Origin of the sequence: Xanthomonas cassavae CFBP 4642 (assembly GCF_000454545.1) — a bacterium.
In the GTDB taxonomy this organism is placed as follows: domain Bacteria; phylum Pseudomonadota; class Gammaproteobacteria; order Xanthomonadales; family Xanthomonadaceae; genus Xanthomonas; species Xanthomonas cassavae.
This window is the reverse complement of record NZ_CM002139.1, coordinates 359,540-402,714: the sequence shown is the minus strand read 5'-3', so window position 1 is coordinate 402,714 and position 43,175 is coordinate 359,540. Positions and strand designations below refer to the sequence as shown.

Sequence of the window (43,175 nt, the reverse complement as noted above, 5' to 3'; positions counted from 1 at the left end):
TCCGCGTCGCCGAAGGTCAGTTGCATCGTCATCGTCCTGGTGCCTCTGTGCGATTGTCGCAGGATCAGGGGGAGTTGTTCAGAGTTTCCCTAGCCTTTCCATCAAGTCAGTCTAGCACTGGCCACGCTGGTCTAACTACTATTGGACCGCCTAAAAGCGGTGTTACGCCAAGTAAGGCTAAGGCCGGATGTCTGGGAAGGGGGAATTCCTATTCCATAGCAATGACCTGCCGGATAGCCACCGACAGCCCTGGCGTCGAATCTGGGTGGGTTATCCAACGTTTGAGCAGGCGTATGAGTTACACACGTGACGCCGCAGGCGTAATGACACCCAATCCCCCCAAACTGCTGAATCAGGTCCTCGGCCGGCTGCGGCTTTCGCCATTACAGCCTGCGTACCGAGAACGCGTATGTGGGCTGGATCCGCCGCTTCATCCTGGCCAACGGCAAACGGCATCCGGCCCAGATGGGGCGGGTAGAGGTGGAGGTTTTTCTCACCAACCTGGCAGCGCGGGGCCAGGTGTCGGCCGGCATGCAGAATCAGGCGCTGGCGGCACCGCTGTTCCTACATCGCGAGGTGCTGGGCGTGGAAATGCCTATGCCGAGCCCGGCTGGCAGTATCCATTCCCCGCCGCGCGTCGCTCTGTGGATCCGCGGAGTGGCCGCGTTGGCCGTCATCCCGTCGCGGAAGAAGTGCTGCAGCGTGCGGTGAAGGCAGCACGCCGACAGGCTGGCATCGCCAAGCCTGCGACAGGCCACACGCTGCGGCATTCGTTCGCAACACACCTGCTGGAGGCTGGCCACGATATCCGCACGGTGCAGGAACTGCTAGGCCACAAGGACGTGGCAACCATACAGATCTATACGCATGTGTTGGGACGCGGTGTATCGGCGGTGCTTGGTCCACTGGATGGGCTCAGCCGTCCTGGCGGCTATGTGTGGTATGCAGCGCGAGGGCGCACTGAGCGGATGCTTGCTTCGACACCAGTGCAATTGGCAGTTCTGACAAACCAGCGCGTTCGATGAGGACGGTCAATCGCAGCGCTGGTTTGCAGCGACTCAGCGATCGACTACGAGCAAGTTGCGATGACTGGTCTTTTATCGGTTTTGCCCTCATCCGCCCTTCGGGCACCTTCTCCTACAAGCGGGAGAAGATTAAAGGTGCGCTGGGTTATTTGGGCGCCTTCTTCCGTTGTGAAAAAGGGTTTGAGGTGCTGGGTTATTGGGTGTTCTTTGCGGTGCCCGCACTGGTTGGCGTAGGTAGCGAAAGCCTATTGTTAAGTTCAGTAATTTCAGCGACGTCGCCTTCGGTGATGACGCGCAGTTGTGCGGCTTTTAGATCGGCCGCGTTGGTTAGCGGCAGCCGCACCAGCGTGGTGACCGGCCGCAGATCGCGGGGTGCGGCTATTGCCGCAAACGCCGCTCTTGCCGCCAACGCCTTCCCTCGCCCGTCCTCCAACACCACAAACCCCGCCGGTGCATCGGCGTGGCCAAGGCTGTGCACGGTGACCTCGATGGCATCGGCAGTCACGCGCACATCGCCATGGCCAATGCCCAGGTCCGGCCGCAGTTCGACCGGGGTGGTGGCTGCGATACGTTCGAGCTGCAGGACGGTGGTGCGGCCTGCGGGGAAGTCGATGTCGATGGCCGCGCTTTTCTCGAAGGCCACCTCGCGCGTGGTGCCGGTGCCGTCGATCTTGCCGTCGCCGTCGCGGTCCACGCCCTGGGTGATGCGCCATTGGCCTGGGGCGACGTTCCAGCCGGTCATGCTGGCACGCTGGGTTTTACTGGAGGTGTTGTAGGCGATGACGGTGAAGCGGTCTTGCTTTGGTGCGGGGATGGCGATGGCGACCTGGGTTGCCGCTTCTGGATCGGCGAAGCGCCAGCTGACGGTGTGGCCGGGGTAGGTCTGGTTACGTTTGAGGGCCACGCCGCCAAGGCGTGCGCGTTGCAGGTTGACCGTGGGGGATTCCGCGCGGTCGCTCCACCAGTGGCCTTCGGTGTTCATGTAGAAGTTCTGCAGTTTCTCTCTTGCCTCGCTGCGGTAAATGGCGGCGAGATACTCGAGATTGCCGGTTTGCTCCCAGGCCACATGGTGCGGGAAGTCCGGGGCGCTGCCGTCGTCCTTGTTGGCGGCATTGATGAGCTTGCCGCTCCAGTCGGTGCGCTTGCCCATGACATCGAGGAAGTTTTCGTTGAGCAGGGAGAGGCCGTTGGGGCCGCTGTTAGCGACGCGGTAGTTAATGGCCTTGAGATAGCGCTGCTCGCCGGTGAAGCGGTAGGCGGCCCAGAAGGTGTGCAAGGTGTCGGCGCCGCCGCTGCCTTCGAACAGTTCGCCGCCGCGGGTTTTGCCGGTTTGCCAGTTGATCTCGTTGGGCAGCGCCCAGTTGCCCTTGGCATTGGTGTAGGCGTGGGCGAGATAGCCATCCGCTAACCCGGTGACGATGCGGCGGCTGTTGGGGTCGGCGTTATAGCCGCCCAGCAGGATGGCCGGGTGCACGATGGGGAAGGAGTACGGCTTTTGCCATTGCCAGTTGGGCTCGCGGTAGACGGTGCGGCCGCCGAACCAGTTGCTGGCAAACAGCAGGTGCCCTTGCGGGTTGACCTGGATGATGGTGTCGAAGGCCTTGACCGTTTGCATCAGGCGCTCGACGGTGCGTGGGTCGCCCCAGTTGAGGTACAGCAAGGCGCTGTTGAGGTTGATGCCCTCCTCGTAGGAATGCAGCTCGTCGGTTTCGATGGTGGACAGGCCGTTGGTGAACATGCCGTTGCGGTAGTTGGCATCGGACAGCGCCAGCATGGAGGCGTTGAGCATGTCCGGGTCCACGCCCATCAGCGCGACGCCGGGCCATTGCTGCACCAGGTCCGAGTCGTCGGAGATGCCGCCGCCAAAATCGCCATAGGCCACCTGGCGCTGCTCGATCCACCAGCGGATATAGCGGCGGGTGGCGCTGAGGTCTTGCAGCTGCCAGAACGCCCAGGCCGGCACGCCCTTGGGTACGCTGGGCATTTCGACAGGCAACGCGCCCTGGTTGGCGTAGCTGATGTCGTTCCAGTACTGGCGGCCAAGGGCGTGGTCCGGGTCCACGCGCAGCAGGTCGGTGATGTCTGCGTCCAGGCGCTTGTAGAGCAGCTGGCGCTTGGAGGTGGTGTGTTCTTCGACCAGGAAGCCCCAGTTGTCCTTGACCTGGTTGAAGCGGTCGGCGACGTGCTCTTTGATGGCCTCATTGCGCGGTTTGAACACCAGCTGCAGCTGGGTGCCGTCGAGTGCGTTGGCGTCAAATCCGGGCGCAGCGGCGGCGATGCTGAGCATCAGGCTGTCGTTGCTGAGGATGCGGTCGCGCAGGTCCAGCCACAGCGTGCGGGCCTGGCCGGGGGTAACCGCGACCGAGACATCGATCATGTCGCGCGCGGGCCAGATGGGGTCCTTGATGCGGATGTTGAGCGGGATGCTGCCGTTGTGGGTGGCCGGCAGGTTGAGCGCCGGCAGGGTGATGGCGATGCCGTCCAGGCCGTCGTGCATGTTCTCCCAGCCGTAGGACCAGCTGCGCATCAGCGCCTGGTCCGGCGGCGGGTCGCCCAGGCTGGAGGGCACCAGGATGTGCACGATGGGTTGCTGCGCGCTTGCTGCGGCCTTGTCGCTGGGGCGCTTGCGCGCGGGTGCCTTGGTAGGCAGCGCGATGACGGTCTGGCGCTCGCCTGGCGGGTAGCGGCCGGCGATGACATCGCGCAGCGGGGCGAGGTTGTCGTAGTCGGGCTGGATGTCGCTGTGCACGGTGTAGCTGAGTTGCGCGCTGCCTTTGGGCACCTCGCCTGGTTGCACGTTGTAGGCCCAGATTTCCTGGATGGGGGTTTCCTGCGCGGTGTTGGCAAAGCGCAGGGTGCCGTCGCGGCGTTGGTCGAACTGGTCCACGCTGCGTACCACGCCTTGCTGGCGTGCGAACAAGGGCTGCGGCTGTGCGTTGGGCGCGGCGTAGGTGGCCTGGCCGTAGGCGGCGCCACGTAGCTCGATGCGGTTGAATGGTTCGTCCGGCAGGGCGAGGTCCAGCGCCTTGCCGCCTTCGACATAGGTGTTCCAGTCGGGCAGCTGGAAGTAGTCGTCGCGCCCGGGCAGACGCGAGCGGTTGTAGACGCCGGGCCAGGTGGTTTCGGCGATGCCGTCGGTGGCCTTCCACATCCATTGCTTGAGGTCGCGGGCATCGGCGAACTCCACCTTGCGGATGCGGGTGACCGGCGCGGTGAGTGCGGGCGGCGCGTGGCCGTTGTTCCAGCCGTAGCGGTGCAGGAAGGCAGCGGATTGGGCGTCGGCAGGAACAGCCGGTGCGGTGGTGGGCTCCTGCAGGCGCGCTAGTGCGGCGGCGCCGCTGGCGTCGAGCATGCGGTCGTAGATGCGGATCTCATCGAAGTCGCTGCCGCGCAGGAAGTTGTAGCGGCTTTGCACCTGATGCGGCGACATCACGCGGCCGGCGAGGCCGAACTGGTCCAGCGCGGCGTCGAAGTCGAGCGCGCCACCGTTGGCGCAGGGCGCACCGCAGTCCACGCGTGCGGCTTCCTTGCCATCGACATACAGGCGCACGCCGCGGGTTTCATCCCAGGCGAAGGCGATGTGGGTCCAGTCACCGGGCTTGGGCAGTGCGTCGAGCTTGAACGAGACGCGGGTGCGCGCAAGATTGGCGTCGGTGACGAAGGCATCGAAGCCGTGGCCGTTCCAGTCGATGCGCAGCCAGGCCATGTCCCAGCTGGTGTGGTCGGCGTAGCCGACGCGGAAGATCACGAACGGCGCCTCGCCGACCGGGTAACGCGCGCGCCAGAAGAAGCTGAGCGTACCGCGCTGGGTGTAGAGGTTGCCGGGCGCATTCCACGACAGCACGCCGTCGTCGGCCCATTCGATGGCGTTGCCGCGTTTGCCGGTGGGCACCAGCGCGATCTTGTCGCGGAAGTTGGGCACGCCGTCGCCGCGGGCGACATCGGCATCCAGACTGCGATCTGCCGAAACGCGGAACAACAACTCCGGTGCATCTGCAGCCGCCGCACTTACGGGCAACGCAATCAACAACAGCACACCCATCCAACACTTCAACACGCTCACTGCCTTACTCCTCAAAAAGCATCGCCGCACGGGGTGACCGCGCGGCGGGTGTTTAGAGCGGTTACCAACACGTAGCGAGCAGCCGTCCGGCGAGTGTGGACGGCGCGCAGGAACCGCAGTGTACGAGTGGTACATGCCGATTCCGAGCACCGGCCGCGCCCGTCTGGCGGCTGCGCAGTAGTTTTGTTAGCTGCTCTCACTGTTACAGACCGTTGGCGACACGCCACTTGGGAATATCGTCCTTCAACAGCTTGTCCGGCCAGGTGCCGTGCCAGGCATAGCCCACACGGCGTTCGTTGGGCACCTGCATGTACTCGGTCAAGGCCACACCGTCGCGGTTGGCATAGAGCGGGCGTTGATTCTGCAGGTCGTAGAAGCGCGCCCATAGTGAGGCACCCGGTTGCGCGACGAGGATCACGTCCTTGCCGGTTTCCTGAGTGGGGTCGTCGATCTTCTTGGTGGCCAGGTCGCGCATGCGGTGGGTGTCGAACCAACGTGCAGCGGCCTCGACCGATGTCTTGATCTGCGCGGACGGGCTGGGCTGGCGCATCAAAAAGCGCACGATGCTAACCGACTCGCCGGAGGCCAGCGACGCCAGCTCATACGCGCGCGCCTTGGCCGGCTTGAGCGTGACCTCGTCGTATTGCGCGCCCCAGATGGTGAGCGTGCCGCCGATCCTGACCTGGGTGGCGAGCACGCATTCCAGGCCCTTGGTGACGGCCTGGCGGGCACGTGCACCGTGGCTGGCACGCAGTAGCGCGCCGGTGTCGTTCTTGCCCTCGCTGATGTCCTGCAGCACGTTGAGCACGCGCACCATTGCATCGTCGTTATAGGTGATCTGGTGATGGTAGGACGACAGGTCCGGGTAGAACTGCGGCCAGCCGCCGTTGGCGTATTGCGCGGTGAGCAGGTAGGCGGGCGGCGGCGATGTACTTGGCGTTCTTCTCGTTCTTGAAGGCAGTGGCCAGGTAGGTGATTTCGTACGTGGTGGCCTTGTTGTCGATGGTGGCGTCGTCCTTGCGCCCGGGTTGTTGCAGCTCGGCGATTTCGGCGGCGGTGAAGGTGCGGGTGTAGTCGACCGCCACGCCCTTGTACTGCTTGGACCAGCCGCCGGAGGCGGTCTGCAACAGCAGCATGTTGTCGGCGATCTTGTCGGCCATGGCCGAGAGCGGGGCCAGCAGCAGCGCGCCGGTGAAGGCGAAGGTGGAGAACTTGATCATCAGAACGGCCTCCAGCTGCCAAGGATGGTGTTGCGGTCCAGCGCAGCGGCCTGCGCGGCGGTGAGTTGACGCGACCACTTCACGCGGCGCGACGGGTTGGCACCGGCGCCGCTGCTCTGGTATTCGCTGTAACGGGCGGTGGCCTCGTTGGCGGTGTTGCCCCAGTTGTTCCAGCCTTCGGGCACGATGTGCGCGCCGAGCTGGCTGCCGATGAAGCTGACGCTGGCGTACGGGCGCCATGGGCGGCCCAGGAAGACCCGCGACACGCCGCTGGCGGCGGTAACGCGCGCATTGCGGAACACGAAGCCGCGTGCGGCTTCCTGCGGGGTGGAGGCGGCGGTGAGATAGCCATCGCCCAGCGAATGCAGCTGCACGTTCTCGAACAACGCAGTGCCGGCACCGAACACGAAGTCCACGGTGCCTTCCACATAGCAATCCAAGAAGTACGACAGCTTGGCACCACGCAGGTACAGCGTGTCCTGGTAGCCGAGGAAGCGCACGTTGCGGAACGCGGCGCGGTCGCCATCCACGCGCACCGCCACCGCCTGGCCCACCGGGCCGGCGTGGTTGCCCAGGCTCAGCTGTTCGGCGGTGAAGTCGTTGCCGGCGATGATGACGCTGGACGAACCGGAGGTGCCGTATTCGGCGCCGGTGGCCGGATTGATGCGCGAGGCGTAGTTATCGTAGGTGATGACGGTCTGAGTGGCGCCGGCGCCGGTGAGCTTCAACGCGGGGGCATTGGCCGGAACCACGATCAGCTCCTGGAACACCCCGGCGCCCACCTTGATCTGCGCGCGTTTGCCACCTTGTACGGCGGCATCGATGGCGGCCTGCACGGTGCGGTAGCCGGCGCTGCCCTGCTTGGCCACGGTGTAGACCGGGTCGGCGGCAATGGCGGCGTTGCTGCACAGGCCTGCCACGGCCACCAACGCGGTGGCGGCCAACTGACGTAAGACGGTTCTGCGATGCACTTGCATGTCGCTCTCCTGGTCAGAACTTGTAGCGCGCGCCGATGTAGTACTGGCGCCCGGTGACGGTGTACTTGTCGGGCAGTTCCAGCGTGGAATCGACGTAGCGGCGGTCGGGGGTGTCGAGCAGGTTGATCGCCTCGAAGGTCAGCGACAGCTGGTCGTTGAGCTTGTAGGACATGTTGAAATCGACGTTTTCAACGCTGTATTTGCCGGTGACATCGGCCGTGACCAGGCGACGCCCGTCCAGGTCGTAGACGTCTTCCTGAGCGAGGATGTTGTTGATGTAGCCATCGCGGTAACTGGTGGACACGCGCGCACTGAAGCGACCGTCGTCGTAATAGACGGTGGCGTTGTAGGAGTGCGGCGAGAGATTGAGCAGGTCGCGTTCGGTGGTGGTGGTGGTGATGCTGGTATTGCTGTTGCCGGCGGTACTGAACAGGTAATTGATCTTGGAGTCGACCTGGGTGTAGTTGAGCTGCACGCCGAAATTGCGCCAGAAGCCCGGCAGAAAATCGAAGGCCTGCTGGTAGGTCAGCTCGAAGCCCTTGAGCGGGCCACCGGGCGTGTTGAAGTAGCTCTGCACGTTGAAGATGGTGTCCGGGGTGAAGCCTGCGGGGAGCAGATCCAGCGAGTAGCCCATCGCTTCCCAGGTGCTGAGCACGCGGGTGCGCTGCACGTAGCTGTCGATGTCCTTGTAGAACACCGCCGCCGACAGCAGCGAGCCTTCGCGGAAGTACCATTCGGCGCTGAGGTCGTAGTTGGTGGAGCGGAACGGGTCGAGCTTGGGGTTGCCCAGGTTGATCGAGAAAAACCGCCCGTCATCGAAGAATTGCGTAGGGCCGCCACTGACGCTGGGCGACAGATACGCCAGCGTGGGGCGCGCCATGGTCTTGGCCGCACCGAAGCGCAGCACCACCTCGTCGCTGACATCCCATGAGAGATTCAACGACGGCAGGATGTCGCGGTAGTTGTGGTTGACCGTGGTGGGCACCAGCAGGCGCTCGCCGGCCGCCGCGGTGGCGCTGGCCACGCCGAAGAACGATTCGCAGTTGGGCGAAATCGCGCCAGCCGAGGTGGCCGTGCATGGCGCGTAGCCGCTGGCGGCGATCTGCGTCTGCACATAGCGCACGCCCAGGTTGCCACGCAGCGCGCGCCCCCACAGGTCGGTGTTGAAGTCCAGCTGCAGGTAGGTGCCCAGGCTCTTTTCGTTGACGGCGAAATTGTTGTTGGACGAACCGAAGTGACCGACATCGGCCAGGCGGTAGTCGCCGCCGGGCACGCCGGTGTCGCAGTTGCAATTGATGTTGAGCAGGTCGGCGACCTTCTGGAAATCCGGAATCACCCAGGTGGTGGGGAAGCTGCCGTTCAAGCTGCGGCCGAAACCATCCAGATTGGTGCTCAGGTCGCCCACGCCCACGCCGGCCGGCAAGGCCTGCGCCAATCGCCCGTAGGAGATATTGCGCGACTCCGACGTGTCCATGTCGTAGTTCTTGTAGGCCAGCCCGGTGCGAAAGGTGAAGGTGGGGCTGATATTGAATTCCAGATCCACCTTGGCGGTGTCGAAGGTGTTACCCACCGACTGCGGGTTGAGCCGCACCTCGCTGATGTTGGTGCCGCGCGCGGTGCCGTTGCTGTTGACCGGCACTGCGCCGTAGCCCAGCCACTGCCAGTTGTTGGGGTTACCCGCATCGAACGGGAAACTCATGCTGGGGTAGTCGCCGCCATTGCGCCGATCAAGCACGAAACCATCGAGATTGGTGTTGTCGAAACTCACCATCGAAAACTCGGGACGTTCGTAGTCCGAGGTCGAATGCCCGACCAACGCGTTGACGCGCACCTGGTCGTTGAAGCGGTGCTGCAGGTCCAGGCTGAACTGCTTGAACTCGGTGGACTCTTCGATGTTGCTGGATTCGGTGCGGAAATCGACGTTGTCGAACACGCCGTAGGTGAGGCGGTTCTGGTCGTCCACCTGCGCTTCGCGCACCGCGATCTGGGTCTTGCCGCCGAAGTTGGCGGTGCGGTGCAGGTTGGCGCCGACGGAGTCTTCGCGCTGGTCCTTGTCCAGCTTGGAATACAGCAGGTCGACGTTCAGCAGGGTGTCGTCGCTGACCTTGAATTGCAGCGCGCCGGTGACGCCCAGGCGTTTGATCTCGTGATCGGTGCGGATATAGCGCGGGTAGCGCGGAATCCAGGCATTGGTGGCGGTTTCGTAGGCCTGGATGTTCTCCGGCGTATTGGCCGGGCGCGCGATGCCGGTGCCGCAGTTGGTCGCGCTGATGCCGTAGCTGCCCCAGCCGTTGTTGCGGTCCTGGTTGGCCTGCGAGCCGACCCCGGCAGGGGTTTCGTTGGCCAGCGGGTTGCGCGGGGTTTGCGGGTTGTAGCCCACCGGCGAACAGAACCCATAGGTGCCGTTGTTGGTGGCGGTGCTCTGGTTGGAGTTGCGGTAGTTGCCGTGCTCCCAGCGCACCGGGTTGTAGCCTTCTTCGCGCAGGTGGCGCTCGCTGTAGGACACCGACATCAGCGCGCCGACGCGGCCATCGGCCCAGATATTGCTGATCAGGCCGGAAAAACGCGGGTCCTTTTCGCGCGAGAGGTCGTTGTAGCCGTATTGCGTGGAGGCCGCCGCTTCGAAGCCGTCGAAATCGAACGGGCGCGAGCCGCGCAGGTCGACGGTGGCGCCGAGCGAGCCTTCGTCCATCTGCGCGGACTGGGTCTTGCTGATGGTGACGCGGCTGAACAGTTCCGAGGCAAAGGTATTGAAGTCGAAACCGCGGCTGCGGTTGACGCCATCGCTGCCGCTGCCAGCGGTGGCCAATGCTTCCAGCCCGTTGATGCACACGCGGGTGAAGTCCGACCCCAGGCCGCGCACCGAAATCTGCTTGCCCTCGCCGCCTTCGCGGTCGATGGAAACACCGGCGATACGCTGCATCGATTCGGCCAGGTTCAGATCGGGAAACTTGCCGATGTCTTCGGCATAGATCGCATCCACCTGCTCCACGCTATAGCGCTTGGCATCGAGTGATTGCTGCAGGCTTTCGCGGTAGGTGGCCTTGACCTGCACGCGGTCCAGATCCACCGCATCGGTGGTCGGCGCGGGGGTGGTCTGCGCAGCGGCGGTGGCTGCGTGCAGCGCCAGGACGATGGCCACCGACAGACGCTCGGTGGGCAGGCGAGCGGCCGCCAATGCGGCGGAACGACGCGAACGGACTTGCATGATGCACTCACTCCGGTGGCACTGCTGCAAAGACGCATGCAGCCTCCCCACAGGCCCGCGGCGTCGAATCGATAACGCGACTTGCGCAACGGCGGCACGACTCTTCGGTGGCGCGCGTTGTCCTGCAGCCGCGTGAAACGGCACGCCCACCGCGTTGCAGACGCGCACGCCCGGCGGGCGCGCCGTGCAGGACGCGATCAAGCATTGAAAGAGGCCCGCGACGCGCGATGCGTCGCGGGCAGACAGCGGTTAGAACTTGTAGCGCACGCCCAGCAGGTACTGACGGCCAGTTTCTGCGTACTGCAGCGGCAGCTGGCCGGTGCGCGGCGACGACACCCACTCATCGGACGCTTCGTTGGTGAGGTTGATGCCTTCCAGGCTCAGCTCCAGCTGCTTGCTGATCTTGTAGCGCAGCGAGGCATCGAGAATGGTGGTGCCGGTCATGCCGTGCACGCCATCGACGTTGAAGCCGGTTTCCGCACCCGGTGCCTGGGTGAGGTAATCGTCGCGGTTGGTGGCCGACACGCGCCCGGCGAAGGATTCGCCTTCGTAGAACAGCGTGGCATTCCACGACGAGCGCGACAGACCCAGCAGGTCGTTCTTCATCACCGGCGCGCCGCTGCTGGCCAGGTACTGAATCTGCGAATCGACCCAGGTGTAGTTGAGCTGCACGCCCAGGTTGGCCCACTTGCCCGGCAGGAACGTAAACGGCTGCGTGTAGTTGGCTTCCACGCCCTTCAATTCGCCGCCCGGAGTGTTGAGCGGAATGCTGAAGGCGAAGTCGTCGTTGACGGTGGCGCCGGTGCCTTCCAGCAACTCGGCCGGCAGGCCGCTGCTGGAATACGGGCGCACTTCGCGCGCGGTCTGGATGAAGCTTTCGATGTCCTTGTAAAACAGGCCGACGCCGAGCATGGCGCCTTCGTTGAAGTACCACTCCAGGCCGAGGTCGACGTTGGTGGCTTCGATCGGGTCCAGATCCGGGTTGCCGCCGGCCACGGTGCGTGCACCACCGGCCACCGCCACGGTCACGCCGGGGGTGAGGCTGCCCAGGCCGGGACGCGACATCACCTTGGCGGCGCCAAGACGCAGCAGCAGGTCCGGTGCCAGCTCGGCCACCAGGTTGAACGAGGGCAGCGTGTTGTTGTACTTGCGGCCCACCGTGGTTTCGGTCGGCACGTTGTTGATCAAGGCAAAGCCGGTGGATTCCTGCTCGGTGCGCACATAGCGCACGCCGAAGTTGCCCGACAGCGGAATCGGGCCCAGGTCGGTGGAGAACTCGCCCATCAACCACACGCCGCGATCCTTTTCCTGGACGCTGCGGCTGTTGTTGACGCGCGGTGCCACCGCGAAGGTGCCGCTGTTGCTGTAGATGCCGAACAGATCGGCCACCGCATCCAGATTGGGCACCACCCAGTTGGACGGGCTGCCGTTGATGCCCTTGAGCCCGGCCTGTTCGGTCAGGTCCGACGGCACGATCAGGCTGCCGTTGGCGAAGTTGGGCACGGCCAGTTCGTTGGCGCGGCGCAACTCGACAGTGCTGAAGCTGTAGTTCTTGGCCAGCACGCCACCCTTGAGGCGGAAGCCGGGGCTGATGTTCCAGTTGAAGTCGATCTGGCCGGTGTCGAAGTCGTTGTCCACCGACTGCGGACGCAGGCGGATTTCGGCCAGCTCCCAACCGGCGGGATCGGTCGGGTCGATGCCGTAATTCAGCACCGGCGCGCGGCTGTTGCCGCGGTAGTCGTAGCTGTACCCGTCGACGTCGTACTTGTCCATGATGATGGTGGTCTGCACCGGGTTCTCGTGCGCAGAGCGCGAGGTGCCGACACGGGCATTGACGCTGAAGGCATCGTTGAAGCGATGCTCCAGGTCCAGGCTGACCTGGGTGAACTCGGTGTTCCACTCGTCGTGGCGGTTTTCCGAACGAATGTCGACATTGTCGAATTCGCCATAGACCAGCGCGTTGTTGCGGATCTCGCCGTTGCGCACGATGGTGCCCGGCTTGCCGTCGCGCACCGGCCGGCGCGGGGTGAGCCCGTCGCGGTTGCGGCTGAAGGAGATCGCTTCGATGTAGTGCTCGTCGCGCTTGGCGTCGATCTTGGAATACAGCATGTCCAGCGACAGCGTGGTGCGGTCGGACGGCTTCCACTGCAACGAGCCGGTGACACCCAGACGCTGCTGGTCGTGGATCTGCTGGGTGTAGCGCGGGAAGCGCGGGTGGTAAACATCGGCCGAGCGCGCGGCGGCAAACGGCGAGGTGGCATCGAAGCCGCCGTTGCTGGTGCCATTGGCCCAGCGGCCGGTGTTGGAGCCTTCTTCCAGCACTTCGCGCTCGGTGTAGGCCACCGACAGCAGGGCGCCGAAGGTGTTGTCGGCCCAGGTGTTGGCAATCAGGCCGGCCACGCGCGGGTTGTCCTTCTCGGCCATCGCGTTATAGGCCGCCTGGCCGCTGGCGGCGAAGGTGAAGCCGCTGTAGTCGAACGGGCGCGCGGTACGCAGGTCGACGGTGGCACCCAGCGAGCCTTCTTCCACATCGGCCGAGGCGGTCTTGCGCGCGATCAGCTGCGAGAACAGGTCCGAGGCGAACACGTTGAAGTCGAAGCCGCGGCCGCGGTTGGTGCCGCCGCTCTGGTCGCCGGCGCCCACGGTGGTGAGCGCTTCCATGCCGTTGATGCGCACGCGGGTGAACTCCGGGCCCAGACCACGCACCGAGATGGCGCGGCCTTCGCCGGCCTCACGGGTGATCACCACGCCGGGAATGCGCTGCAGCGACTCGGCCAGGTTGAGGTCGGGGAACTTGCCGATGTCCTCGGCGACAATCGCATCGACCACGCCGGCTTCGCCGCGCTTGATGTCCAGGGCCTTTTCCACCGAGGCGCGATAGCCGGTCACCGTGACGGTGTCCAGGTCGACGGCCGGTTCTGCGGGCGCTTGGGTGGTTTCTTGTGCGGCCAGGTGGCCGCTCAGCGCCAGGCCGATCGACAATGCCAGCAAGGTAACCGGTGTCTTCCGGTTGGTGGTCCGAAATTGCATGTCCTCCCCTCCCAAGGGTCCATGAACAACATGAAAGTCTGGTTGTGAGCGGCAATGACACCGCTGGTCAAAACGACGTTACCAGCTGAATCATCGTTCAACATCTTGCAGCGCAGCAGAAATGCGCCAGGATTTCGCCTAAGTGGGGCGTAAGCCGTCACGCCGCGTCGCATCCTGGCTCTGTCCGACCGTCTCCGGGGAGGGCTAGAATGACACCGATGGTCATCTCAACGCGCCGCGGTTTCCCCGCCCGTGACGCACCACACAGCCGAGGTACTGCCGCATGAGTCGAGCCCGCATCCTGTGTTTTGGAGAGTTGTTGTTGCGCCTGGGGGCGCCCGGCCACGGCCTGCTGCTGCAGCAGCCGCAACTGGACGTGCACTGTGGTGGTGCAGAAGCCAACGTTGGCGTGTCGCTGGCGCACTTTGGCCACGAGGTGGCCATGGTGAGCACGGTGGCCGACAACCCGCTGGGTGCGTCAGTGCTTGGCGAACTACGCCGCCATGATGTCGATACCCGCCATGTGCGGCAGGTGGATGGCCGAATGGGTTTGTACTTTTTGACCACCGGGGCGATCCACCGCCCCAGCGAAGTGGTCTACGACCGCGCCGACTCGGCGTTTGCGCTGGCACCCGCCGATGCCTACGACTGGCCGGCCCTGCTGGAGGGCGTGCACTGGCTGCACCTGTCCGGGGTGAGCCCGGCGCTGGGCGCCGACGTTGCGCAGGCCACCCTGGCGGCAGCGCGCGCCGCGCGGGCGGCCGGGGTCAAGGTGTCGTTCGACGGCAATTACCGGCCCAAGCTGTGGCAGCGCTGGCAGGGCGATGCGCGCGGCATCCTGCATCAGCTGTTTGACTGCGCCGATGTGGTGTTTGCCGATTACCGCGACATCGGCGTGGTGCTGGGCGGCGAGTTTGCGCAGGACACGCTGGAAGCGCGCGTGGAAGCGGCCGCGCAGCAGGCGTTTGCCGCATTCGGGCAGCTGCAGTTGATGGCCTGCACGCAGCGCGTGGCGCACAACGTGGATCACCACAGCCTGGGCGCGATGCTGGTGCCGCGCGCCGGCGCGGTGGCGCGTGCGCCCAGCGAGGAGCTCACCCCGATCATCGACCGTATCGGCGGTGGCGACGCATTTGCGGCCGGCGTGCTGCACGGCCTGATCGAGGGTTGGTCGCTGGAGGACACGGTGCGCTTTGGCCTGGCCGCTGGCTGTTTGAAGCATTCGATTCCGGGCGATTTCAATCCGCTGTCGGTGGCCGATGTGCAGGCCTGTGTGGGCGATGCGCGGTTTGATGTGAGGCGGTGAGGAGCCGGGATTGGGGAATCGGGAATCGGGAATCGTAAAAGCGGTTTTCTGGGGTACTGATGATTTGCGTGGCGGGCGCACATGGGGCGGTCGTTCCAGTGTGCGCTTGCTCATGCGTTTTGTTGCGCGGGTTTTTTGCGTGTATCAGGGTTGGGGGCTTGGGTGCCTGCCGTGTGCCGACTTGCCGGGAATCGGGAATCGGGAATCGGGAATCGGGAATCGTAAAAGTCGGGTTTTTGGCGGTTTGAGGTGTTGCGTGGTGGTTTGAGCACTTGAAGTTGTTTGTTGCGGTGTTGCGCTTGCTTGTGGCTGTTGTTGGGCGGGTGCTGCTCGTCTCAGGTGGGTGCCGTGGCGTTGTGAGTGCGCTGCTGCCCTGGGGCGGGCCGGGTGGTTGCACGGCAGTGCTGCGGTGTTGCGCGGGTGAGCAGCCGCTTCAGACGGGGCTGCGGGCTTGGCGGCGTCCGGTGATCCACTGATCGCCGCGCTGAGTGTGACCACGCACACCGAGGCCGGGACGCTGAAAAACACCGCTATCAGCAGGGTGTCCTGCCAGGGCGGCGCCGTGCCGTCCTGCATCACCGCAGCGCACACCACCGCGGTGGTGATCGCAAGATCAACGGCGGAGCCAACCACTATTGCCCGCTCCTATAAAAAACCGCCGACATCACTGCCGGCCGGTCTTTATCGCGCCATGCGCACGGAAGTCCAAAGAATCAGGGAACCACGCTCTTGCGATTCCCCATTCCCGACTCCCGATTCAGGCCAACTCGATGCAGTCGAACCTCACGTCCGGATCCACATCGGCGTCGTAATCCACATCGTCGCGTTCGAAGCCGAACAGCTTGAGGAACTCGTGCTTGTAGCCGGCGTAGTCGGTGAGCTGGAACAGGTTCTCGGTGGTGACCTGCGGCCAGAGCGCCTTGCAGGCGTCCTGCACGTCGTCGCGCAGTTCCCAGTCGTCCAGGCGCAGGCGATTTTCGTCGTCCAGCTCGGCCGGCTGGCCGTCTTCACGGTACAGGCGCTCGCGGAACAGGCGGTCCAGCTGGTCGATGGTGCCTTCGTGCAGGCCCTTTTCCTTCATGATCTTGTAGACCATGGAGATGTAGAGCGGCATCACCGGGATGGCCGCGCTGGCCTGGGTGACCACCGACTTGAGCACCGCCACATTGGCGCTGCCGCCGCGGGCGGCCAGGCGCGCGTTCAAGCGCTGCGCGGTATGGTCCAGGTCCACCTTGGCCTTGCCGAGCGCGCCGTGCCAGTAGATCGGCCAGGTGATCTCGGTGCCGATGTAGCTGAAGGCCACGCTGCGCGCGCCGTCGGCGAGTACGCCGGCGCCGTCCAGTGCGTCGATCCACAATTCCCAATCCTGCCCGCCCATCACGGTGATGGTGTCTTCGATCTCCTGCGCGCTGGCCGGCTCGATCGAGGCCTGGATGATGGTGTCCTTGTTGGTGTCGATGGCGGTGGCGGTATAGGTGTTGCCGATCGGCTTGAGCGCCGAGCGCTTCACTTCACCGGTGCCCGGCAGCTTGCGCACCGGCGAGGCCAGCGAATACACCACCAGGTCCACCTGGCCGCCCATCTCGGTCTTGATCAGCTCGATCACCTTCTCGCGCGCCGCGTCGGAGAACGCATCGCCGTTGATCGACTTGCTGTACAGGCCCGCAGCCTTGGCGTGTTTGTCGGAGGCGGCCGAGTTGTACCAGCCGGCGGTGCCGGCTTTGGTCGCGGTGCCGGGCTTTTCGAAGAACACGCCCAGCGTGTCGGCGCCGAAGCCGAACGCGGCCGTGATGCGCGAGGCCAGGCCGTAGCCGCTGGATGCGCCGATCACCAGCACCTTCTTCGGGCCGTCGGTACGCCCGCCGCGCGCGCGGGTGGCGGCGATCTGTTCGAGCACGTTGCGCTCGCAACCGAGCGGATGCGTGGTGGTGCAGATGAAGCCGCGCACTTTGGGATGGATGATCAACGTGGACTCCTGGTCAGCAAGATGCTGGCGGCATCTTAGAGCGTGTGGCGCATGCGAAACAGCCTGATGCGCAACACACGCTGCTGTATGGACACGCGTGAGGGCCGCTGAGCACCGTGCCGTGGGCCGCACCATCGCCGGCCCACGCCGCCACGAACAGCGACCGCAATCGAAGTCCGCCCGCGCCGGCTATGCTACGTTTCCGTCCCTGCCGTGCCGTGCCTGGCCGCGCCTGTTGGCGATCGTCAAGGCCCCTTCCAGCTGTGCGACCGGTGTCCGAGTGCATGTCCCTTCGTAGCGAGCGCGTCACGCAACTTGGCTCGGTGCCACGCTTCCGCCTGGGCGCGGTGCTGGTGGAACCGGAGCGGCTGGTGGTGATCGACGACGGCCAGACCACCGCGCTGGAACCGCGCATGATGGAAGTGCTGATCGCACTGGCCGAACGCGCCGGCGAGGTGGTCAGCGCCGAGCAGTTGCTGATCGAGGTCTGGCACGGCAGCTTCTACGGCGACAACCCGGTGCACAAGACCATCGCCCAGCTGCGCCGCAAGCTCGGCGACGACAGCCGGCAGCCGCGCTTCATCGAAACCATCCGCAAGCGTGGGTATCGGCTGCTGCCGAAGGTGGTGTTTCCCGAGGATTACCGCGGCGCGGTGCTGGGCACGCAGACCTGGAGCCACGGCAGCCCGTATGTGGGGCTGCAGGCCTTCGACCCGGCGCATGCGCAGGTGTTCTTCGGCCGCAGCCATGCCATTGCGCAGGTGGCGGCCGCGCTGCGTGCGCAATTGCACAGCCAGCGCGGGCTGGTACTGATCAGTGGCGCCAGCGGCTGCGGCAAGACCTCGTTGCTGCGCGCCGGCGTGGTGCCGCTGCTGACCCAACCGGGCGGGCTGGACGGGCTGGAAGCGCTGGCGGTGGCGTATTGCAACCTGGCGCAGTGCCGTGGCGGCGATGTGCTGGACACCCTGGCGCGGGCACTGGGGGAATGGGCGCCGGGCCAGCGCGCGGTGTTCTCGCCGGCGCAGATGGCGCTGCTTCCGGACTGGTTGCAGCGCCCTGCGCCGCTGCATGCGGCCATTGCCGAAGCGATGCGCCACGCCGCGCCGCCCCGCGAAGGTGCAGCAGCGCAGCGGCATCTGCTGCTGGTGATCGACCATGCCGAGGCGATGGCGGCCACGCCGGGCATCACCGATGCCGATCGCGCCGCGCTGGCGGCGGCATTGCAGGCCTTGTGCGGCAGCGCGCAGGTGGCGGTGCTGATGCTGGCGCGCAGCGACTTCTACCCGCGCCTGATCGATGCGGTGCCGGAGATCGTGGAACTCAAACGCGGCGATGGGCATGTGGACCTGCTGCCGCCGCGCGATGGCGAGATCGGCCAGATCATCCGCGTGCCTGCTGCCATGGCGGGGCTGCGCTTCGAGCAGGAGCGCGACAGCGCCAGCCACCTGGACGATGTGCTGCGCGATGCCACCGCGCGCCAGCCTGATGCCTTGCCGTTGCTGCAGCACCTGCTGCATGCGCTGCATGCGCAACGCAGCGACGACGGCCTGCTGACCTTCGCGGCCTACCGCGCCCTGGGCGGGCTGGAGGGTGCACTCGCGCATCACGCCGAACGCACCTTCGGCGCATTGCCGGCCAGTGCGCAGGCCGCCTTGGGCCAGGTACTGACGCTGCTGAGCGTGATCCACCCCGACAGCGACGCGGTGACCGCGCGGCGTGCGCTGTGGTCGGCGTTGCCCGATGCCAGCGCGGCGCGCACGCTGGTGGATGCCTTCGTGCAGGCGCGCCTGTTCGTCGGCGAGCTGGTGGCCGGCGAACCGGGCTTCGCGGTGGCGCACGAAGCGCTGCTGCGGCAATGGCCGCGCGCAGCCGAGTGGATCCACGAAAACCGCCGCCTGCTGCAGGCGCGCAAGCGGCTGCAACTGGCCGCACAGCGCTGGGCGGCCGAAGGCCGGCGCAGCGATCACCTGCTCAACAGCGGGCGCCCGCTGAGCGAAGCGCGCGAAGCGGCGCGGCGCATGCCGCAGGACCTGGACGCAGCGGAACGGGCGTTCCTGCGTGCCTGCGAGCGTTCCCAGCAGCGCCGTCGCGGCGTGTATGCCGCCGCGACGGCGCTGCTGGCGGTGCTCTGGCCGGCGCCTCGCTGCTGCTGGGGTGGCAGGCGCGCCAGGCGCAGCAGGTGGCAGAGCAACGCCGCGACCAGGCGCAGCAGCTGGTGAGCTACATGCTGGGCGACCTGGCCGAGCAGTTGCGCACGGTGGGCAACCTCAAGCTGCTCGACAGCGTGGGCAGCCGCTCGCTGCGGTATCTGGAGGATCTGCCCAGTGTCGGTATGCAGCCGACCGAACTGGTCAACCACGCTCGTGCCTTGCGCACCACGGGCGAGGTATTGATGAACCAGGGCAAGCTCGATCAGGCACAGGCGGCATTCGTCCGTGCCGCAGTCATCGCCGGGCAGGCGGCGCAGCATGCTCCGGACTTGCTGGAAGCGCGGGCAGAAACGGGGCAGGCCGCCTACTGGCGCGGGTATCTTGCGTATCAACGCAAGCAGCCGGCAGTGGCGCGCGCGCACTGGTCGCGCTACCTGGCCATCGCCGAAGGCTTGCAGCGCACCGTCCCGCACGACCCACGCTGGCAGCGGGAACTGTCCTACGCACTGACCAATCTCGGTTCGCTGGCACAGAACCAGGGCGATGCGGCCAGCGCCATTCCCCTGTTCACCCGCTCGATCGCGCTCAAGCAACAGGTGCTGGCCGCCGCACCGGATGACCCCAGCGTGCGCTATGAGTTGATCAATGGCCTGTCATGGCGCAGCTCGGCGCAGGAGACCCAAGGCCTGCTGGCAGATGCCGAAGCCGGATACCGCGAGCAGATCGCAATGCTGCGTACGCTGGTGGCGGCCACGCCGGATGCCGACACATGGAGACGGCGGCTGGCGGCCTCGTTGTTGCTCGCCTCCAACCTGGCGCTGGCACGTGGTCAAACCGTCCAGGCCCAAGCCGATGCGCAGGCCACTGTGGCGATCCTGCAACCGCTGGTCAGCCTGCAACCGGACAACCTGCAATGGCAGCGCGATCTGGCCCATGCCCATGCGCAGATCGGTTGGCTGGCGGCACTGGATGGACGGCCCGCGCAGGGACAACGGGCATTGCAACAGGCTCGGCAACGCCTGGCACCGTTGCTGCAGCAGGGCCAGACGCTACCGGAATGGCAATGGCTGGATGCGGTGATCGCCCTGCGTCTGGCGTATCTGCAGCCGGCCGCATCGGCCGCGCGTGCGGTGGCATTGCAGGCCGGCATCGCCCGGCTGGAGGCCCTGCATCGCTCCCGGCCGCAGGATCCGCTGGGACCGACCACCCTCGCGCACGCGCTGGTGTGGCAGGGAGAGCAACACGCCGCGGCCGGCCAGACCGGGCTAGCGCGCCAATGCTGGGAACGCGCGTTGGTAGTGCTCGGCACAGATGCCGGCGCTAGCCATAACAAGGCTCTGCTCGATCCCTGGATCCGCGCGCAGATCCATTTGGGGCGGCAGGCGGTCGTCATGCAACAACTCGGGTGGCTGTATCAGGCGGGCTACCGTCATCCGGGGTTCGTTTCCTTCTATGCCCCGCTCCCCAAGGAACAGACCTCGTCATGACGGAACAGGAAACCAAGATCGCGTGCCACCCCGAGACGCACATTCGTTGCGACATGTCGGTGGCGTATGTGGAAATCGGCGGCAATACCGGCCACGGGAAGTACCACTATCACTTCAAGCCAGGGCTGATGCTGGTGCCGGGCGACCAGCGCAATGTCACCATGTGCTACCGGTTCGACGACGCGGTGGGCTTCAACTTCAAGATTCGCAACCTGATCAGTTCCGATTCGCAGAACCAGATCAGCAACATCCAGTACGACCGCGATGGCCGCTGGGTCTCGTTCCGCAATGCCAATGATCGGTCCACCCTGATCTTCTTCATGGTGGTTGTCGAGGACCTTCAACGCCACGACACCTTCAGCTGCGATCCCGAGGTGGGCAACGATCCGCAGATCACCCCGTGAGCCTGCCTTCGCTGGAGCGGAGGCGTTTATTCTCCGCCGGCGTCGGTCAACGCACCACCGCGAGGGCCGCCGACGGCGGTCCTCGCCCAGCCCATTCCCTGCCCAAGCATTGACCACGGTCCAGTACGGCATCGGCGTCAGCGTTCGCATCAGCGGCGGCGTGCAGCTCCCGCGACCGGTCGTCTCTGCTGTGGGTGACGGCAACCACGCTGCTGCTGCCGCAGCCCTGGGCTTGAGCCAGCAGAGCGGCCTGGACCCATGGACCGGGCAATTCAGCCTGAGTCGGAAACGACCAGACGACCATGACGGCAACAATTGACCGCAAGGCAACGTATCGGAAGGGGCGCATGACGGGCTCCGCAGCAGGCCGGAGCGCGACGCGGTTCCGGGCGGCTCCAGAGGCCGCCGGACGACCTTGGTGTCTGATGCGGCGCCTGACCTGACGGCAACCTTACGGTTGCTGGCCCCGCCTGACGGACGCCCGAAATCCTTTACAGAACAGGTGCATAGACTCGGCGCACCGGGCCAGCTCCGGTTGTTGGTTCAAACCCCGAGGTGGCTTCGCCCCCGCCCCCTCACCCCGTCCCCTCACCCCCACCCCCGCTCTGCGCCCCAGCCCGCGCCAGCAGCGCGGGCGCTCCAAGGCACGCGCGCCAGTGGCGCGCAAGCGGCGCCTTCTCGCCCCGCCGGGAGAGGGGCTTTTTCCCTGCGAGCATCGGCGCCTAATGCCTGCATCGGCCCCTGACTTCATGCTGCCCCGGGGTCGCGCTCACCAATCCCCAATCGCGACTCCCGACTCCCGAATCCCGCCTCCCGGCAATCAAATCACCCGCAACGTAATCGCCTTCAACACCGCCCGGGTGCGGTCGCGGGTTCCGAGCTTTTCCAGGATGGTGGAGACGTAGTTCTTCACCGTGCCTTCGGCCAGGAACAGGGTGCGGGCGATCTCCTTGTTGGAATAGCCGCCGGCCAGCAGGCGCAGGATGGCGACCTCGCGTTCGTTGAAGGTCTCGCGTGGGGCCTGCTGGTCGCGGAACTGGTAGCGCGCGCGCACCGGGTCGGTGCTGACCGGCTGCAGCAGGGTGTCGCCGGCGGCGACCCGGGCGATGGCGTCGGTGGCGCGCAGCAGCAGTTCGCCGTCGTCGAAGGTGGTGAGCAGCAGGACCGGGGTGCGGTCGCCGCGGGCACGCAGCCGCTCCAGCGCCTGGATGCCGTCGATGCCGGGCATGCGGATATCGCTGAGCACTACGTCCACCGCGGTGGTAGCCAGCGCGTCCAGCAGGCCCTGGCCGTCGTCGGCCTCGCAGACCACCTCCACGCCTTGCTGCTGCAGCAAGGCGCGCAGGCCGGCGCGGACCAGGACCTGGTCGTCGGCCAGGGCGATTCGAAGTGGACTCATCGCGGCAGTGTAGCAATCAGATGCATGCCGCCCTGCGCGGTGCGCTCCAGCTGCAGCTGGCCGTGCAGGGCCGCCAGCCGCTCGCGCATGCCGGTGATGCCATTGCCCTCGCGGATGCGCTCGGTGCGCTGGCCGTCGTCGTGGATATCCACGCGCAGCTGCGCGTCCTGGCACTGCAGGTGCACGGCCACTTCGTTGGCATCGGCATGCCGTACGGCGTTGGTGAGTGCCTCCTGCACCAGGCGCAGCAGCAGCTCGGCCACGCGGGCATCGGTCACACGCACGTCGGCATCGATCTGCAGCCGCAAGGTCGGGTGCGGGAATGGTGCGGCCAGCGCACGCAGGGCGGTCTGCAGATCCAGGCCCTGGTCATCGCGCAAGGACTGCACCACGTTGCGGATGTCCGACAACAGGTCGGCGGACAGCTGCTCCACCACCCGGATGTCGTCGCGCCCTGCCAGTGCGGGGTCGGCGACGAGCAGGCGCAGATTGATGCGCATGGCGGTGAGCTTGTGCCCGGCCACGTCGTGCAGCTCGCGCGCCAGCCGCAGGCGCTCGGCATCGCGCGCGCTGTCGGCCAGCAATGCGCGCGTGGCCAGCAGGTCGGCGTTGACGTAGGCCAATGCGTCGCGCGCGCGCTCGGCACTGCGCGCGTAATAGGCGGTGAGCGCGGCAAACGCCTGGAAGCTGGCGTACACGACGACCGACAGCAGCGCGTCGTCGAAGCCGGCACGCACGAACAAGGCGTACATGATCGCGTTCATGGCCAGCGCCAGCGCCACCACCCGTAGCGGCGGCCACACCATCGCCAGTTGCGCCACCAGCATGACCAGCAGCACCGGGGTGGTGCCGGCACGTGGCTGCAGCGCCGTCAGGCCAAGCGCCAGCGTTGCCTGCAGCAGCAACGACACATTGCGCGCCACGTCCTGGCGCGGCAGCAGGTCGCGCAGCAGGAACAGGACGGTAAACCCGGCCAGGGCCACCCAACGCCAGCCACCGTGCGCCGACGGGACGGCGTTGAACGACAGCGCCACCGCCGCAATGGCCATCAGCCCGGCCAGGCTCAGGGGTTGAATCAACTCGCGCAGGACATGTTTCATGCGGCGATGCTGACCGCCACGCCGCTGGCCGGCAATGGGGCGCCCGCAGAAAGTGACTTCTGGCAGGTGGGATTGATGACCTGCGGCTCCTGTCGGCCGCACCGGCGCTGGGCACACTGGCCTCACTGGCCGCTGGACACCGATGCCAGGTGAGCCAGCGCAGCGCCTGGCATGGACCACGTGCTGGATGGCAGCGACGCTGCCGCCCTCTCAACCGCCTGCTCTCTGCTGTCTGCGGCTTGCTGCCTGCGTCCTTGCCATCCATCCACGTCGTCTTCCATCCACTACGGAGCTCTCCCATGTCTGCATCCCCTCTGCTCACCGCGCTCAGCCTGCTGTGGATCGGTTACGAACTGTGGCTGCGCCAGCAGCGCCGCGCCGCCGATGGCGGCACGCACGACCGCGGCACCCTGGGCCAGCTGTGGCGGGTGCTGTCGCTGTCCATTGCGGCGGCGGTGGGGCTGGCGTTTGCCGGCGTCATGCACTGGCCGCACGCCTGGCAGGAACCGCTGCGATGGGCGGCGTGTGCGCTGATCGGCGGCGGGCTGGCGGTGCGCGTGTGGGCCATCACGGTGCTGGCGCGCTGGTTCACGGTGGATGTCACCATCCAGGCCGGTCATCAACTGGTGCGCAGCGGCCCGTACCGCTGGCTGCGGCATCCGTCCTACACCGGCGCGCTGATGGCCTTCTACGGGCTTGCGCTGGGCATGGGCAGTGCAGCGTCGCTGCTGGCAATCGTGCTGCCGGTGACCTGGGTGTTCCTGCGCCGCATCCGCATTGAAGAAGCCGCGTTGCAGCGCGCCTTTCCCATCGCCTACCCGGCGTATGCGGCGCACAGCCATCGCCTGCGGCCGCTGGTGTGGTGAAACCGCCGCGTCCTGCGAGCGAAGCCACTTCGCCGGCTCGCACACAGGTTCGGCCCTGCACGGTGCGGGATCGATCGCCCTGCCGCAGTGTGTAGGCAGGCTGCGCATGGGCCGATCTGCGACCGGCGCCACCGCCACGGCCGTGACGCGCTGCGTACCATCGGCCCCAGCCTTCGCCTTCCAACGCCGTCAGGAGAATTGCATGCTTGCCCGTACCCTTGCCTGTGCCGCCGCCCTGGTCAGCCTGCTCGGCAGCGCTGCCGCCTACGCCGCCGACCTGGACGTGGGCATCACCGGGCTGCGCTCGCAGCAGGGCACCTTGCGCATTGCAGTCATCGCCAGCGCCGCGCAACTGGATGGCAGCCAGCCGCCGGTGCAGGCGCAGACAGTGCCCATCGCCAGCGCTGCGCCGCATGTCCAGTTCAAGAACCTGCCGCCGGGGCGCTATGCGGTGATGATCAATCACGACGAGAACGCCAACGGCAAGCTCGATACCAACCTGATCGGCATGCCGGTGGAAGGCTATGGCTTCAGCAACAACCCCACCGGCATGCGTAAACCCGGCTTCGACGAGATCGTGTTCGCGCTGCCGGCCACCGGTAAACGCATCGCCGTGCAGATGCGCTGAGCTGCCACGCGAAAGGAGCACCGCATGCACCGCCGCCGCTTCCTGCAATCGGTGCTGGCTGCCGCCGGCAGTGCTGCGCTGGGCAGCCTGGCACTGCGCAGCGCGCCGGCCCATGCGGCGGACGCCGCCGCGTTTCATGCACAGTTGCAACGCACGCCCTGGTTGCTGGGCTGGCGCAGCGTCGACAGCGCCACCTTGGGGCCGACCAGCGTGCCGCTGCAGGGCACCCTGCCGGACCGGCTGGCAGGCAGCCTGTACCGCAATGGCCCGGCCTGGACCGAGCGTGCCGGATTCCGCTACGAACACTGGTTCGATGGCGATGGCATGCTGCACCGCTGGCAGCTGGGCGGCCCCCAGGTGCGGCACCTGGGGCGCATGGTGGCCACGCATAAATTCACCCAGGAGCAGCAGGCCGGGCGCTTTCTGTACCGTGCCGCCGGCACCGCGGTGCCGGACATGCAGCCGGCGCGCAACAACGACGACGTCAATGCCGCCAATACCTCGGTGATGCGGCTCAACGGCCGCCTGTTTGTGCTGTGGGAAGCCGGTTCGGCGATCGAGGTGGACCCGGATGCACTGGGCACGCTCGGCCCGGTGACCTGGCGCGAAGATCTGGCGGCCATGCCGTTCTCGGCGCATCCGCTGATCGATGCCGACGGCAGCGCCTGGAACTTCGGGTCGATCAGCATCGTGGGCGCCACCGGTGTGCTGCTGTGGCATCTGAACGCCGATGCCACGCTGCGCACCGTGCAGCTGCTGCAGACCGACGCGCCCGGCTACCTGCACAGCTTTGCGATGACGCAGCGGCATCTGATCCTGGTGCTGGCGCCGTATCGGCGGCTGGATGGCGACGGCGCATTCTTCGAACAACTGCGCTTCACGCCCGAGGCGCCGTGCCGGATTGCGGTGGTGCCCAAGGATGCGCTGGACCAGCCACGCTGGTTCGAGGCCGACTTCGCGGTGGCCTACCACCTCGCCGATGCCTACGCGCAACGCGACCGCATCGTGGTGCGCGCCATCGTGCATACCGACCCGGACGAAGCGCGCTCACCGATGCGTGCAGCCATGCACGGCGACCCGGCGGCCGCGCCGGCCCCGGTGCAGCTGCGCAGCCTGCATCTGGACCTGGCCAGTGGCCGTGCGCACTGGCAGGCGCATCCGGTGGACAACCTGGAACTGCCGCTGTTCGACCGCCGCACGCCGGGCACGCAGGGTGCGCGCCTGTACGCGCCGTGCATCGACGGGCCGAACCAGTCGCCGTTCCTCAATGCCGTGGCCGCCTACGACCTGGAACGCGACCGGCGCCAGGTGCATCGCTATGGCGCGCATGTGCTGGCCGAAGAACACGTGTTCGTGCCCCGGCCCGGCAGCGACCGCCCCGACGATGGCTGGCTGGTCGGCACCGTGCTGGACACCCGACGTGCACGCACCGGGCTGATGGTGCTGGACGCTCGTCACGTCGATGCCGGGCCAGTGGCGCAGGCCTGGCTGCCCTACGCAGTGCCGCTGGGATTCCACGGCCAGTTTGCCTTCGACGCCTAGCGCGACGCGCCGCGTTGGCCGATACCCTGTCGGTCAGCGCGCGGCCGCGGCCTGTGCGCGCAGCTCCAGCGCAGCTGCTCGATGCGCCGCTCGAAGCTGGATGGCGCGCTGTCCGCCACCGGGGCATCGGCCGCCAGCGCGTCTCCGGCCCAGGCCAGGGCCGGGCTGGCTGCCAGCCATGCAGACGGTCCGATCGCTTTCGCTGCGCGCATTGCCACTGTCTCCTGGATGGCCGTCCTGCAGCCTGAGATGGCCGATGCGGGCAGGGCCGCATTGGCTTGCGGGCCACGACTGCATCCTGCTACCCGCAGGCACGGAGACCAGCGACATGCGACCAAGCCCTGCCAACGGCGACGGAACAGGCAATGCACGGAGCAAGACCTCGACATGGAGCGGATGATCGGCCAGGCGCGCGATGCCCTCGCATGCCGATCGCCTTACACTCGGCGGCTCCCCTGCCCCCGCCTCGCCTTCGATGATCATTTCCGCCACCTCCGACTACCGTGCTGCTGCCCAGGCGCGCCTGCCGCCGTTCCTGTTCCACTACATCGATGGCGGTGCGTATGCCGAGCACACCTTGCGGCGCAATGTGTCCGACCTGGCCGATATCGCGCTGCGCCAGCGGGTGCTGCGCAACATGTCCGACCTGAGCCTGAGCACCGAGCTGTTCGGCGAGACGCTGGCGATGCCGCTGGCCCTGGCACCGGTGGGGCTGACCGGCATGTACGCGCGGCGCGGCGAAGTGCAGGCCGCCCGCGCGGCGGCTGCGCGCGGCATTCCGTTTACCTTGTCCACGGTGTCGGTCTGCCCGATCGAGGAAGTGGCGCCGGCGATCGAACGGCCGATGTGGTTCCAGCTCTACGTGCTCAAGGACCGTGGCTTCATGCGCAACGCGCTGGAGCGCGCCAAGGCGGCCGGCGTCACCACGCTGGTGTTCACCGTGGACATGCCGACGCCGGGCGCGCGCTACCGCGATGCGCATTCGGGCATGAGCGGGCCCAATGCGTCGCTGCGGCGCATGCTGCAGGCGGTGACGCACCCGCGCTGGGCCTGGGACGTGGGCCTGCTCGGCAAGCCGCACGACCTGGGCAACATCTCTGCCTACCGCGGCAGCCCCACCGGCCTGCAGGACTACATCGGTTGGCTGGCGGCCAACTTCGATCCATCCATCTCGTGGAAGGACCTGGAATGGATCCGCGAACTCTGGACCGGGCCGATGGTGATCAAGGGCATCCTGGACCCGGACGATGCGCGCGATGCGGTGCGCTTGGGCGCCGATGGCATCGTGGTGTCCAACCATGGCGGGCGCCAGCTCGACGGTGTGCTGTCCAGTGCGCGTGCATTGCCGGCCATTGCCGATGCGGTGAAAGGCGAGCTGAAGATCCTGGCCGACTCGGGCATCCGTAGCGGGCTGGATGTGGTGCGCATGCTCGCGCTCGGTGCCGATGCGGTGTTGCTGGGCCGCGCCTTCGTTTATGCGCTGGCCGCAGGCGGCCAGGCCGGTGTGGAAAACCTGCTGACGCTGATCGAAAAGGAAATGCGCGTGGCAATGACGCTGACCGGCACGCAGTCCATTGCCGAGATCAGCGCCGATGCGTTGAGCCGGGTGACGCGCGAGGCGGTGGTGTCGCCTTGATGCCGGGAATCGGGAATCGGGAATCGGGAATCGGGAATCGTCACAGCATCGCGCGTTACGTGTTTCGATTCTTGAGGTTCGCCGACGCGGGAACCTTATCGACATCCCCAAGGGCGGCGCACCGACCGGTATCGCTGGCTGCGTAGGAGCGCGCCCGAGCGCGACAGGCCGTCACCGAGGAAGCAGTCGCGCGCAGGCACGTTCCCCTGACAAAGCGGCCGTGACCCGCTGCAATCGCACGCGGTGCATTGCCCGCCTGCATCACATCCTGTTTCACCACGGTGCGCTCTGCGCCTGGCCTCTAGCCGGGGAGAGACTGACTGAGCGCCAGCACGCTGGCCCAGGGGTCGCTGCGTTGACGCCTGGCACGCTGCACGGCCTTGTCCAACGGAAATGCATCCGGGCCGCTGAGCTTGCCCAGCTCCTCCCAGCGCAGCGGTACCGCCACGGTGGCAGTGGCGCGTGCACGCAGCGACCACGAGCACACACTGGTATTGCCACGCCCGTTGCGCAGCCAGTCGATAAAGATCACGCCTTCGCGCTTGGCCTTGCTCATGGTCGCCACGTAGCGCGCAGGCGCCTGCGTGGCCAGCGCCTGCGCGAACGCTTCGCAGAAGTCGCGTGCCTGCTCCCAGCTCGCCTCCGGCACGATCGGCACCACGACGTGCAGGCCCTTGCCACCGGATAAGCGCACCGCGCTTTCCAAGCCCGCCGCCCGCAGCTTGGTGCGGATGTCGCGTGCTGCCGCCACCACCTCGCTCCAGGCAACACCTTCGCCCGGGTCCAGGTCGAAGACCAGGCGGTCCGGGTGTTCCGGATCGTCGATGCCTGCGCCCCAGGGATGCAGCTCCAGGGTGTTCATCTGCACCAGTTCGAGCAAGCCCGCCGCATCGTCGATGTAGAGATGGTCCTCGGTGCCGCGTTTCTGCTTGAGCGCGACCGTCCTGATATGGGCGCCCAGCTGACGGGCCTGGTGCTTCTGGAAGAAGCAATCGCCGCCCACGCCATCGGGACAACGCAGCAACGACAGCGGCCTGCGTGCAACTTCGGCCAGCACCAGCGGCGCCACTGCGCGATAGTAGGCGGCCACCTCGCCCTTGCTGACTCCCAGCGCAGGAAACACCACACGTTCGGGATGGGTCACTGTCACGCTGTCTTCGGATGCGCCAGTCGCCGCACCGGACGTGACTGATCGTGCAGCGGACGTGGCGACTGTCGCTGAGGTGCTGCTGCGCCTGGAGCGCAGATGGGTCAGGCGTTCCTGCGCAGGCCGGTCGGCTGCACTGCGTGAGGCCCTGGACGTGGTCACCTGGCTGCTCGTGGCGTTGCGCGCGACAACGCGCTGCTTGCGTGTGGTGGTAGTGCGTGTTGCAGTGGCGGGGCTGCCTCGGTCGCCACCCAGGTCGCTCACCGGCTTGTCTGGTCGTAGCCGCTTGAATGCAGCCTGCCGCAGCAAGCCCTGCCGCGCCCAGCCGCGGAAGGCGATCTCGGCGATCACCTCCGGCCGTACCCAATGCACATCGCGTGGGCGACCAGGCAATGTCAGCGTGGCGGTGTGGCTCTGCAGCGCGCGTAGCTGCGCGGTGATCTCGCCACGCAACACGGCATCGAAGCCGGTGCCCACACGCCCCACATAACGCAGCGCCTTGCCCTCGGGTTGCGCCAGCAGCAGCGCACCGAACCCGCTGCGCGCGCCCTTCGGGTCGGTATATCCCACCACCACGAACGCGTCGCTGTCTTCGTGCTTGGTCTTGACCCAGTCGGCACTGCGGCCGCCGTGATAGACGGCCTCCGCACGCTTGCTGACAATGCCTTCCCAGCCCTTGTCGGCACTGGCGGCGAAGACGTCGGGGCCACGCCCGATCACGTGGTCGCTATAGGCAAGCATGCCGGGCGTGTCGCCAAGCAGCGCGCGCAGCAGCTGTTTACGCTGCACCAGCGGCGTGTTGCGCAGGTCCACTCCGGCCACGCCAAGCAGGTCGAATACCAGGTAGCGCAAGGGTTGCCGCGCGGTGCCGTCGAGCGCCTGCTGCAAGGCGGTAAAATCGCTGCGCCCCTGCGCATCCAGCACCACCAGCTCGCCGTCCAGCCGCGCATCGCGGACCGGCAGTGGCTGGATGGCGCGGGCAAGCTCCGGAAAGTTGGCTGTCCAGGCCTGGTCGTTGCGCGAGCGCAGCTGTGCGCTACCGTCGACCAGATCGGCCAGCAAGCGGTAGCCGTCCCACTTGATTTCATGCAACCAGCATCGCCGTCCGGTGCCTGCGCGCGCAGCAAGGTCAGCTGCGCGCGCAGGCCGGTGGGACAGGGGGTGTCGCGCACACCCTCCAGTGCAAGTGCGCGGGTGCGCCACTGGCTGTCGTTCGCCTTGCGTCGGGTGCTCCGTCCCTTGCTGGCTTGCGAGGCCGCTGTGGCGCGTTTGTCCGGACTGCCGGGGTCCTGCGCCGGGCCTGGGTCGGTGCGAACCTTGGTCCTGCGGTTGCGCGTGGCCATTGGCTAGCCGGCCTTGCGGCGCAGTGCGGCCTTTGCGATCTTCTTGGTCGCCTTGCTGGCGGTCTTCTTGGTCGCCTTCTTCGCGGCTTTCCTGGCGGCTGTCTTCCTTGCCGGCGCCGAGGTGACGGCAGCGCTGGTTTTCTTCGCTGGCGTACGTGTGTTGGCCTGCAGGCTCTTCTGCAGCAGCGACATGAAATCCACCACGTTGGTGGTGGCGTCTTCGTGCGGCGGCGGCTCGGCCTCCACCTTGGTGGTGCCGCCCTTCGCCTGGATGCGCTTGCGCAGGATCTTTTCCAGCTTGCCGCGGAATTCGTCGTGGTAATCCTCCGGCCGCCAGGTGCCGGACATCGACTCGATCAATTGCCTGGCCATCTGCTGCTCCTTGGCGGTGATGCGGTAGTCGCCCACCGCGCCGGCCGGCAGCTTGTAGTCCTGCGGGTCCACCACTTCCTGCTGGTACCGCAGCAGCAGCAGGATCAACGCATCGCCCTGCGGCATCACCGCGGCCAGGTATTCACGGGTGCGGATCACCACCTTGGCGATGCCCACCTTGCCGGTATCGCGCAGGGTTTCGCGCAGCAGCACATAGCCTTTCTCGGCCTTCTTGCCGGGTACCAGGATGTAGGGCTTCTCGAAATAGCGCGGGTCGATGTCGGCCGCGTTGACGAAGGTCTCCACTTCCACGGTCTCGTGGCTCTCCGGCGCGGCGGAACGGATGTCCTGTTCCTCGACGATGACATAGCTGCCCTTGTCGTACTCGAATGCCTTGACGATCTCCTTCCACGGCACCTCATCGCCGGTGTCGGCGTTGACACGTTCGAACCGGATCGGCTTCTTGTCGCGCGAATCCAGCATGCGAAAGTGCAGATCCACCTTGCGCTCACCGGACATCAACGACACCGGCACATTGAGCAAGCCGAAGGACAGCGTGCCGGTCCAGATCGGTCGTGCCATCAGTGCGCTACTCCGTGTACGGCGGCGTCGGGAATGTGGTCCAGCGCCAGCCAGGCATCCTCGACGATGTCGCGTGCATGCAGCCAATCCAGTCGCGAACCGCCACGCATGCTTTCCCATTGCGCCGCCAGCGCCTGTTCGCACTGTGCATCGGCACCGCGCGGCCAGTCGGCCGCATGCGTGACGCGCGCGAACGCGTAGATCGGTGACAGATCGCGCCAGGTCGGCCCGCCGCGGCGACGGCGGCGCTGATAATCGGCCAGACTGTAGTAATGGAAGTCCTGGGCCACACCCACCGGATCGGCAACAAGCACCTTGTGGTGCGCGCACTTGGGCGATGCGGGGTCAAGGTGGGCCCTGAACAGGCGACGATCGGGACGGCGGTCCAGGGGGCGCATGGGTCTGCTCCACGGTGCGGCATGGGCCGTCATCAGTACCGCCGCTGCCGTGATCCAGACGTGAGAAATGCGCATACATTTTGCGATTTGCGCGGCCTTCACCGAGCGCGCGGTGAACTCGGGCATCCATCGAAGTGCAGGAGACAAGCCATGACCCGCGACCCCCTACGCGAACAACCCGCCCAACCGGGCGAGCAGCGCGGCAAACGCGACGCCGAACACTACGAAGACCGGGGGGCGGGCGACGCGCCAGATACCCTGGTTCCCGCCGATGACGACGCCCCGGCCAAGAAGCCAGGCAGCGTGCCGTGATCGCTGTCGTGCTCGCTTGATCCCTCGGCAAGGCCCGTTCACTCAACGCATCACACCCGCCCGGCCGCCGATAGCTGCGCCATCTCCTCGTCGTTGAACAGGCGCGAGCGCACCAGGAATCGCACGCCCTCGCCGTTTTCCAGCGAAAACATCCCGCCGCGCCCGGGCACCACATCGATGATCAGCTGGGTGTGCTTCCAGTACGCAAATTGTGATGGGCTGATGTAGAACGGCACACCGGCGATCTCGCCCAGCAGCACATCGCGGTCGCCCACGATGAAATCGCCCACCGCAAAGCACATCGGCGAAGAGCCATCGCAGCAACCGCCGGATTGATGGAACAGCAGATCGCCATGCCGCGCACGCAGCGTGTCGATCAGCTGCAGTGCCGCCAGCGTGGCCGTAACCTGCGCTGGTAAGTCGACATGCGTGTCGCTGTCTTGCATCAGCCCACTCCCGCAGCCAGATCCGGGCCGCCATGCCGAGCACGATACGCCTGCCGCGCGTACCGGCGTGCATGCACATACCGCAGCACAGTGCTCATGCTGATGTAGTGCAGACACGCAAAACGGCTCGGCGGTGTAAAAATTGCCCTTGCGGTTCATTTCTATACTGCGCGTCAGGGCGCGCGGGACAGGAGCATCTGGTGCCGGCGCGTGGCCCACGCCGGTTCACCATGTGCCTTAAAAGTCCTAGGGAAGGAACGCCACCATGACTCAACGTTTGCTTACTGCCGCCCTGCTGGCCTTGCCGCTGCAGGGCTGCCAGGCATCGGAATCCACGACTGCGGCAACCAAGATGCCTGTCCCGGCGGCCACGCCTGCTGTAGACGCGCCAGAACCGACAGCACGCCCAGCCACGGCTGCCAATCGTCCCGAATTGTCACCGGGAGCCTGCAAAAAGACCGACGATGGATTCACCACGTTTCTAGAGGCGATCATTGCCGATCCAGCGGTGCGCGCTGCCTGCAGCTGGAGACAGATGACAGGTGACAGGATCGAATACGGGCAGTCGGTCGGCATCCAGGGCGGCTTCAACAAAGGGGATCCCAAAGCCTTCGGCAAGCACGTGCATGTAGACATCAACGCCAGCTATCTGCCGCAGGCCGACCGCTATATCCGCGACATGGACAGTGGCGCAATCACCACCGACCAGCGTCCGCAGCATGCACAGCCCGATCGCACCGGCCCGGCTCGGGTATCCGACATTTCCGGGATGGCCGGACGGTTGCCGCTCCGGTTGGCGCCACGGCCGTGAGCGCCGCAGCCATGGCCGATGGTGTTCTGCGCAAGGACGAACACGGCGCGGAAGTGAAAGCGCTGCAGGAGCGACTCAATGCGCTTGGCTACACCGACGCCAATGGCCAGGCATTAGGTACCGACGGCAAGTTCGGTGACCGCACCCATCAGGCCGTGCAGGCGTTCCAGCGCGATCATCAGCTGAGCGACGACGGCATCGCCGGCCACGACACCAGCAAGGTGCTGGCCACGGCGCAACCACGGCAGCCTGATCGCGCAACCACCACGCCGCACCAGCGCAATGAGACATCACGCCCGCTGCTGCTGTCGGACCAGGGGCACCCGCAGTACGCGATGTACCAGCAAGCGGTGGGCGCGCTGGAAAAGCTCGGTCCCCGATGGTTTCACGGACCACAAGGAGCTGGAGCAGACCGCCGGCACGCTTGTGCAGGACGCCAGCCTCAGCGGGCTGACCCGCATCGACCACGTCACTCCCAACAAGGCCGGTGATGGATTGTTCATAGTGGAAGGCCGGCGGGATGACCCGGCACATCGCCGCGCCTATGTTGATCGCGATCAGGCAGCCCAGCAGACCCTGGAACAATCCACGCAAAGACTGCAACAGGATCTGGCCATCGGTGTCGACCAGGCGCCTGCACGCGAAACCAACCGTGCCATGGCGATGTAGCCGTCCAGTCCTGACCTTGCACTATCCCCGAAGCGGCCATTGGTACTGCGCCGAAGATCGACCTTGCAGGCATCGGTGCCGGCACTCTCATCCGCAAGCTATCGGCAACGGTGTGCAGCCTCACCCTTCTGGTGGGCTGCACACCCTATCGCTCAGAAGAACCCCAGCGCCTTCGGCGAATAACTCACCAGCAGGTTCTTGGTCTGCTGGTAGTGGTCGAGCATCATCTTGTGGTTTTCGCGCCCGATGCCCGACTGCTTGTAGCCACCGAATGCGGCATGCGCCGGATAGGCGTGATAGCAGTTGGTCCACACGCGGCCGGCCTGGATCGCTCGGCCCATGCGGTACAGCCGCGACGCGTCGCGGCTCCAGACGCCGGCGCCCAGGCCATACAAGGTGTCGTTGGCAATCGCCAGCGCCTCGGCCTCGTCCTTGAACGTGGTCACCGACACCACCGGGCCGAAGATCTCTTCCTGGAACACGCGCATCTTGTTGTGGCCCTTGAATACCGTGGGCTTGACATAAAAGCCCTCGGCCAACTCGCCATCGAGCATGTTGCGTTCGCCGCCGATCAACACGTCGGCACCTTCCTGCTTGCCGATGTCGATATAGGAGAGAATCTTTTCCAGCTGCTCGCTCGATGCCTGCGCACCGATCATGGTGTTGGGATCGAGCGGGTTGCCCTGCTTGATCGCCGCCACGCGCTTGAGCGCCTTTTCCATGAACCTGTCGTAGATCGATTCCTGGATCAGCGCGCGCGACGGGCAGGTGCACACTTCGCCCTGGTTGAAGGCGAACAGCACGAAGCCTTCCACCGCCTTGTCGAGAAACTCGTCGTCTTCGGCCATGACGTCGGCAAAGAAGATGTTCGGCGATTTACCACCCAGCTCCAGCGTGACCGGAATCAGGTTCTGGCTGGCGTATTGCATGATCAGCCGGCCGGTGGTGGTTTCGCCGGTGAAGGCGATCTTGGCGATGCGCGGATTGCTGGCCAGCGGCTTGCCGGCTTCCAGGCCGAAGCCATTGACCACGTTGAGCACGCCGGGCGGCAGCAGATCACCGATCACCTCCATCAATATCAGGATCGACGCCGGCGTCTGCTCGGCTGGCTTCATCACCACGCAGTTGCCGGCCGCCAGGGCCGGCGCCAGCTTCCAGCACGCCATCAGCAAGGGGAAATTCCACGGAATAATCTGCCCCACCACGCCAAGCGGCTCGTGGAAATGGTAAGCAATGGTGTCGCTGTCGATCTCGGAGATGCCGCCTTCCTGCGCGCGGATGGCACCGGCGAAATACCGGAAGTGGTCCACGCACAGTGGCACGTCGGCGTTGAGCGTTTCGCGCACCGGCTTGCCGTTATCCCAGGTCTCGGCGTAGGCGAGCAGTTCAAGGTTCTGCTCGATGCGGTCGGCGATCTTGAGCAATACGTTGGAACGCTCGGTGGTGCAGGTCTTGCCCCAGGCATCCTTGGCCGCATGCGCGGCATCCAGTGCGGCTTCGATGTCCTGTGCGTTGGAGCGGGCAATCGAAGTGAACACCTTGCCGCTGATCGGCGTGGTGTTATCGAAGTACTGGCCACTGGCCGGCGCCACCCACCTGCCACCGATGAAGTTATCGTAACGCGGCTTGAAGATTGATCGCGGGTCGGTGTTGAGCGGCTTGGTGGAAGGTTGCGCGTTCATCAAGGTCTCCGGCTGAGTGACGACCCAACGTGTATACCCGCCGCAGTGCTAGCGCAATGTCGGCACCACTCCTGTTGCGCCGCGTCATCATTCAACCGCGATGCGTACTGCATGCGACCTGGAATTCGGTTGCGTTGCATCATCGCCGGTAACGCACAGATGAGGATGCACGACCGCAGGAACGCTTAGTGCCCGATGCGTCCGGGAAACGGCGACGCACCTGCACCGATGTGCAGGGTCGAGACCGTCGACAGCGGCGGCCCAGCCAACATGCGGCCGCCAGCAGACCCGCAGCGCGTAGGGGGGAGTCACCGTTGACCACTTGTGGCAAGCGACTTACATGGATCTGCGCGCACGCGCGTGATCAACGGCGCTTCAGCGCGCCCGCAAGCGCGTCTACGGTGTACCCGAATCAGCGATCCGGTTGACCCACCTAGCGCGCTTGCCTGATAAGCGATGGAACAGACCCGGTGAAGCGACATGCGCGTTGCAGAACGAGCGCCGGCGGCACAGGCTCAGCCACCAAAATCCCACTGCAGCCCCACCGTATAGGTGCGGTCCGGGCCGGGTTCGTACGAGCGTCCGTTGCCATCGTTGACGATCACCGAGCCCACGTACTGGCGGTCCAGCGCGTTGTCGATGCGCGCAAACGTGCGTAGCGCCCCGTGCGCGGTGGTCCAGCGGCGCGAGGCTTCCAGGTTGACCAATGCATAGCCGGGCGCACGCTCGGTGGCCAGGTCGTTGACCACGGTGGCATCGGAGGCCACCGCTTCGGCGGCGACCTGCCACTGCATCGGCTGCCACTGCCAGCGCGCGAACAGCTGCTGACGCGGCACGCCGGGCAGGCGCGACCCGCTGGCCACCGGCGCGGTGGGCACCGCGCAGCCGCTGCTGGCACAGGTGAGGTAGCCATCGCGCACGGTGGCGTCGACAAAGGTATAGGCCAGCTGCAGCTGCTGGGTGGCGCCCAGCGGTTGCTGCCAGCTGAGTTCTGCGCCCTGGCGGCGGGTGGCGCCGATGTTGCGGAAGGTGCTGCGGCCGTTGGTGTTGCTGGCCACGGCCAGTTCGTTGTCGGTGTCGGCGCGGAACAGCGCTACCTGCAGCGCCGCGCCGCTTTGCGCGCGCCACTTGCTGCCGATCTCGTAGTTGCGGCTGGTGGCCGCGCCCAGGTCCAGCGCCAGACCGGCCGCGCCATCGTTGCGATAGCCCAGCTCGTTGAAGGTGGGCGTCTCGAAGCCGCGGCCGGCCGAGGCGTAAAGGCGCAGATCGTCGGTGGCGCGGAACACGATACCGGCCACCGGCGTGGTGGCCGAATACTCGCGCCGGCCACTGTCGTCGGGATTGCCGCCCACGATGTAGTGGTCGTCCGACGCGAAGCGCACTTCGCTATGGCGCACACCCAGCAGGGCCGACCAGCGCGCGCTCCACTGCCACCACGCTTGCGCGAATTGGTCCACGTTTTCGACCCGGTCACGCTGATTGCGGCGTAACGCGCCCTGCACGCCCAGCGTATCGCCGACGAAGTTCTCGTAGCCGGTGCGATGCTGCCGCTGGCGATCGACGTTGGCACCCACGGTGAGCTGCAGCGGCCGGCCCAGCGCCTGCCCCTGCCAGGCCCAGCGCGCGTCGGCACCGTCGTAATTGCTGTCCAGATCGATCACCCCGCCGGCATGCAGCGGGTTGCGCTGCACCGCCACCGGAATCGCCAGGAACTGCTCCACACTGCGTTGGCCGCCATAGGCCATCACGCGCAGTGTCCGGTTGTCGAATTGCTGGGTGAAGATGGCCCCGGCCTGGCTCTGGCGCACCGACTTGCGGGTGTTGAACTGGGTCGCCACTGCCGTGGCCTGGCGCGGATCGGCAGTGAACTGGTCGCGGCTCAGGCCCAGCGGGTCCTGCGCATCGGGCGCGTCGAGGGCGTTCAGGACCAGATCCAGCCGGCTGCCGGGCGCCAGGTCGAAACCCAGCTTGGTGTTGACCGAATCGCGCCTGGCGCGGCTATGGTCGCGGAAGCCGTCGGTCTCGAAATGGTTGGCGGCCAGGTTGTAGTGCACCGCGCCCTGCTGGCCGAGCAGCTGCGCGCCCACATTGACGGTGGCAGTGCTGCCATAGGTGGCACGCAGCCGCCAGGGATCGTTTGGGGCGCCATCGGCGCTCCACAGCTGCAGCACCCCGCCGGAGGAATTGCCGTACAGCGCCGAAAACGGCCCGCGCAGCACGTCCACCCGCGCCGCGCCCAATATGTTGAAGTGCGCCAGCTGGCCCTGGCCATCGGGCATGCTGGCCGGGATGCCGTCCACCAGCAGCCGCACGCCGCGCACGCCGAAGGTGGAGCGCGCGCCAAAGCCGCGGATCGACAACTGGGTGTCCTGCGCGTAGTTCTGGCGGTCGCGCGCCACCAGCCCGGGGATGCCGTCCAGCAACTCGGACACCTGCGCGCCGCGGCGGTTGTCGTCGTCGGCCGCCACCACGGTGAACGAGGCCGGCAGGTCGAAGTCGTCCACCCCGTGCACCCGGGCGGCATCCACCTGCACGGCCGGCAGCGTCTGGGGCGCGGGTGCCGGCTCGGCGGCCAGGGCGGGCGCCACGGTGCTCGCGACGAACAGGCCGCACGCGGCGGCCAACAGGGTGAGTCTGGGCATGGGCATAGTGTCCCTCATCCGTACGATGGCCGCATCGTTGCGTACGGAACGAAGCATGCTACGCCCGCCATGGGCTGCTACGATGAAGTGGTTTGGCCCTGCAGCGGCCAACCACCCGGAAGTACCCCCACTCTTTCGTCCTTCAGCGAGTCATGCCGTGTCCTTCTTTGCAAACGTGGAACAGGTTCCAGGCGACCCCATCCTGGGCCTGACCGAGGCCTACACCGCCGATAGCCGCCCCAACAAGGTCAATCTTGGCGTGGGCATTTATTACGACGAAAACGGGCGCATCCCGCTGTTGCGCGCCGTGCACAAGATCGAGCAGCAGCTGGCGCAGGAGGCCAACCCGCGCGGCTACCTGCCCATCGACGGCCTGGCTGCCTACGACAAGGCCACCCAGGAGCTGTTGTTCGGTGCCGAATCGGCGCTGGTGGCCGCGGGGCGCGTGGCGACCTCGCAGACCGTCGGCGGCAGCGGTGCGCTGCGCGTGGGCGCGGACCTGCTCAAGAAGCTGCTGCCCACCGCCACCATCGCCATCAGCAACCCCAGCTGGGAAAACCATCGCGCGGTGTTCGGCGCGGCCGGCTTCGAGGTGGTGGACTACACCTATTTCGATGCGGCGACCCACGGCCTGAACTTCGACGGCATGCTGGCCGACCTGGCCAGGCTCGAACCGGGCACCGTGGTGCTGTTGCACGCCTGCTGCCACAACCCCACCGGCGCGGACCTGACCCGCGAGCAGTGGACGCAGGTCGCCGGGCTGCTGAAGGAGCGCAACCTGTTCCCGTTCGTCGACATCGCCTACCAGGGCTTCGACAGGGGCATCGAGGCAGACGCCTACGCAGTGCGTCTGCTGGCCGCCGAAGGCATCGACAGCTACGTGGTCGCCAGCTCGTATTCCAAGTCGTTCTCGCTGTATGGCGAGCGCGTGGGCGCGCTGTCGGTGGTCTCGGCCACTGCCGCCGAAGCCAAGGCGGTGCAGTCGCAGGTCAAGCGCATCATCCGCACCATCTATTCCAGCCCGTCCACGCACGGCGCCGCACTGGTGGCCGGCGTGCTGACCAGCCCGGAACTGCGCGATGTGTGGGAGCAGGAACTGACCGAGATGCGCGAGCGCATCCACGCCCTGCGCGCCGGCCTGGTCGAAAAGCTGGCCACCCTCGGCGCCCCGCAGTTCGCCTTCATCCAGCGCCAGGCCGGCATGTTCTCCTACTCGGGCCTGACCAGGACCCAGGTGGACCGCCTGCGCGACGAGTTCGCCATCTATGCGGTGGGCACCGGTCGCATCTGCGTGGCCGCACTGAGCCAGCGCAACCTGGACTACGTGGCCCAGGCCGTGGCGACCGTCAGCCGGATGTAAGCGCCCACCGCTGCACGCAGCTGCAGGGAGGGACTGCAAACCGGAAGCGCGCACGCCTCCCGGTTTCTTTTTGCCCGCCGACGCCGCTTCCTTCCCCCGTCTACGGGGGAAGGTGCCCGAAGGGCGGATGGGGGCAAGCATCGCCATCACCGGCCCCCATTCGCGCATAGTCGATCATCCACGCGGCCAAACGCGCAGCAAGTGATCGAAATCTAACGGCGCAATGGCGACAATGGTGGCCCACTTCCTACACAGGCTGCCCGTTCCCATGTCGCGTCCCTCGCTGACCCGCTTCCTGATCGAAGAGCAACACGCCGGCCGTATCGATGCGGAATTGCGCCAGCTGATCACCATCGTCTCGCGCGCCTGCAAGCGCATTTCCATCGCCGTGAGCAAGGGCGCCCTGGGCGGCGTGCTTGGCGATGCCGGCACCGGCAACGTGCAGGGCGAAGCGCAAAAGAAGCTCGACGTGCTGAGCAACGACATCCTGCTCGAAGCCAACGCCTGGGGCGGCCACCTGGCTGCGTGCGCGTCGGAAGAAATGGATCACAGCCAGCCAGTGCCCGACCAATACCCCAGCGGCGATTTCCTGCTGCTGTTCGATCCGCTGGACGGCAGCTCCAACATCGACGTCAACGTCTCGGTGGGTACCATCTTCTCGGTGCTGCGCGCGCCCAAGGGCACCGAGAAGCCCGGCGACGAGCACTTTTTGCAGCCGGGTACCCAGCAGGTCGCCGCCGGCTACTGCATCTACGGCCCCAGCACGATGCTGGTGCTCACCCTCGGCCACGGTACCCACGCCTTCACCCTGGAGCGCGAGGAAGGCAGCTTCCTGCTGACCCAGGCCAACATGCGCGTGCCCGAAGACACCGCCGAATACGCCATCAACATGTCCAACCAGCGTCATTGGGAACCGGCCATGCAGTCCTATGTCAGCGACCTGCTGGCCGGCAAGGACGGCACCCGCGGCAAGGACTTCAACATGCGCTGGATCGCCAGCATGGTCGCCGACGTGCACCGCATCCTCACCCGCGGCGGCATCTTCATCTACCCCTGGGACAAGAAGGACGCGTCCAAGCCGGGCAAGCTGCGCCTGATGTACGAAGCCAACCCGATGAGCATGCTGGTGGAACAGGCAGGCGGCGCGGCCACCACCGGGCGCGAGCGCATCCTTGACCTCCAGCCGACGCAGCTGCATCAGCGCGTGCCGGTGTTCTTGGGTTCGAAGAACGAAGTGGCCGAAGCAACGCGGTACCACCTGCAAGCGTGTGGAGCGGCTGTACCGTGAGCAGCAGCTGCAGGTCCGGCGTCGCAAGCGCAACAAGGTGCCGATCGAGGAGCGTCAGCCGCTGCTGCGGCCATCGCAGGCCCATCACGTTTGGTCGATGGACTTCGTATCTGATCGCACCGCCGAAGGTCGGGTGATCAAGTGCCTGGTGATCGTGGACGACGCGATACACGAAGCAGTCGCCATCGACGTGGAACGGGCGATCTCGGGCCACGGCGTGAGGCGGGTGCTGGACCGACTGACGCATAGTCGCGGTTTGCCCAAGGATGGCCCACGCGCGTCTTGCGCTGCGTGGGCCTCAGAACTTTTTTGCCAGCACGTCCCGCAACATGACCTTGTCCAGGTTCGGATAGGCCACCCACTGCTTGAGCTTGCGGTTCTCTTCCTCAAGCTGGCGTAGCCGGCGCACTTCGGCAATGCCGAGCCCACCGAACTTCTTGCGCCACGCGGAGACCTCGCTTGGCTGATGCCCATCTTGCGGCAAATCTCCTCGACCGCGGTGTCGGTCTCGACCTGCTTCAGGGCGAACGCGTTGCGCTCTTCAGTGAACTTTGCCTTCTTCATGGCAACGGCCCTCCTTGCCCCTGCGTGTCGCCGATTTTCTAAGTTCTAGATGTTCCAATTACCGGCATGAATTCACCATCTACACCGACATTGCGGATCATCACTCAGAAGTAGGGTGCCGCTCCGAGAAGCGATCAGACCATACCGCCTCGGAGCGTCCGCAGTCGTCCTCGCTCTTCGACTGCCTGAAGCCGCTACGGCCCAAGAAATCAGAGACAAGTTCACGTGCTGTGAAGTCCGCGCATCAGGCAAGCGTTGCAAGCACGGGCTCGATATCTGCTTGCCGGGCATATCGGCGGCGCAGCAACTTGAAACCGCCGTCATCAAGGCTTCGCTCGCTCACGCAGCAGCCGGGACGGTGCGGCCAGAGCGCATTGTTTCCGAAGGAAACATCCTGGAAAGCGTCGACATCGGCGGGGACACCGTCTTCGCCAAGCAAGCCCAGCTCGTAAGAACGGCAAAGAAAGAGGTGATCATTCAAACCTTCGCTTGGGATCCTGGATCTCCGGGAGCCGAAATGATTCTTGACGCGCTATTGGAAGCATTGCACTCATCGCAACAACAAGCAAGCTCATCCGATGCCTCACATGAGCGACTCCGTGTTCGTCTCCTCATCAATGAAGGAACGGGTTTTGCACAAAACTTCATGCGTTTGACGTCGGCAAACAAGAACCGCAGCGGACCTAAGCGCTGGCCGTCTCATCCAGAAGCACTAGTTGGAAATTTTAAAAAAAGCAGTGGACACAAGTATGCGCCGCTGACGAGAGATCTCGACTTTCAGGTCAGGGTCCATCAACATTCTTCTTCCAACTCTATCCACGCAAAGAGCGTCATTGTCGATGGCGCCAGGGCGGCGGTGACAGGCGCCAATGTTCAGTCACGCAACCATGGTGAAAATCCAGCTTATGGGCACCTCGAATAACCATGCCGGAGCCGATGTAGCGCGTGCATGGAGGTGACGATGCTTTCGAAACATCAGCACTCTGACATGGTTGGCCAAGCTCTCAGCNATCACGTTCTTCACCGGCGAACAAACTGATCATCTGTAGCACCCTCCGCTAGCATCGCATTACGTCAATGATGACAGGATACTGGGGTTTTTAGAGGTTCCCTTATGACTTCGGCATCACCGTGTCCGGGCCTTCTGCCTTGGGGATGCGTGACAATTTCATAGTGGCCTGGAACGGGGCAGTTAATCCAGATCAAGAAACCACGCCATTGCCCGAAGATTTGGATTTCACACCAGAGACTGCGGCGACTTCCTCTACCAACGGCTTAAAGATGGCCGTCCTTACACGACGTCCGGACTGGAATCTTCTTAATACCAATAACGACAATCCTCAAAACAGAGCTTTTCTGGCTGCGGTGAGCGCAGCACAGCACAACATTCAGATAATGACGCCGAATTTTAATTCATCGGCATTGGTTCAGGCGCTGGCAAACGCCGCTAACCGGGGAGTTAGGGCAACGCTGATCAAGTAGTCGCAACGGCCAGCGAACTGGCCGATCCGGCTCATGACGCACTTGGATCTACGATCAGCCGTCCTTCCAT

31 protein-coding genes, 1 other RNA gene and 5 pseudogenes are annotated in these 43,175 nt (G+C 65.8%); 18 read left to right on the top strand and 19 right to left on the bottom strand.

Annotated elements, in window-relative coordinates; translation table 11 throughout:
- Positions 1–323 precede the first annotated feature (323 nt).
- A pseudogene (locus XCSCFBP4642_RS23790) lies at positions 324–932 on the top strand (tyrosine-type recombinase/integrase); the annotation flags it as partial.
- A gap of 286 nt (positions 933–1,218) precedes the next feature.
- On the opposite strand, the gene XCSCFBP4642_RS0101705 reads toward XCSCFBP4642_RS23790, so the two are convergent.
- The 7 genes from XCSCFBP4642_RS0101705 to XCSCFBP4642_RS0101685 form a co-directional block, all read right to left on the bottom strand.
- A complete protein-coding gene (locus XCSCFBP4642_RS0101705; RefSeq protein ID WP_228325740.1) occupies positions 1,219–5,067 on the bottom strand; it encodes a LamG domain-containing protein in 3,849 nt (1,282 codons plus the stop codon).
- A gap of 80 nt (positions 5,068–5,147) precedes the next feature.
- Positions 5,148–5,223, bottom strand: a non-coding RNA gene (locus tag XCSCFBP4642_RS26205) — sX9 sRNA.
- 67 nt (positions 5,224–5,290) lie between these two features.
- Positions 5,291–5,947, bottom strand: a complete 657-nt coding sequence (gene pelA / locus XCSCFBP4642_RS23785) for a pectate lyase (RefSeq protein ID WP_266104094.1) — start codon at positions 5,945–5,947, stop codon at positions 5,291–5,293.
- Positions 5,916–6,308, bottom strand: coding sequence for a pectate lyase (locus tag XCSCFBP4642_RS30340; RefSeq protein ID WP_266104093.1), 393 nt, complete (start codon positions 6,306–6,308; stop codon positions 5,916–5,918). Before XCSCFBP4642_RS30340 ends, pelA begins: the two co-directional genes overlap by 32 nt.
- Positions 6,308–7,285, bottom strand: a complete 978-nt coding sequence (locus tag XCSCFBP4642_RS0101695; protein ID WP_029218260.1) for a pectinesterase family protein — start codon at positions 7,283–7,285, stop codon at positions 6,308–6,310. The genes XCSCFBP4642_RS30340 and XCSCFBP4642_RS0101695 overlap by 1 nt, the downstream gene beginning before the upstream one ends.
- Before the next feature lie 13 nt (positions 7,286–7,298).
- A complete protein-coding gene (locus XCSCFBP4642_RS0101690; RefSeq protein ID WP_029218259.1) occupies positions 7,299–10,493 on the bottom strand; it encodes a TonB-dependent receptor in 3,195 nt (1,064 codons plus the stop codon).
- Positions 10,494–10,742: 249 nt separating this feature from the next.
- Positions 10,743–13,523, bottom strand: a complete 2,781-nt coding sequence (locus tag XCSCFBP4642_RS0101685; protein ID WP_029218258.1) for a TonB-dependent receptor — start codon at positions 13,521–13,523, stop codon at positions 10,743–10,745.
- Positions 13,524–13,806: 283 nt separating this feature from the next.
- On the opposite strand from XCSCFBP4642_RS0101685, the gene XCSCFBP4642_RS0101680 reads away from it, so the two are divergent.
- Complete coding sequence (locus XCSCFBP4642_RS0101680) at positions 13,807–14,829, top strand: sugar kinase (RefSeq protein WP_029218257.1); 1,023 nt, start codon at positions 13,807–13,809, stop codon at positions 14,827–14,829.
- 433 nt (positions 14,830–15,262) lie between these two features.
- Here XCSCFBP4642_RS0101680 and XCSCFBP4642_RS30660 read toward each other — a convergent pair.
- Positions 15,263–15,465 (bottom strand): annotated as a pseudogene (locus XCSCFBP4642_RS30660) (hypothetical protein).
- 121 nt (positions 15,466–15,586) lie between these two features.
- Positions 15,587–16,795: an enoyl-ACP reductase FabV gene (gene fabV / locus XCSCFBP4642_RS0101675; protein ID WP_029218256.1), complete on the bottom strand. Its 1,209-nt coding sequence runs from the start codon at positions 16,793–16,795 to the stop codon at positions 15,587–15,589.
- 284 nt (positions 16,796–17,079) lie between these two features.
- Here fabV and XCSCFBP4642_RS23780 point away from each other — a divergent pair.
- The 3 genes and pseudogenes from XCSCFBP4642_RS23780 to XCSCFBP4642_RS29090 all read left to right on the top strand — a co-directional run bounded on the left by XCSCFBP4642_RS23780 (position 17,080) and on the right by XCSCFBP4642_RS29090 (position 21,155).
- Positions 17,080–20,432 (top strand): annotated as a pseudogene (locus XCSCFBP4642_RS23780) (nSTAND1 domain-containing NTPase).
- The gene (locus XCSCFBP4642_RS0101665) at positions 20,429–20,836 is read left to right on the top strand and encodes a hypothetical protein (protein WP_029218255.1); all 408 of its coding nucleotides are present in this window, start codon (positions 20,429–20,431) and stop codon (positions 20,834–20,836) included. Before XCSCFBP4642_RS23780 ends, XCSCFBP4642_RS0101665 begins: the two are co-directional and overlap by 4 nt.
- A gap of 109 nt (positions 20,837–20,945) precedes the next feature.
- Positions 20,946–21,155, top strand: coding sequence for a hypothetical protein (locus tag XCSCFBP4642_RS29090; RefSeq protein WP_029218254.1), 210 nt, complete (start codon positions 20,946–20,948; stop codon positions 21,153–21,155).
- 501 nt (positions 21,156–21,656) lie between these two features.
- Here the strand turns inward: XCSCFBP4642_RS29090 and XCSCFBP4642_RS0101655 are convergent.
- On the bottom strand, positions 21,657–22,235 hold the full coding sequence (locus XCSCFBP4642_RS0101655; RefSeq protein WP_029218253.1) for a response regulator transcription factor: 579 nt from the start codon (positions 22,233–22,235) through the stop codon (positions 21,657–21,659).
- Positions 22,232–23,335: a sensor histidine kinase gene (locus tag XCSCFBP4642_RS0101650; RefSeq protein ID WP_029218252.1), complete on the bottom strand. Its 1,104-nt coding sequence runs from the start codon at positions 23,333–23,335 to the stop codon at positions 22,232–22,234. The genes XCSCFBP4642_RS0101655 and XCSCFBP4642_RS0101650 overlap by 4 nt, the downstream gene beginning before the upstream one ends.
- Positions 23,336–23,634: 299 nt before the next feature.
- Here XCSCFBP4642_RS0101650 and XCSCFBP4642_RS0101640 point away from each other — a divergent pair, with 299 nt between their 5' ends.
- The 3 genes from XCSCFBP4642_RS0101640 (at position 23,635) to XCSCFBP4642_RS0101630 (ending at position 26,371) form a co-directional block, all read left to right on the top strand.
- A complete protein-coding gene (locus XCSCFBP4642_RS0101640; protein ID WP_029218251.1) occupies positions 23,635–24,201 on the top strand; it encodes a methyltransferase family protein in 567 nt (188 codons plus the stop codon).
- A gap of 235 nt (positions 24,202–24,436) precedes the next feature.
- Positions 24,437–24,829, top strand: coding sequence for a DUF2141 domain-containing protein (locus XCSCFBP4642_RS0101635; RefSeq protein ID WP_029218250.1), 393 nt, complete (start codon positions 24,437–24,439; stop codon positions 24,827–24,829).
- Positions 24,830–24,853: 24 nt separating this feature from the next.
- Positions 24,854–26,371, top strand: a complete 1,518-nt coding sequence (locus tag XCSCFBP4642_RS0101630) for a carotenoid oxygenase family protein (RefSeq protein ID WP_029218249.1) — start codon at positions 24,854–24,856, stop codon at positions 26,369–26,371.
- On the opposite strand, the gene XCSCFBP4642_RS0101625 is transcribed toward XCSCFBP4642_RS0101630, so the two are convergent.
- Entirely contained in the window at positions 26,368–26,583 is a 216-nt protein-coding gene (locus XCSCFBP4642_RS0101625) for a hypothetical protein (RefSeq protein WP_029218248.1), read from the bottom strand. The genes XCSCFBP4642_RS0101630 and XCSCFBP4642_RS0101625 overlap by 4 nt on opposite strands.
- Positions 26,584–26,846: 263 nt before the next feature.
- Between XCSCFBP4642_RS0101625 and lldD the strand changes: the two genes are divergently transcribed.
- The gene (lldD, locus tag XCSCFBP4642_RS0101620; RefSeq protein ID WP_029218247.1) at positions 26,847–28,007 is read left to right on the top strand and encodes an FMN-dependent L-lactate dehydrogenase LldD; all 1,161 of its coding nucleotides are present in this window, start codon (positions 26,847–26,849) and stop codon (positions 28,005–28,007) included.
- A 301-nt stretch (positions 28,008–28,308) separates the two neighbouring features.
- On the opposite strand, the gene ligD is transcribed toward lldD, so the two are convergent.
- The 3 genes from ligD to XCSCFBP4642_RS0101605 all read right to left on the bottom strand — a co-directional run bounded on the left by ligD (position 28,309) and on the right by XCSCFBP4642_RS0101605 (position 31,849).
- A complete protein-coding gene (gene ligD / locus XCSCFBP4642_RS23775) occupies positions 28,309–30,246 on the bottom strand; it encodes a DNA ligase D (RefSeq protein ID WP_228325739.1) in 1,938 nt (645 codons plus the stop codon).
- Positions 30,247–30,500: 254 nt separating this feature from the next.
- Positions 30,501–31,451 (bottom strand): non-homologous end joining protein Ku, encoded by a 951-nt coding sequence (gene ku / locus XCSCFBP4642_RS0101610; protein ID WP_029218246.1) that lies wholly within the window; start codon positions 31,449–31,451, stop codon positions 30,501–30,503.
- Positions 31,451–31,849, bottom strand: coding sequence for a hypothetical protein (locus XCSCFBP4642_RS0101605; protein WP_029218245.1), 399 nt, complete (start codon positions 31,847–31,849; stop codon positions 31,451–31,453). Before XCSCFBP4642_RS0101605 ends, ku begins: the two co-directional genes overlap by 1 nt.
- A gap of 150 nt (positions 31,850–31,999) precedes the next feature.
- Here XCSCFBP4642_RS0101605 and XCSCFBP4642_RS29335 point away from each other — a divergent pair, with 150 nt between their 5' ends.
- Positions 32,000–32,161 carry a hypothetical protein gene (locus tag XCSCFBP4642_RS29335; protein WP_167331377.1) on the top strand — a complete coding sequence of 54 codons (162 nt, stop codon included), beginning with the start codon at positions 32,000–32,002 and terminating at the stop codon, positions 32,159–32,161.
- A 50-nt stretch (positions 32,162–32,211) separates the two neighbouring features.
- Here XCSCFBP4642_RS29335 and XCSCFBP4642_RS0101595 read toward each other — a convergent pair whose 3' ends face one another.
- Positions 32,212–32,607: a DUF779 domain-containing protein gene (locus tag XCSCFBP4642_RS0101595; protein ID WP_029218244.1), complete on the bottom strand. Its 396-nt coding sequence runs from the start codon at positions 32,605–32,607 to the stop codon at positions 32,212–32,214.
- Positions 32,608–33,142: 535 nt separating this feature from the next.
- Here XCSCFBP4642_RS0101595 and XCSCFBP4642_RS29810 point away from each other — a divergent pair.
- The 3 genes from XCSCFBP4642_RS29810 to XCSCFBP4642_RS30655 are packed head-to-tail and all read left to right on the top strand — an operon-like array spanning position 33,143 to position 34,087.
- Positions 33,143–33,418, top strand: coding sequence for a hypothetical protein (locus XCSCFBP4642_RS29810; RefSeq protein ID WP_029218243.1), 276 nt, complete (start codon positions 33,143–33,145; stop codon positions 33,416–33,418).
- Entirely contained in the window at positions 33,415–33,909 is a 495-nt protein-coding gene (locus XCSCFBP4642_RS23770; protein WP_053329511.1) for a peptidoglycan-binding domain-containing protein, read from the top strand. Before XCSCFBP4642_RS29810 ends, XCSCFBP4642_RS23770 begins: the two co-directional genes overlap by 4 nt.
- Positions 33,845–34,087, top strand: a complete 243-nt coding sequence (locus XCSCFBP4642_RS30655; RefSeq protein WP_152527195.1) for an XVIPCD domain-containing protein — start codon at positions 33,845–33,847, stop codon at positions 34,085–34,087. The genes XCSCFBP4642_RS23770 and XCSCFBP4642_RS30655 overlap by 65 nt, the downstream gene beginning before the upstream one ends.
- A gap of 152 nt (positions 34,088–34,239) precedes the next feature.
- Here XCSCFBP4642_RS30655 and adh read toward each other — a convergent pair whose 3' ends face one another.
- Both adh and XCSCFBP4642_RS0101570 read right to left on the bottom strand, forming a co-directional pair.
- The gene (gene adh / locus XCSCFBP4642_RS0101575) at positions 34,240–35,769 is read right to left on the bottom strand and encodes an aldehyde dehydrogenase (RefSeq protein WP_029218241.1); all 1,530 of its coding nucleotides are present in this window, start codon (positions 35,767–35,769) and stop codon (positions 34,240–34,242) included.
- Between the two features lie 515 nt (positions 35,770–36,284).
- Positions 36,285–38,411: a TonB-dependent receptor family protein gene (locus XCSCFBP4642_RS0101570; protein WP_029218240.1), complete on the bottom strand. Its 2,127-nt coding sequence runs from the start codon at positions 38,409–38,411 to the stop codon at positions 36,285–36,287.
- A gap of 157 nt (positions 38,412–38,568) precedes the next feature.
- On the opposite strand from XCSCFBP4642_RS0101570, the gene XCSCFBP4642_RS0101565 reads away from it, so the two are divergent.
- From XCSCFBP4642_RS0101565 to XCSCFBP4642_RS23765, 3 genes and pseudogenes are all read left to right on the top strand, one after another.
- Positions 38,569–39,771 carry an amino acid aminotransferase gene (locus XCSCFBP4642_RS0101565; RefSeq protein ID WP_029218239.1) on the top strand — a complete coding sequence of 401 codons (1,203 nt, stop codon included), beginning with the start codon at positions 38,569–38,571 and terminating at the stop codon, positions 39,769–39,771.
- 268 nt (positions 39,772–40,039) lie between these two features.
- On the top strand, positions 40,040–41,059 hold the full coding sequence (locus XCSCFBP4642_RS0101560; RefSeq protein WP_029218238.1) for a class 1 fructose-bisphosphatase: 1,020 nt from the start codon (positions 40,040–40,042) through the stop codon (positions 41,057–41,059).
- Positions 41,034–41,420 (top strand): annotated as a pseudogene (locus XCSCFBP4642_RS23765) (DDE-type integrase/transposase/recombinase); the annotation flags it as partial. The gene XCSCFBP4642_RS0101560 and the pseudogene XCSCFBP4642_RS23765, both read left to right, overlap by 26 nt.
- On the opposite strand, the pseudogene XCSCFBP4642_RS29330 reads toward XCSCFBP4642_RS23765, so the two are convergent.
- Positions 41,364–41,623: pseudogene (locus XCSCFBP4642_RS29330) on the bottom strand (transposase); the annotation flags it as partial. The pseudogenes XCSCFBP4642_RS23765 and XCSCFBP4642_RS29330 overlap by 57 nt on opposite strands.
- A 280-nt stretch (positions 41,624–41,903) precedes the next feature.
- On the opposite strand from XCSCFBP4642_RS29330, the gene XCSCFBP4642_RS28035 reads away from it, so the two are divergent.
- Complete coding sequence (locus tag XCSCFBP4642_RS28035; RefSeq protein WP_152527194.1) at positions 41,904–42,545, top strand: phospholipase D-like domain-containing protein; 642 nt, start codon at positions 41,904–41,906, stop codon at positions 42,543–42,545.
- Positions 42,546–42,778: 233 nt separating this feature from the next.
- On the top strand, positions 42,779–43,105 hold the full coding sequence (locus XCSCFBP4642_RS28030; protein ID WP_152527193.1) for a phosphatidylserine/phosphatidylglycerophosphate/cardiolipin synthase family protein: 327 nt from the start codon (positions 42,779–42,781) through the stop codon (positions 43,103–43,105).
- Positions 43,106–43,175 lie beyond the last annotated feature (70 nt).

Bases quoted from the DNA above. Each gene is read 5' to 3' on its own strand.
- XCSCFBP4642_RS29810 (WP_029218243.1), top strand. From the start codon at position 33,143: ATGACAGGTGACAGGATCGAATACGGGCAGTCGGTCGGCATCCAGGGC.
- XCSCFBP4642_RS0101655 (WP_029218253.1), bottom strand. From the start codon at position 22,235: ATGAGTCCACTTCGAATCGCCCTGGCCGACGACCAGGTCCTGGTCCGC.
- ku (WP_029218246.1), bottom strand. From the start codon at position 31,451: ATGGCACGACCGATCTGGACCGGCACGCTGTCCTTCGGCTTGCTCAAT.
- XCSCFBP4642_RS0101595 (WP_029218244.1), bottom strand. From the start codon at position 32,607: ATGCAAGACAGCGACACGCATGTCGACTTACCAGCGCAGGTTACGGCC.
- XCSCFBP4642_RS30340 (WP_266104093.1), bottom strand. From the start codon at position 6,308: ATGATCAAGTTCTCCACCTTCGCCTTCACCGGCGCGCTGCTGCTGGCC.
- XCSCFBP4642_RS0101560 (WP_029218238.1), top strand. From the start codon at position 40,040: ATGTCGCGTCCCTCGCTGACCCGCTTCCTGATCGAAGAGCAACACGCC.
- XCSCFBP4642_RS0101685 (WP_029218258.1), bottom strand. From the start codon at position 13,523: ATGCAATTTCGGACCACCAACCGGAAGACACCGGTTACCTTGCTGGCA.
- XCSCFBP4642_RS0101695 (WP_029218260.1), bottom strand. From the start codon at position 7,285: ATGCAAGTGCATCGCAGAACCGTCTTACGTCAGTTGGCCGCCACCGCG.
- XCSCFBP4642_RS0101630 (WP_029218249.1), top strand. From the start codon at position 24,854: ATGCACCGCCGCCGCTTCCTGCAATCGGTGCTGGCTGCCGCCGGCAGT.
- XCSCFBP4642_RS0101690 (WP_029218259.1), bottom strand. From the start codon at position 10,493: ATGCAAGTCCGTTCGCGTCGTTCCGCCGCATTGGCGGCCGCTCGCCTG.
- XCSCFBP4642_RS0101705 (WP_228325740.1), bottom strand. From the start codon at position 5,067: ATGGGTGTGCTGTTGTTGATTGCGTTGCCCGTAAGTGCGGCGGCTGCA.
- XCSCFBP4642_RS29335 (WP_167331377.1), top strand. From the start codon at position 32,000: ATGACCCGCGACCCCCTACGCGAACAACCCGCCCAACCGGGCGAGCAG.
- XCSCFBP4642_RS0101650 (WP_029218252.1), bottom strand. From the start codon at position 23,335: ATGAAACATGTCCTGCGCGAGTTGATTCAACCCCTGAGCCTGGCCGGG.
- XCSCFBP4642_RS0101570 (WP_029218240.1), bottom strand. From the start codon at position 38,411: ATGCCCAGACTCACCCTGTTGGCCGCCGCGTGCGGCCTGTTCGTCGCG.
- XCSCFBP4642_RS0101680 (WP_029218257.1), top strand. From the start codon at position 13,807: ATGAGTCGAGCCCGCATCCTGTGTTTTGGAGAGTTGTTGTTGCGCCTG.
- XCSCFBP4642_RS0101605 (WP_029218245.1), bottom strand. From the start codon at position 31,849: ATGCGCCCCCTGGACCGCCGTCCCGATCGTCGCCTGTTCAGGGCCCAC.
- XCSCFBP4642_RS0101640 (WP_029218251.1), top strand. From the start codon at position 23,635: ATGTCTGCATCCCCTCTGCTCACCGCGCTCAGCCTGCTGTGGATCGGT.
- adh (WP_029218241.1), bottom strand. From the start codon at position 35,769: ATGAACGCGCAACCTTCCACCAAGCCGCTCAACACCGACCCGCGATCA.
- XCSCFBP4642_RS28030 (WP_152527193.1), top strand. From the start codon at position 42,779: ATGCGTGACAATTTCATAGTGGCCTGGAACGGGGCAGTTAATCCAGAT.
- lldD (WP_029218247.1), top strand. From the start codon at position 26,847: ATGATCATTTCCGCCACCTCCGACTACCGTGCTGCTGCCCAGGCGCGC.
- XCSCFBP4642_RS0101625 (WP_029218248.1), bottom strand. From the start codon at position 26,583: ATGCGCGCAGCGAAAGCGATCGGACCGTCTGCATGGCTGGCAGCCAGC.
- XCSCFBP4642_RS0101665 (WP_029218255.1), top strand. From the start codon at position 20,429: ATGACGGAACAGGAAACCAAGATCGCGTGCCACCCCGAGACGCACATT.